Below are 57,671 nucleotides of genomic sequence, written 5' to 3'. Positions count from 1 at the left end.
GTTCACTCCACCCACCTTGCAAAAAATGGGGAAATTGAAGAAAGTATTTAGTCATTAGGTTTCATAGTGGGGTAATAATGGAAAAGAAAGTGGTCTTAATCGTCGATGACAGCCAAGAGATACTCGACGCATTAAGCGAATACCTTGAACGTTCCAACTTTTCTGTCTTAACCGCTATGGATGGGGAGCAGATGTGGGAATTACTCAAATCTCATACCCCTGATTTAATCATTTTGGACATTATGTTGCCTGGCGATGATGGTCTTACGCTTTGCCAGAAGATAAGACAAGATTCTCACGTTCCTATCATTATGCTCACCGCGGTCACTGACGATGCAGACAGAATCGCCGGGCTGGAAATCGGCGCAGACGATTACATCACTAAATCGTTCAACCCACGTGAACTGCTGGCAAGAATCAAAGCGCTTCTGCGCAGGGTTACCTTTAATGCCGATCAAACGGAAAGGAAATTGAAGTTTTTAGACTGGACCTTCGATACGTTGAAAAGGCAGTTAAGACACGACGATGGTCAGCTGGTTTCCTTGTCTGGGGCGGATTATTGCTTACTTTCTCTTATGCTTGAGCAACCCAATCGCCTGCTAAGCCGTGACGAAATAGCACAAGCTCTTTGGGGACGCGATGCCGAACCCATGGAGAGGGGCATTGATGTTCAAATCAGCCGGCTGAGAAAACAGTTAAGAGACGAAAGCCGCAATATTATTTTAACTGTCCGTAACCGCGGGTACATGCTGGTAATAGATTCCAAATGATGCATAAAGGTATGCTGCACTCAATGGTACCTAGAATTACCGTGTCCATGTTCGCGGTCATTCTACTGGCAGAGGTCTTCGCAGGGATCGTCTGGTTCAAAGCGACATCAGCATCAAAAAGAGAATCAGCCAGTATCGCGGTTTCTACCATTACTTCAGCGGCAGCAGAAACCATCAACTATTTCGCTGACCTGCCTGTTAACTATCGTCATTTGATTCTTGAGCAGCTTCGTAATATCGGGGGAACCCGATTTTTTGTATCAATGAACAATAGTGCTCTCACTATGCCTTCTCTGGTGGAACACGCGCTCGTCCCTGCCATGGAAGCTCAGGCGATAGAGCAGCTAGAAAGTCAGATAAAGCACTCGCAATCTTTAAAGGTTACGCTCACCAGCCGTGAAGAAATCTTATTGTTCAATACAGGGTTACATCTTGATGAGCTCCCTGCTCTCTGGAAAGACTACAGCTTGGTATTAGGCAAACTCGACTTGCCTATAATGGTGATTCAAGTCCAGCTACCCGAGGACAAATGGCTCTACCTCGCTACGGTTTTACCTCTGTCTTTTAATGACCTTAAAAACAGCGTTATCGACGGTCGGCAAATCACCTTCCTCCTGATTGTGACGGTGCTACTCGTAGGGGTTTCGTACGTGGTTCTCAGCCGGGAAATTCGACCTTTTCGCTCCCTTGCCCGTTCAGCAACGCTAATGGGGGCCAATATGGAAACTGAGGAAATTAAAGAAGAAGGTTCCAGTGAAACGCGAGCTGCGATACACGCGTTCAACAAAATGAACCGGCGTATAAAAGCCTACCTTCGCGACCGAGACATGTTCTTTAATGCAATCTCACACGACATCAAAACCCCTCTGGCTTGCTTAAAGCTTCGAACAGAAATGCTGGAAGATCCTCCAACCAAAGCCCGATTCGAAAAACTGCTTAATGAAGTAGAGTTTATGCTCAATGGCGCACTTCAATGCATGCGCGACAATGACATTCATGAAGAGCTGGAATGGTTTGATCTCAATGACTTCGTTGAACAGTGCGCTGCTGTCCACAACCAAAATCAAGAGGTGGTTCGACTGCATCAAATGCCACCAATACGTTTATACGGAAAACCACTGGCGATTAAGCGCTGCCTGTTCAATCTGGTAGACAATGGCGTTAAGTATGGTCAGACCGTGGATATCAACATGTACGTCAATCAGGATTCTATTCAAATCACCCTCCACGATGCAGGTCCTGGTATTGCCAATGATCAGTTGGAAGAAGTCTTTAAGCCTTACTACCGTATTCATGATGATGTGGATGGGTCTGGATTAGGGCTGTATATCTCCCGAAGCATTGCTCGCAGTCACGGCGGCGATGTCACTCTGTCAAATTCTCCAGATGGTGGGCTGGAAGTGGATATTGTACTGGCAAAAATTGTATGAAAATCGGATATAGCCTTATTTTGCTGCTCACCGCAGCGCCAGCTTTTTCAAAACCTTCTTTCGAGTTACTGCATTGGTGGACAGCTAATGGTGAAAATGCGGCGTTATCCGTTATTGAAGATCGCTTTCATCATTCCCCCGTTCGCTTGGTTGGAGACTCCATAACTGGCGGGGGTGGCGCACCCGCCAAAACCATATTGCAGGCCAGAGCCATTGCAGGCAACCCACCCAATATCGCTCAGATGGAAGGGCCTGCAATACAGTCCTGGGCGGCGTTAGGTTTTTTACACAATGTTAATGCCGTCGCGGACGCTCAAAACTGGGATCAGGTTTTGTACCCCGAAGTGCAGAAGATCCATCGATATGAAGGGAATTATGTCGCCATCCCGCTCAACATTCACCGATTAAATTGGATGTGGGTTAACACCGAAGTATTAACCCAACACGGTGTCGCCATTCCTCATGACTGGCATTCTCTTCTCACTTCGCTCACCGAGCTAAAAGCCAAAGGCATCACCCCTTTGGCATTGGGTAGGGAGCAATGGCAAATCGTTCAGCTTTTTGAAAACATTGCATTTGGTATCGGTGGCGCAGATTACTACCGAAAAGCTTTTGTGCAATTAGAACCACAAGCCCTAAAAAGCCAGGAAACGGAAGATGCCTTACAGAGGTTCCGAGCAATCGCCAACATAACCAGAGAAGACATGAGCGATAAGCGCTGGGATCAGGGAACTCAGTCTTTAATTGAAGGACGTGTCGCCTTCCAAATAACCGGAGACTGGGCGTTAGGAGAAATGTTGTATGCAAATGCAACGATACCTGACCATATAGACTGCATTGCCTTCCCTTCTACTGAAAAAGGATTTATCTACAACATCGACAGTCTCGCCTTTTTCAAAGCGCATCAAGATGACTTAGAAACACTCAGTTATGTCACAACATCATTATCTCAGCCGGAATTTCTTTTGACATTCAGCCAAAAAAAAGGTGCAATTCCAGCACAGAAAAACATTTCTGTGGAAACATTATCTCGGTGTCAAAAAAAATCGCACTTCGAATTTAATCAGGCTATTAATACGGGGAATGCGATGCCGAGCTTTATTGACTCTATGGCAGTCAATCCTATTATTCAAAATGCGGTATCGAAAGAACTTTATAAATTTTTTAATGACCCTTCCATTAAAACGAAAACACTCATTAACAACTTAAGTGCGTTAAGTCATAATATTTAATGAGAAATACAAAGTGTTTTTATCTTATTTTTTACAATCCAGAATAAACGTATCCATTTCTAAAAAAACACTTACAAAGTAATTACAAACTTGAACCTTTAAACATAAGTAACTCTTTAGTATCTATCAATAACGAACCGATTTGATGATATATGGAGTTACAACAATGAAGTTAACCTCGACGTTAATTAGCCTTTCAGCGTTACTTCTTTCTACCAATATTCAAGCCGAAGAATATCGCATTATTAGCCCACACCACGACGACGCGTTATTGGTCTTTTCTGGTTATATATCCAGCCTGAATCTCACTAACGAAAGTGATGAGCGAATTGTTGATGTGATGTTTGGCGCGTCCAACTACTCTACCAACCACTTAGATGTACTGACCGATAAGAGAGTACTGACCATCACCAAGGCACGCTACGCAGAAGACTATGATGCGCTAACTGACCTGTTTACAGGGTGGGATAAATTCAGATTCAGAAGTTACGGTTACTACGATGCACCACTGAGGAAATATGTTGGGGACGTCACTGCCGGAGGTGGTCCTGCTGGTACATTCCGCAACTTCAGACAGATTGAAATTGATACTTTCAATATGATGGTGCACAACTTCACTTCCATCTTGCAGCGCGAAAACTGTACCTTACTTGTGCCAATTGCCAACGGGATTCACATTGACCACTTCATGACAAAAGAAGCGGTGATCACGGCAGCATACAAATTAGGAAACCAAGCCAAGTGTAAAATTAAGTTCGGGCAGGACCAACCCTATACAGACGCCAACCCACAAAATGTGAATTTAGAAATTGCGGCATTAAAATCACGTTTACCTGATGGAGCGATTACCGAAGAAGTTTATGACATTCCATTAGAACCCGGCACCAATGAAACCATTAAATTAAATAAATTTAAGAAACACTACGTAACTCAATACGACACTGGATATATCGGTCCACTGACATCGAATTTAAGAGAAGTGGTTTATGTTTGGGATCCTGCCACATACGGTCAGGTAAAATCTCATCGCCACTGTGATGGTTCAAGTTACTGCAGACTGGCACCATAATCCGAATATAAATAACAAGTAGTGGCTTATTACATCACCCCTAGTCACCTTAGTGTATGGTCATTACTTCAAGGCACCTTCGGGTGCCTTTTTCACTATTAACTCTCATACTTAATTTCAAAAATCACCAATTGTAATTTGTCTTTTACAAAGTGAAAGCATTTGTAACCTTGGGCATGGACTAAGTTGATATTCTTCCAAAACATAAGAAAGAAATCGAAACGTGAAATATAGAAGGATTTAACAATGTTCGAGAATATGAAAAGTGCCCTATCGCGGCTTTCTTTAATAGGGAAAGCGTTAATGCTCCCCATATCCATATTACCTGCGGCCGGTCTTTTGCTGGCCTTTGGTGCAAAACTGGATATTCCATTAATGATGCGTGCAGGTGGCGTTATATTTGATAACTTGCCACTGCTATTTGCTGTAGGTGCAGCGGTTGGTTTAACTAAAGAATCAGGTATCGCAGCACTGGCAGCCATCGTGGCACTTGTTGTAATGAACGCCACCATGGGGGTTGCTTTAAACATTACCCCAGAAATGGCGATGGGCGGTGGACGCTATGCCATGGTTATGGGTATCCCATCCCTACAAACCGGTGTGTTTGGTGGCTTGATCGCGGGTATTTTAGCGGCAGTGATGTACCAACGTTTCTATCAGACCAAATTGCCTGACTTTTTAGGCTTCTTTGCCGGTAAACGCTTTGTGCCAATTATCACTGCATTTACGGCATTCCTGATCGGTCTGGTACTTCCTCATATCTGGTCTTACATTCAGTCTGGCATCGATGCACTTTCTCATATGGCTAACAGCGGTAACATGTATGTGTCTACCTTCATCTACGGCTTTATGGAACGTGCTCTTATCCCTGTTGGCTTACACCACATCTTCTACAGCCCATACTGGTTCTCTTTCGGTGAATACACCACTGCAGCAGGTACTGTTGTAAACGGTGACCACACCATCTGGTTCAAAATGCTAGAAGACGGCGTGACCAGCTTCTCTACAGCGGAATACCAGGAAGCAGGTAAATTCCTTTCAGGTAACTTTGCTATTTACATGTTTGCATTCCCAGCAGCTTGTCTGGCGATGTACCACGAAGCAAAAGACAAAAATAAGAAGATTGCTGCAGGTATTCTAGGTTCTGCTGCACTGACTTCTTTCGTTACAGGTATCACTGAGCCAGTTGAGTTTGCGTTTATCTTTGTTGCACCACTGCTTTATGTGTTCTCTGCCATCATGGCGGGTGTGTCTTATGCGGTGACTTACGCGCTGGACGTTCACATTGGTAAGACTTTCTCTGCAGGTATCATCGACTTCGTTTCGTTCGGCGTATTGCCAGCCATGGATGGATTCAAGACAAACTGGATCAACGTCATCCTTTGGGGTAGTGCAATGTCCGTGATTTACTACGTGGTATTCCGCTTCGCTATCCGCAAGTTTGACTTTAAGACTGTGGGTCGTGAAGACCGTGACAGCGCGGCAATCACTCTAAGCAATGAAGAGTTAGCGAAAGAAATCACCGTACTGATTGGTGGTAAAGAAAACATCACAAACATCGGCGCATGTATTACTCGCCTGAGACTGCAAATTAAAGATCAGTCACTAGTGAAGGACGAGGAAATCAAAGCTCTGGGTGCTATGGGAGTGATTAAAGTAGGCTCCAACGGCTTGCAAATCATCCTAGGCTCTAAAGCTCAGTTTGTAGCAGACATCATGAACTCTGATGGCGAGGAGTCTCCTCAAACTCTATCGACTTCGACAAGCTAATAGTCAGATAACGTTCCTATAAAATGTCGCGCCCAGCATGTTTAATAACAGGCTGGGCGCGATTGGTTTTACACAGAAAATATTTCGCACCTTCAGGTTAGAGAGAGCACAATATTCCTGCTACAATCCGCTGTAATTGAATCATCAACTTAGAGACAACAAATGAAAATCGGTATTATCGGTGCCATGCAGCAGGAAGTGGCTATCCTGAAAGAAGCGATGACAAATTGCGTAGAAGAAAACCGCGCAGGTTGCACTTTCTACACAGGTCAGATTAACGGCGTAGAGGCTGTTTTGCTTCAATCTGGTATTGGTAAAGTTGCCGCATCTGTCGGGACAACTTTGCTACTGGAAAGTTACAAACCAGACGTTGTGATCAACACAGGTTCAGCGGGCGGTTTTGATTCTTCTCTGAACCTTGGTGATGTTGTTATTTCAACTGAAGTTCGCCACCACGATGCCGATGTCACCGCATTTGGTTATGAAATTGGTCAGATGGCCGGTCAGCCAGCTGGATTTGCTGCCGACGAAAAACTGATGGCAGTTGCGGAACAAGCACTTTCACAAATGGAAGAAAAACACGCGGTTCGCGGTTTGATCTGTACGGGTGATGCGTTTGTGTGCAGCGCAGAGCGTCAGTCTTTCATTCGCAAACACTTCCCAAGCGTTATCGCTGTGGAAATGGAAGCAGCAGCCATTGCTCAGACTTGTCACCAGTTCAAAGTCCCATTTGTTGTGGTTCGCGCTATCTCTGATGTAGCAGACAAAGAATCGCCAATGAGCTTTGAAGAGTTCCTGCCGCTCGCGGCGAAAAGCTCTTCAGAAATGGTTCTGAAAATGGCTGACTTGCTGAAGTAAGCGTATTTATGGAAGCGCTTTTCACCAAGCTGTATTCCAACGGCGCCCTATTGGTTTTGTGGGGCGCTTTGCTGTTCCACTTTATCCTCCCTATTCCCAAAGCCGTTCATCCGGCAACTCTGTGGCATAAATTCGCAGAGCTCCTTGCCAGCAAGGTCAACAACAACCAGCAACATAACCAGAGCATGCTTTCTGGCAGCTTAGCCTGGGCGTTGATGTGTTTCCCGGCATTGGTTTTCTTCATCGCACTTCGACCATTGGTCTGGCAACCTCAACTGTTTGACCTGGCTTTGCTATTGTTGGCAATCGACTGGCGAAGTAACGAATCGCTCGCCAAACACTTGATGGAAGCGTTAAACAGGGAAGATAAAAAACGCGCCCGCCGGGAGCTGGCTCCACATGTCAACCGGGTGACGAAGACATTGTCCCCGCTTGGGCTGGGTAAAGCTGGCGCGGAAACTCTGATTATGGGGTACGGACGCAACGTAGTTTGCGTGTTGTTCTGGTATGCCATCGGTGGTGGTATCGGGGCATTTATGTATCGCCTGATTATGGAACTGGCAAGAGCCTGGTCACCTAGCCGCAGCGAGTTTCTTCCATTTGGGGTGCCTGCTATAAGAATGCTGGCAATCATTGAATTTATCCCTCTGCGCCTCTTCAGCCTGTTGGTTTCAGCGGGGAAGAATATGTCGGCAGCGTTATCTGGCATGATTTCTCAGGGCAGAACCTGGCCAACTCCCGGTCCTGGCTGGTTAATGGCAGCAGTCGGCAACAAGTTGGAACTGTCTTTGGGTGGTCCTGCCATTTATGGCGATAAGAAAACCGCCAGACCAAAAGTTGGTGGTCGTATTGCCCCTTCTTCTTATCATCTTTCTCAAATTCAACATCTGCTGGCATGGCGTATTTGTGTCTGGGTTTTACTCCAGAGCCTGGTCATGGCGGCTATTTACCAAGGTGTCTAAATTGAAATATCGTATTGCTTTGCTGGCGACCCTGCTGTTCAGCTCAAGCTTACTGGCTGATTCCAGTGTAAAACGAATCATATCTCTGGCTCCGCACGCAACCGAAATCGCTTTTGCCGCGGGGCTTGGCGATAAACTGATTGCTGCAACCGACCATAGCGACTACCCGGACGCAGCCAAAAAGCTGGAGCGAGTCGCAAACTATCAGGGCATCAAGCTGGAGCGGATTGTTGCTTTGCAACCTGATCTCATCATTACCTGGCCAAGTGGTAATCCGGCAAAAGAACTGGATAAACTGAAAAAACTCGGTTTTAAGATTTACGAATCGAAGACAGGCACTTTTCAAGACATCACAAACAACCTTATCCAGTTGAGCCAATACGCCGATGATCCAACCATTGGTAAGAAAGCCGCTAAAGAATTCGAGCAGGCTCTGGCGAACTTAAAGCAACGTTACGCAACCGACCAACCTGTTAAGTACTTTTACCAGTTGAGCACCAAACCCATTATTACCGTTGCCCAGCACAGTTGGCCAAGTGAAGTGTTTTCTTACTGTGGCGGCGAAAACATCTTTGTTGATAGTGCATCACCTTACCCTCAGGTAGGTGAAGAACAGGTTGTTATCCGTCAGCCCGATGTTATCTTTACATCGCGACATGCTGTTCAGAACGAATCGCTCTGGAATGGCTGGGCATCGCAAGTGCCTGCGGTTCAGCATAAGCAAGTCTGGTCTTTGAATTCCGACTGGATTAACCGCCCGACACCACGCACGGTTTACGCTGTAGAACAGGTGTGTGATTTCTTTGAACAAGCCAGAAAAAACATAAAGTAAGAACCGTCATGGATGCAACATTACTCTATCTGATTGACATGTTTGGTACGGCAGTCTTTGCCATTTCTGGTGTTCTTCTGGCAGGTCGCCTGAAGATGGACCCATTTGGCGTTGTGGTACTGGGCAGTGTGACGGCAATTGGCGGCGGCTCAATTCGAGATATGCTCTTGGGGGCAACCCCTGTATTCTGGATTTCAGACACCGCTTATCTCTGGGTTATTTTGTTCACCTGTGTCGCCACCATGGTGATCATCCGGCGACCAAAGCGCCTGCCTTGGTTTGTGCTGCCAGTCTGCGATGCGATTGGTCTTGCGGTGTTTGTCGGAATTGGCGTAGAGAAAGCCTTAAGCTATCAAGACAGTGCACTAGTCGCTGTAATCATGGGTGTGCTCACAGGCTGCGGTGGCGGGATTATCCGAGACGTTCTGGCAAGAGAAATCCCCATGGTGCTTCGAAGCGAAGTGTATGCCACAGCCTGCCTGATTGGGGGCATTGTTCATACCAGCGCTATTGCTCTTGGCTTAGATCACTCTCCGGCTCTGCTGTTAGGTATCTTTACTACCCTGACTATTCGCTTAGCAGCCATTAAATGGCACCTTTCACTGCCTGTATTTGCCATCAATAAGTAACCTGAACTCAGGGTACGTAATCCCCCTTCTTTCGAATCGAGCCCACATCACTGATGTGGGCTTTTTTAATCCTTAACATTCATGATGATTTCTTGAGCAACTTCTCATTTACGCTCCCTTAAAACTGATTAAGTAAAGTTTTTTGTTTACTTAATCAATATCAGGTTTATATTAATAAACAAATTACTTTACTAATAAAATATCAGTGGCAGGAAGCACTATGAGCGAAGTGAATCGCAACACCTTAGATTTGATCCATCAGGCACATCAATTTGATCCAAATTACGGAGACAGGTTGAGTAATCACCTTCCAATGGCTTTGATCGCATTAGATCTGGGTGGTGCACCAGTAAAACGAGTCACCGAGTTTTATCAGGAGTATGTCGGCAGGCTTGAACCACTTTGCTGTGATCCTTCCAATCAAAGTCGGTCGCTAGGTGATCGGGCAGATTTTTCTAACTGGGTGGATTTTTATCAGCAAGAGCTAGATTCACAGGGTATTGAAGCAACCTTGTCTCTGCACTTAACGGATCTGTTCAACGGAGTTTCTGCCGCGGCTTTTCATGGGCTGATCCGGCTTTCATATGCTATCGATGCACAAAGCACTCGTGAAATTGCTCATGCTCTTGCTTATCTGGCAACCGAATATCAACCGATTGGCGAGCTGCGAAATGACGCTGGTTATACGCTAAAAGAGCAGCTCAGACTTGCCCACCAGCAGTATGTAGATTTCCAGTTTGGTCCGGGCATTATTGTGGATCGTATTCAGGAAGTCGCTGACTCAGAGCAGTTTCGTTTTGTTGCTTCTTCCCCTTCTGATCTGTCCAGACCTTTAGTTGCAGAAGCCGTAATCACCCCTTTTATTCACACTAACGACTTTACGTTGCTGCATGGTGTCACCGGATTTCAGGCTTTCCTGAATGTCGAACGCTTTCTTCCTGATCCCAATAAAGGATTGCAGCAATTCTGGCAGGCGTATGTCGCCGCTTACTGCACCAGTCTCCCTAATGCGGAGCGTCCGAGTGACGAGCTGACTGACTCGCCGTCAGTGCCTTCATGGGAAAACACCATGAAACGAGCCAGCACCAGCCTGGATGATCACACCATAAAACTGGTCTACAGCTGTTATCGGATCCACCAAATTATTCCAACCCCTCAGTGCATGAAGGCAGCGCAAATGCGCCTTGCTAAGGAGTCATTATGAGTACCTATGTCGAACACGCGAACGTAACGGTTAACAACATCGAACGTGCCATTGCATTTTTGCAAACCGCGCTACCGGATTTTGAAATTCGCCATCAAGGAAAAAGTCAGTATCGATGGTGTCATATCGGAACGGATTCAACCTACATCGCCCTGCAAGAAGGCAACATTAATGAAGATGACAACCGGACGCCTTATCGCCATGTCGGGATCAATCACATCGGTTTTGTTGTGGATGATGCCGATGAAGTGCAGCGAAGATTGGTTGAACAAGGTTACCGACAAAATGATATGGAGACTGAACACCCATTTCGCAAACGCCTGTATTTCTACGATCACGACGGCATGGAGTGGGAGTTTGTTCAGTATCTGAGTGAAAAGCCTTCGGAAAGAAATGATTATTTATACCCAAATACCCCAAATACCCCAAATACTTAAAATAAGGAGAAACGCCAGTGGCTAACATCGCAATCGTGTATTTTTCGAAATGTGGCGCAACCAAGGCTCTTGCTGAGGACATTGCAGGAGGCATACGAAGTGTGCCCAATGCCGAGCCTGTTTTACTGGAAATTCAGCCGAAGGACATCATCGAGGGTCGCTACACAAACGACGCAATATTTGAACAACTGAAAACTTGTGATGGCATCATCTTTGGGTCACCCACATACATGGGCGGACCAGCCGCTCAGTTCAAAGCATTTATGGACACCAGCAGTGATGCGTATTGTGAACAGGATTGGAAAGACAAATGGGCAGCAGGCTTCACCTGTGGAGGCAGCCTGAATGGCGAACAAGAACAAACGCTGTTCTCGTTTTTTGTTCTGGCATGCCAGCATGGCATGGTGTGGGCAGGCTTGAATACCTCAGAGCACACCAGCGACAAAGGTCTGAATCGTCTTGGTTCGAACATTGGTTTGACTGCCTGTAACAATCATATCGACGAATTGGTAGATGAAAACGATGCTCAAACGGCTCAATATCTCGGTCTGAGAGTTGCCAGGCTAGCGACTAAGTAACCACTAAAGCCAAGTAAATTCAACGTGCTACAAACTTCTGAATTTGCTTGGTTATCTTCTCACTTTATTGACTGAGTTTGTGTGCATATTTGCACCTAATAAAATGTGAGCCTATCTGCTATTTTTATATTGAAAAGTATTTATCCGTATTAACCTAATCACATTTATATTTTTGCTGGATTCTATTTATACTATTATTAATATATATTCATTCTAAACAAAGCGTATTTTGTTTAAGAGCAGAGGAACATCTCATGAATATGTACCTTAAATGGCAATCTAAATTTCAGTTCACCTTGTTGGACTGGTATACGCTTGATCACCAAATTTCATTTCACCTTTCTTCTGAATAATCCAATCCAGCCTGACTTGAGAGCATAGGCTTCAATAGGATCAAGGTCTGAGCCTTTCACGCATTGAACCCTTTCAGGATTTCGCTGCTGTTGGCTTCAGCTAATGAATAAACCTATTGTTTATTTTCTATTATGAGTCTGGCTCTCTAAGTTCTGATTATTTCAAATTATTAAATATATTCCGACATTATTTATTTAGTGGTCATCGCTACATCCCTCAAATAGCGAATCCATAAATAAAAATGACGGCTGGATAGATCTATTCGTTCACATATGTGAATAAAAAAGGCAGAAAAATGGATAATTTTAAGCACTTACCAGAACCATTTCGCATTCGTGTTATTGAGCCCGTCAAACGCACGACAAAAAAATACCGCGAGCAAGCCATCTTAAAAGCAGGAATGAACCCGTTTTTGCTGGACAGTGACGATGTGTTTATCGACCTTCTCACCGACAGCGGAACAGGAGCGATCACCCAACAGATGCAGGCAGCCATGCTGATTGGTGATGAAGCCTACAGTGGCAGCCGTAGCTACTATGCGTTAGCCGATGCGGTCAAAAACATCTTTGGATACCAATACACCATCCCCACTCACCAAGGACGTGGTGCAGAACAAATTTATATCCCTGTATTGATTCGAAAACGAGAAAAAGAGAAAGGGCTCGACCGCAATAAAATGGTCGCCTTATCGAATTACTTTTTCGACACCACTCAGGGGCACACTCAGGTGAATTGTTGTGTCGCCAAAAACGTCTATACCGAAGAGGCATTCGACACTTCCATTCATGCAGACTTCAAAGGTAACTTCGATCTGCAAAAGCTTGAAGCCGCGATTTTAGAAGCTGGTGCTGAAAATGTCCCTTACATTGTCAGTACCATCACCTGTAATTCGTCTGGCGGGCAGCCTGTTTCTATCGCCAACCTGAAAGCCGTCTATCAGATAGCCAGACGCTATGACATTCCAGTCATCATGGATTCCGCACGATTTGCAGAGAACGCCTACTTCATTCAGCAGAGAGAACCGGGATACCAGGACTGGAGCATCGAAGCCATCACCCGTGAATCGTACCGCTACGCCGACGGCTTAGCGATGTCGGCTAAAAAAGATGCGATGGTGCAAATGGGCGGGCTGCTTTGCTTTAAAGATGACTCGCTCGAAGACGTATACAACGAATGCCGCACTCTATGCGTCGTGCAGGAAGGCTTCCCTACTTATGGAGGGCTTGAAGGCGGTGCGATGGAACGTCTGGCAGTCGGTCTTTACGATGGTATGCGACAGGATTGGCTGGCTTATCGAATCGGTCAAATCCAGTATCTGGTCAATGGTCTTGAAGCCATTGGAATCACCTGCCAACAGGCTGGCGGACATGCAGCATTTGTTGATGCCGGTAAGCTTCTCCCTCATATTCCCGCCGATCAGTTCCCTGCACACGCTTTAGCTTGTGAGCTATACAAAGTTGCAGGAATTCGCGCCGTTGAAATTGGCTCTCTTTTGTTAGGGCGAGACCCGGCAACAGGTAAACAGATCCCATCCCCTGCGGAACTGCTTCGCCTGACGATCCCGAGAGCAACCTACACGCAAACCCACATGGACTTCATCATTGAAGCCTTCGAGAAAGTGCTGGAAAACACTCAGAACGTAAAAGGACTGACGTTCACCTATGAGCCAAATGTTCTGCGTCACTTCACTGCTCGACTGGAAGAAGCGGAAACCTCTTCAGCAGACCAGCAGGCGATGCCTATGACGGAAGCATAATTCAATCAGGCACACTTCGGTGTGCCTTTTCAATGCTGCAAAGTCGCGTTAGCAATATGTTTGGCATTTCAAATGCTAGGCAGGGGTTGTTACGCGCCATAAAGAAGGATTTAAGGTAGTTATTATGAAAGGAAAACCCTCTATTTTAGGCGGTGCATGCATTATTGCCAGTGTCTGTGTTGGGGCAGGAATGCTCGGTTTACCCAGTGCGGGGGCGGGTGCGTGGACGGGGTGGTCGATGCTCGCCATTGCCTTCACCATGATAGTGATGACGCTATCAGGATGGATGTTACTGGAAGCATTTAAGCACTACGATCTAAAAGTGTCATTCAATACCGTGACTAAAGATATGCTGGGCAACAATATGAACCGCCTGAATAACGTAGCGGTGTACTTTGTTGGCGGGATCTTGCTGTACGCTTACATCACGTCTTCCGGCTTGATATTGCAAGACATGCTCTCGGTAGACAGCAAAGTCGCTTCGGTTTTGTTTGTTCTGGTGTTCTCATCATTTGTGTGGCATTCGACCCGAGCGGTGGATCGCATTTCGGTCGTACTGATTGCTTTTATGGTTTTAAGCTTTGTGTTCGGCGTTTCAGGTTTGGTTGCCAATGTAGATCTGAGCATTCTGTTTGACCGGATCAATCAGGAAACCAGCTACGCACCTTATGCCATGGCAATGCTGCCCGTTGCACTTACCTCATTTGGTTACCACCACTCTGTTTCTAGCATGCGCTGTTATTACGGCGAAGAAAAGCGCGCTAAGTACGCCATTCTTGGCGGCACGGTGATCGCCTTGTCTCTTTATTTTCTTTGGGTGATGAGTATTTACGGCAACCTGCCCAGAGACCAGTTTGGTCCTGTGATTGAGCAAGGCGGTAACGTCGATGCCCTTCTTTCAGCACTCGGCTCGGTTATCGAATCAGAAAAAGTCGCCAATGCCATCAATACCTTCTCGATCGCAGCCATTCTTTCATCCTTTATTGGTGTTGGATTGGGTGTCTTCGACTATCTGGCAGACCTTTTAAAATTTGAAGATTCCAAAGCGGGCAGAACCAAAACCTGGGTTGCCACCTTTCTGCCACCACTGATTCTTTCACTGCTTTTCCCGTTCGGGTTCTTAGTTGCCATTGGCTATGCCGGCGCTGCCGCTACGCTCTGGGCCTGCATAATTCCAGCCCTGCTGGTGCGAAAATCCCGCCAACGAGAAGACGGAAATGAAGGTTTCATCGCCCCCGGTGGCACACCATTTATTTTTATAGTGATGGGCTTTGGAATCCTGACCGCCCTCTTCCACTTTATGTCGATGCTTAACCTCTTGCCTGCATTTGCAGGATGACACTCACCCGATTAGATATGGAACCGTTATGAAAACTCTCAATACACCACTTGCTCCTCAAGCCATTGGTCCTTACGTACAGGGTAAAGACATCGGAAATCTCGTTTTTACCTCTGGGCAACTTCCTGTTCACCCAGAAAATTCAACCATTCCGGATAGCCCGGAAGCTCAGGCCACACAGTCTTTGCGCAATGCGCTAGCGATCCTCGAATCTGCAGGTTTAGGTGCTAAGGACGTTATCAAAACCACGGTGTTTGTGCAGGACTTAGACGATTTCGGTGTTATTAACGCCGCTTACAAAGTCTTTTTCGACGCTCACGATGCCCCTTACCCCGCACGTTCCTGCGTTCAGGTAGCTCGTTTACCTTTGGATGTGAAGGTAGAAATTGAGATGATCGCAGCCCGAAACTAAGCCGGTATCAGCATCAATAAGCCGCTGTAATGGCGGCTTACATTTCAAACACCAATAGTGACCCAATTCACATTCTTACCAACGCGTCTGTATCCTTTCTGACAATTCGACGGTCTGTCATATATCGGCATAACGCCTTTATTTCTATGAACTAGTGTTATTAGGGTCTGTTGACCTTTCGCGGTTAAATTTTGTTCGAGTTCTATGTGGTTTAATCGCGGCGCAAGGTCTTTAGCTTAGTCGTTCTAAGCAAATACCTTGCAACAAAGAGTAAAGCACATAGAACCGAACCCTTCGGGCAGTATTTGTGGCTCCTTTCTACTGTGTTACCGCTTATTGATGTAGGGCAACTACACCGAATAAGCGGTGCCTTGTATAAAGAACCCACAAATGGCTGCAAAAATCAGCTCGAAAGGTCAACAGACCCTAGCGTCACACCTACCCAACTGGGAGCGTCATTATGGAAAACGACTTAATCCGGGATCATCAAACCATTCTTCTAACCGGAGAAAGTGAGCAAGAAAAACGCGAAGAGCTACTGAATTATTTCGACCAGACCTGGCGTCTTTATGAGTCTCTGTTTGAAGTGATCAATAACGATGAAGCTTATTACAAAAAAGCGGAGCCACTGCGCCACCCGCTGATTTTCTACTTCGGCCACACCGCCACTTTCTTCATCAACAAACTCAAGCTCGGCAAGATCATTGAAAACCGCGTCAATGAACACTTTGAGTCGATGTTCGCCATAGGCGTTGATGAAATGTCCTGGGATGATCTGGATGACGCGCATTACGACTGGCCTGCCGTGAACGATGTGAGAAGCTACCGTGATGAGGTTAAAACACTCATCGAATCCACGATCCAATCGATGGAACTGACGCTACCCATCACTCAGGATCAGCCTGCCTGGGCGATCTTGATGGGAATAGAACACGAGAGGATCCATCTGGAAACCTCTTCCGTGATCATCCGCCAGCTTCCTCTGGAAGATGTTTCCTCACACCCCGTCTGGGCTTCCTGTACCGATACGGGTTCTGCACCTGAAAACAGCTTGGTGAGCGTTGCCGGAAAACACGTCACCTTAGGCAAAGGTGAAGATGACCTCACTTATGGATGGGACAACGAATTCGGTCAACAAAGCTGCCAGGTGCATGACTTTAAAGCGTCTAAGTTTTTGGTTTCCAATCAGGAATACAAAGAATTCGTCAAAGACGACGGCTATCGTCAGTTGCGTTTCTGGAACGAAGAAGGACAAGCCTGGCTTGAATATACCCAAGCCGAAATGCCTAGATTCTGGCGCTTAAAAGAGGGCGTTTACTGGCAGAGAAATCTGACTGAAGAAATCCCGCTGCCGCTGAATTGGCCGGTAGAAGTAAACCAACTGGAAGCCAAAGCATTTTGTAACTGGAAAGCAGAGCAAAGCCAAAAGTCTGTCCGCCTGCTTACCGAAGCAGAATGGCAATTACTGCGTGACAATATCGAAGAAGACGCGCCTGTCTGGCATGAAGTTCCAGGTAACCTTCAACTGGCATTTTATGCTTCATCCTGCCCTGTGAATCGCTTTGGGCACAACGGCATTTACGACGTTATTGGTAATGTCTGGCAGCACACTGAAACCCCTATCGATGGCTTTAGCGGATTTGAAGTTCACCCACTGTACGACGATTTCTCTACCCCAACCTTTGATGGCAAGCACAACCTGATCAAAGGTGGCTCTTGGATCTCAACCGGAAACGAAGCCATTCGTGGCTCGCGCTATGCGTTCCGTCGTCATTTCTATCAGCATGCAGGTTTCCGTTATGTCGAATCGGATCAGAATCCGCAAGACATGGTATCGATGAACATCTATGAGACTGATGAGCTCATCTCCCAATACCTTGAGTTCCACTATGGCGATGAGTACTTCGACGTGCCTAACTTCTGCGTCAACGGCATTGCGCAGGTAATGCAGACGATTCAGGTGAGAAACAACGCTCGTGCATTGGATATTGGCTGCTCTGTTGGACGCGCCACTTTTGAACTGGCAAAACACTTCGGTCATGTTGATGGCATCGATTTCTCGGCACGCTTTATCCAGCAAGCTTACGCTCTGACTGAGCAGGGAGAGAAGCGCTACACCATTCGCACCGAAGGCGATCTCGTCGAGTTTAAGAGCATTACGCTAGAGAAGCTGGGTTATTCACATCTAACCTCTAAAGTGAACTTTATGCAGGGCGACGCCTGTAACCTCAAGCCTCAGTACACTCAATACGACTTGGTTTATGCTTCAAACCTGATTGACAGGCTTAACGATCCAAAAACGTTTCTGACCAGTATCAGCGAGCGCGTTAACCAAGGTGGTCACCTTGTGATTGCTTCTCCTTACACCTGGCTGGAAGAATACACCGAGAAGAGTAAGTGGCTTGGTGGTATCAAAGTGAATGGGGAGAATCACACCACGCTGGATGGGTTAACCGAGGCGTTGATAGGCGAATTTGAACTGGTGGCAGTAAAAGAAGTGCCGTTTGTTATTCGTGAAACCCAACGCAAGTTCCAGCACACCTTGTCTGAAATGAGCATCTGGCGAAAACGCTAACCCGCAGATGAAGACTTAAAACAAGGGCTCTGTTTATGAGCCCTTTTTTTGCTATTTTGTTTTTTGATAACTTAACGCAATTTCTGCTGCAAAGTAAAAACTCGGACTTGGCAGTGCAGCACTTAATTTTTATTTATTATGTACTTACTATCGCGAATTTTTACAAACCAGCCTAAAGTCGGAAGGTATCATATACAGCCCGCCAAAAATAACACCTTCATCTGTAGTCCATTCCATATCAATGCTAGCTTTAGTACCATCTTCAACTAGCTCAGTAATAGGGTACTGCCTGCCTAACATATCTTTGTGAAGTGTTTTCATATCGTCATCTAAAGTGTCAAGAAACTCAGGGTAAATATATAGCACTTCAACTACATCTCCTGCTTTAACCTCATTACCATCAATATCGACCATTTACTTACCTATACCGTAACTGCCCTTCTATATAATCGACCAAGGGTTAAACCCCATTGATTCTATGGCATCCAACCCATTTAAAAACATAGAGTTAAACAATCCCATTATCTGTTCTTGGTTGTAAAAAATAAACAAAGTCTTGCCAAAAGCAGGTACAAGATAAATTTCATGATTTCATATCGACTCACAACATCCTTTGCTCCACTTTCTCCTTTCAAACAAGTCTAAGTTTTCACTTCTCCCAAACTCAGGTGTTCAAAGGGCTCTGGCGATCTTTTCACTTTGGAATGGCAGAAACCCACAACCAACTGTTCAAAAAACAACCTACCAATCTCAACAATGACACTTTACTTTGTTTATATATGAAAACAACATTTATATAGGAAAGCTTTTATCGTAACCAATTTGGATGGTAGCGACAGACATGTCATACGAAAAATCGACAAGGATAAAAGGGCTTGCCTGGGATCATGAACGCTGCTGCGGTCCGCTTGATGCCAGTATCCCTTTGTTTAAAAAGAACAACCCACATATTGAAATCCAGTGGGACAAGCAACCGCTCAGTGCATTTGGTGAAGGTGACCTGAATCAGGTGCTGAAGCAGTACGACTTGCTCATCATCGATCACCCTTTTATCGGGGAAGCCTGTGAGGGCAATTACTTCCACGATCTGAAAAACCTGCTGCCAGATGGGCTAATAAAGGCTCACTCCCTTGATGCTATTGGTCCCTCGTTCGAGTCTTATTGCCACAATGAGCAATTGCTCGCCTTGCCTATTGATACGGCATCTCAGGTAGCGGTCAGCCGCCCCGACATTATGGAATCTCAGGGTTGGCGTTTGCCCAGAACTTATCAGGAACTGGCTGAACTGAGCAAAGCGGTGCAGAAAAAAGGGCTTTACATCGGCTACCCTGCTGCCGAGATCGACATCATGTGCAGTTACCTCACTATAAGTGCCGCACTGGGTTCTCCTTTGAAAGATGATGGAGCATTTACCGATTTCACTACGTTTTCAAAAACCATTGGCATGCTCAAAGAGATGCTTTCATTTGCTCATCCTGACTCACTCGAATGGAACCCTATCCAGTGCTATGACTACATGATCGAGCATGATGACATTCCCTATTCCCCTTTAGGCTTTGGCTACCTGAATTACTCTGCCAAGGCTTTTTCTACCAAGCTCAGTTTTCACAACATTGTGGCTTTCAATAATGAATTACCTGCCCGCTGCGGGCTATTAGGTGGGGCAGGAATTGCCATAAGCAAACACAGCGACAAACCACAAGAAGCCGCCAAGTACCTCGCCTTTCTTTGCTCTCCTGAATATCAGAGTTCGGGATACATCTTTGCGGGGGGTCAGCCAGCGTTTGGGGCAGCCTGGCGTAACAAGCAAGCCGACGAGCAGTTTGGGCATTTCTTCTCTCAAACCCTTGAGGCAACAGAGCAAGCTTACCTGCGCCCAAGGTTTTCTGGGTTTATGACCTTCTTCCGCAGCGCGATGCCAGTCATTGCCAACCTTGTAACCAGCGACTCTGGCAATACAACTCACGCTTGGAAAGACCTATCTGAACGATTCAAAACCTGCCAGCCATCTCAAGCCAAGACAATAAAGGATTTTTAGCATGAACAAAGCACTAAACGGCGTTAAAGTTCTGGATTTCAGCCACCTTCTTCAAGGTCCGTTTGCTACCCAGATGCTTGGAGATATGGGGGCTGACATCATAAAAATTGAGCGACATGGAAAGGGCGACTTGTTCCGTAGCCTCACGTTTTTCAATAAGTGGGTAGGAGGAAGCGAAAGCCCTAACTTCCTGGCCTGGAATCGCAATAAACGTTCTCTGGCTGTCAACTTAAAAAATCCAGACGTGCACCAGTGCATCATGGAAATGGCAAAAACTGCCGATGTGGTGGTTCAAAACTTCCGCCCGGGGGTATTGGATAAATTGGGCTACGGTTATGAAGATTTTAAAGCAGTAAATGACCGCATTATCTATTGCTCGGGTTCTGGGTACGGGGAGAGCGGACCTTACCTGAGCCGACCGGGTCAGGACATGCTGGTTCAGGGTTTGACGGGTCTGGCATCCAACACCGGTCAAGCCAGCCAACCGCCGGTACCGACTGGCGCGGGTATTGCCGATCAAATCGGTGCCATGAACATGGTTTATGCCATTTTGTCTGCTCTGTATTACCGCGAGAAAACTGGAAAAGGACAGAAACTGGAAATCAACTTGCTCGCGGGAATGATGGCGCACCTAGGTCAGGAATACCTTACGGTACTCAACCTAGATCAGGATTTTGAACGCCCGGATTCAGGGATTGGACACCCGGGAATGGACGCACCTTTTGGTGTTTACCAGTGCAGCGATGGCTTTGTCAGCATTGCCATGAGCCCGTTTTCAACACTGATTGATGTGCTAGGTGCTGACCACCTTTCAGCCTACGACAACCCTCAGGTTCTGTTTGATAAACGAGATGAGATCTGGGAAGCCATCAACAAAGAGACCCAGAAATTCACGCAAGCCGAACTTATGCAACGTCTGTTGGAAGCCGACGTATGGTGTGGCGAAATAAAGGATTTTCGTCAGGCAAGTGAAGACCCGCAGGTCACGCACCTCGGCATGATCACTGAATATCAACACCCTACTGCGGGCGACGTAAAAGTGGTCGCACCCGCGGTAACCATGAGTGAAACCCCTCCCAAGATTGACCGCCCGGCGCCTTTAGTTGGGCAACACAGTATCGAAATCCTTCGCGAACATGGAATCGCGGAAGAGCTGATTGAAAAACTGACTCAGTCAGAAGATGTAACGGTGCAAATGCAGCATGAAAGCCAGGGGAAGTAGGTTCTGGCTGTTATGCCGTATTGCTGTCGGATGTATTCCTCATCAAGAGGTAAACACCATCTAGGAGAAGCAAAATATGAAAGGATTCATAACCAAAGCAAGCCGTCTGGCGTTGCTATCTGTCTCGCTGATGACAGCAGGAATCGCTGTCGCCGCTGAAGGGCCTAAAACAGCCGGATACATAGTGAACTACGCCACCCACGAATGGTATCAGAACGTGATCAAAGGGATGGAACAGCGCGGCAAAGAACTGGGCGTCAAACTGGAAGTGATCGACGCCAACCTGGATATCGCGAAGCAAGTCTCTGCTGCCGAAGATTTCATGGCGAGAAACGTGGATGTGCTGATCATTACGCCAGTCAACGAACAGGGTGTTGTCCCTATTCTTCGCCGGGCAAAAGCTAACGGTATCCCGGTAGTGCTTGAAGGCAGCCCAGCCAAAGGCATGCAAACCTTAGTCGCCATCTGTGACTACGACACGGGTTACAACGCGGGTGTCGAAACCGGCAAGCTCGCCAAAGACACCATTAAAGGACAGGTAAGAGTAATGAACGTTGGTCTGCCTCTTCTTTCCGCGACCGTGCTTCGCAGTCAGGGATTTATGGACGGTTTACAAACCATTCTGCCTGATGCGGTGATGGTTCATGATCTGGACGGAGGCGGTAACCCGGATCGCTCTCAGGAAGTCTCTTCTGCGGCACTGGCTGCAGACGCCAAAATCAATGTGATTTACGGCATCAATGATTCATCGGCGTTAGGCGGTTTGCAGGCATGGCGAGCGGCTGGTCTGTCTGAAGATCAACTGATCGTTGTGGGCACTGGTGGTGAAGGTCTGGCATTCCTCAACGAAATGTCCAAAGAAAACAGCCCGCTAAAACTGGAAGCGGCTATGTTCCCTGAAAAAGTTGGCTTTACCACAATGGACACCGCAGTGGCGCTCTACAAAGAAGAAAGCCTGCCTGAGCATGTTGTGAGCCCAACCACCACGCTGACTCTGGCGAACTACAGCAATTATTACTCTTACGACGGCAAGTCCCGTCAGATACAGTGGGATACCGTCAACAGTCTGGTCCCTGCGAAGAAATGTATGAAGTACGCGTCTGATCTATAGGGTCTGTTGACCTTTCGAGATGATTTTTGCAGCAATTTGTGGGTTCTTTATACAAGGCAGTGCTTATTCGGTGTAGTCGCTCTACATCAATAAGCGGTAACACAGTAGAAAGGAGCCACAAATGCTGCCCGAAGGGTTCGGTTCTATGCGCTTTACTCTTTGTTGCAAGGTATTTGCTTAGAATAACTAAGCTAAAGACCTTGCGCCGCGATTAAAACACATAGAACTCGAACAAAATTTAACCACGAAAGGTCAGCAGACCCTAAAGACTCGTGATTCGAATGGCGGCAGCAGGGGTTGTTGTCGCCTGTTCGCAAAAACTAGTAGGAGTAAGGCTATGGATAAGCCGTCTTCGCCTGCATTTTGGCAGAAGATCAGTCACTCAAAGTCGTTGTTTCTGGTGATATTGCTGGCAGCACTGATTATTGGACTCAGCATTTCATCGGATCGATTTCTCACGCCAGCGAATGCAGTCGCAGTGCTGCATCAGTCATCGTTGGTGCTCATCGTTGCGGTGGGCATGACACTACTTTTGATTAGTGGTGAAGTAGACATCTCAGTGGGCGCGGCAATGGGTTTTGCCTCCTGCGTGGTGATGGACGTTCTTAATGCCACTCATAGTCTGCTTGCAGGTATTGTGGCAGGGGTTTTGTTTGGTGTGGCTGTAGGCATTTTCAATGGATTGGTCACAACCCGCCTAAAAGTAAACTCATTGATTGGAACCATTGCAACCATGATGATTCTGCAGGGTGGCGTCTTTTTGTATACCCGTGAGGCTATCCAGAACCACCATCAACTGCCTGCATTTTCCAGCGTCGCTACTGGCTATTGGCTTGGCATTCCCGTTCCGGTCATCATTGCCATTGTCGCAGTCATTATTGGTGGCGTGCTCTTATCCCGAACCCGTCAGGGTCGCCTTATTAGTGCCGTTGGAGCAAACCAGAATGCGGCTAAACTGTCGGGAATTTCCCCCAGCAAAGTCAAGATAACCGCGTTTATTATCTTGGGCGCATTAACAGGGATTGCCGCCGTCATTCTGGCATCACTTCTTAATGCGGGTCAGCCGACTGCCGGAAAGGGCTTTGAGCTGATTGTGATTGCGGCGGTTCTGTTAGGTGGCACCAGTCTGTTCGGCGGCAGTGGTTCTATTTTAGGGACGGTGCTGGCGGTGATGATTTTAAAAATCATCGATAACGGAATCATCATTCTTGGCTGGAATCAGGACTGGCAAATCATCATCCCGGGCGTGTTTCTTATTCTCGCGGTCTACCTCGACATAGTAAGGAGGAAGCCGTCTTATGAATGAGCAGAATCCACTAGTTCAAATCGATAACCTCACTAAGTCTTTTCCTGGCGTGAAAGCGCTGGACGGTGTGTCACTAGAGCTTTTTCCGGGCGAAGTTCTGGCGCTGATTGGCGAAAACGGTGCGGGAAAATCAACGCTTATCAAGATCCTGTGTGGTGTATTTCCCGCTGATGAAGGCAGCGTTTCTCTGAGTGGAGATGTGATGCATTTCCAGACCCCTTCCGATGCGCTTAAAGCCGGGATCAAGCCTGTTTTTCAGGAGATCGCTCTCATCCCTGAATTTACTGTGGCTGAGAATATCTTTATGGAGAATCACCCGCTCACGTCATTTGGGACCATTGGCTGGAAAAGCATTCGACAACAAGCCGCGGAACTGTTCGATCAACTGGGGTTCGACTTAGATCCCGATGCTAAAGTCGCCGACTTACCCATCAGTCAGCAGCAGCTTGTCGAGATCACCAGAGCCATCAGTTCAGACGCCAAAGTCGTGGTGATGGACGAGCCGACATCTTCACTCAGCCCGGCCGAAATCAAAAACCTCTTTGTGGTCATCAACAAGCTCAAAGCAATGGGCATTGCAGTGATTTACGTCAGTCACAAACTCGACGAGTTATTTGAGTTCGCCCAGCGTTGTGTGGTGCTTCGGGACGGCTGCCATGTGTCCACCAAAGCCATGTCAGAACATACTCATGACACGCTAATCCGAGACATGGTGGGCAGAGAGATAAGCGACCTTTTCCCGAAAACCGAGCATCAAACCAAGGAAACTCGATTGGAAGTCAAAGGCGTGAACGCAGGGCAAAAACTGAAAAATATCGATTTTCATGCACGCTCTGGAGAAGTAGTCGGCTTTTTTGGCTTGGTTGGCGCGGGACGCACAGAACTCGCCAAAGTACTGGTTGGATACGATCCAATCAACGAAGGCGAAATCCACATCAACGGAGAACCCCTCAAACCGCACGATACTTCAAAAGCGAAATCGCTGGGGATTGGCTTGATGAGTGAAGACCGCAAAGAAGAAGGGTTGATGCTGGAAGCCGATGTGCAAAGCAACATGAGCCTTGCCTCGCTGGAAAAACTCACCCAGTACGGATTTGTCAGCGACAGTCAGGAACAGCTGTCCTGCGATGAATTTGTCGACCGGTTTAAAATCAAAATCACCTCCTTATCGCAACTGTCCGGCACCTTGTCTGGTGGAAATCAGCAAAAAGTGATGCTGTCTCGCTGGCTGATGTACGGGCTATCGGTGCTGGTGGTGGACGAACCCACAAGGGGAATAGACGTGGGGGCAAAATCGGAAATTTACGCTCTGATCGATTCGCTGGCTCAACAGGGAATGTGCGTTGTTGTCATGACCTCTGAGATGCCTGAGTTATTAGGCTTGTGCGATCGGATCTATGTGATGTCTGAGGGAAGGATCACAGCCGAGTACCCACGCAGTGAAGCAACACAGGAGAAGATACTTGATGCAGCCATCCAATAGTTCCAACTCACCCAACTCTGCCTGGAGCTGGCTGATCAAGCATAACGAGTTTGCGCTGGCGCTATCTCTTTTGATGATCATTCTGGTGTTTTCTCTGCTGTCTGAACATTTCTTTAGTGTCAGGAACCTCACCAATGTCTTTGGTCAGGCGTCGATCATTCTCACCTTGTCTCTTGGCGTCAGTCTGGTGTTTATCTCCGGGGAGGTCGACATCTCTGTCGGTTCGCTGGTTGCGGCTGTCGCCATTCCTCTTATTGAGGTGATGAATGTCACCGAATCAATGACTCTTGGGATCTTCGGTGCGCTCGCCTGCGGTCTGCTCATTGGCGTGATAAACGGGTATCTGGTTGTTTACCTCAGGATCAACTCTCTCATCGTCACGCTGGGTACGCTGTTCATCATTCGGGGTGGGGTTTACCTCTACACCGGAAAGAAGGCCATTGCCGATGAAGTCTATTTAGAATCTTTCTTCCAGCTCGGAAACGGGCGTTTTATGGATGTGCTCCCATACCCTGCCCTAATTGCCGGGACCTTGGTTATCCTGCTCGCTTTTGCCTTAAGGCATACGCGCTTCGGGCGCAAAGTCTACGCCATTGGGGGCGACGCCAAAGTGGCACGGCTCGCAGGGTACAACGTGCAAAAGGTGAAGTTCACCTGCTTCGTGCTCTGTGCCTTGATCTCCACCGTTGGAGGAATACTGCTGGCATCTCGATTAGGGTCGGCGGTTCACCTGGCGGGTCTGGGTTACGAATTTCAGGCAGTCGCCGCCGCGGTGCTGGGTGGAATCAGTTTAGCGGGCGGAATCGGCAGTTTGGTTGGCGTGCTTCTTGGGGTACTGATTCTGGCGTTTGTCTCTAATGGGTTAGGCATGCTTGGAGCCCCAACAGAATGGCAATTAGTGGTAACCGGCATCGTGATCATCATTGCGGTCACGCTCGATTCAATGAAAAAACAATAGGTAACACTATGACCAGACTCAAAGGAAAAGTTGCGGTAGTCACTGGCGCTGCCGATGGTATCGGTCAGGTAATCGCGGAAACCATGGCAAAGGAAGGAGCGTCTGTCGTCCTCGCCGACATTCAGGAAGAGAAAGGGCAGCAAACCACCCAAAGTATTGTCGAATCCGGAGGCAAAGCCCTGTTCATCAAAACCGACGTGAGTCAGGAAAAAGACGTGCAGGCACTATTGGAACAGACGGCTCAGCGCTACGGTAAGTTAGATATTTTAGTCAACAACGCTGCCGTCGCCATTGGTGGGATGCCGATCAATGAAATGACCGAAGAGCAGTGGCAGAAGATCATAGCCGTCAATTTCAGCAGCGTGTTCCGAGGTTGCAAGTTCGCCATTCCGCATATGATAAAAAATGGCTCGGGTTCCATTATCAACATGGCATCTGCTCAGGCACACAATGGGTTGCAAGGCTGGAGTGCGTACGCAGGTATTAAGGGAGGAATCATCGCCATGAGCAAGCAGCTCGCCGTGGAGTTTGGTCCCAACAATATCCGGGTTAACACTATTTCTCCGGGCACCATCAGCACTCCTATGGTGGAGAAGGTGATCCGTGAAAGTGAAGACGGCGAATCCATTATGCGTTCCTTTGTGGACATGCACCCAATAGGTCGAATTGGCAAGCCAGAAGAGGTGGCAGAAACAGCCGTTTATCTTGCGTCTGACGCTTCTGGTTTCACTACGGGCACAGACATTCGCGTTGATGGCGGATTATGTATTACGGCTCGTTACAAGCCGGATAGCTGGTACTAAAGTCGACTAAGCAGGGAAATCACCGTTATGAGTTTAGTAAAAGCCAATCGACCGGAAACAACGTCACTAAAAGCGCTCGCCTCGCGGGTTGCAAGTGGAAGCCGACTGTCCGTAGGAGGCCACCATTTTGCCCGACTGCCCATAGCTCTGATTAGAGAGGTATGTCAGCAACGAGTCACAGGTTTGCGCTATTTTAACTGGGCTGGAGGCTTGCCTCTTGAGATGTTACTGGAAGCGGAAGCCGTCGAGAGTATCGATATTTGTTTTTCAAGTCTTGACGTGTTCGGGCTTGCGCCTAGATTTCGTAAAGCGGTCGAAAAACAGGGAATACCGATGACCGACTGGCCGGCTTTGGCGTTGATTCAAAGCCTGAGAGCCGCCGAGCAAAACCTCCCCTTTCTTCCTATGCAAAGCCCGGTAGGTTCAGAGCTGAATGAAACCTGCCCAGCACTCACTCCCTATTTCGATGAAGAAAGCCAGCAAACGCTGTCACTGGCCAAAGCCCAAACGACCGATGTATTGCTGCTTCACGCCCCTCGTGCTGATGAATCAGGAAACGTCGAGCTCTACGGCGCTCATTCGCTCGACAAATTGGTTGCTGGCGCGGCGAAACAGGTGTTGGTGACCGTAGAAGAAATCGTCCCGAATGGCACCTTACAAAAGGGATTGAGAAACACCATCATTCCCCGTAACAAGATCAGCGCGATAGCGGAGGCTCGAGGCGGCGCTTATCCTTGTTCTTGTCTGCCTTACTACACCACGGACTACCAAAGATTGATGGAGATAACCCAAAGCTCGCAACCTCTGGAATCCGAATTGCAGCAGCGCGAAGTGCCTACACTGATCCAGAAAGCTGCACAACTTCCATTGAGTGACCTTTTATCCTCCTACTCAGTCTTATCAACCGATGATAAGGACTCGCCGGCAACCGCTGCCGATATCATGACTATTCGGGTTGCCCGAATGCTGAGTAATGAAAGCTACGCCAGCGCAGGGGCAGTATCCCCTCTGGCAAACGTGGCTTACCGGTTGGCAAAAGCCAGTCATGCGTCAGACATGATGTTCACCACCTTTAGCGGCGGCACCGTTGATATTCAGGCAGGCACCATGAGCCTAACCTTGCTGGAATCCATGGACACACAAAGTGCCGCAGGGCATACCGGCGGCGAAGATACTTACTGGACTGCCTATCAGGGAGGTCTGGTCAGCCATGAAATTGTGGGAACTGCGCAGATTGATGCCAAAGGCATGACAAACACCTTGTCTATCTCTAAACCCAACGGAGGCTTCGTGCGTTTACCCGGACAAGGAGGCATGGCTGATGTCGCAAACATGCATCAGCATTTTATGGTTTACTTACCCCGCCACACCCCTCAGGCACTCGTTGAACAAGTCGAACTATGCAGTGCAGGTCGACGACTTGTGTCAGAAGAGGATCGCAGGAAGTACGGTTATCAACCGGGCAAAATCACCCTTATCACCAATCTGTGTTTGTTCGAATACGATGAAGAAGAAGGGCAACTCGTGGTCGTGGAAACCATGCCCGGTGTGAGCAGGCAGACCATCACAGAGCAAACCGGATTTAAAGTCCTGTTCTCTGACCTGTGCCGAGAAATGGAACCAATACGGGACGAGGAGTTGGCGCTACTAAGAAATCAGATCGATCCGCTGGGGATAAGAAGGCTGGAGTTTGTCAGCGCCAAAGAACGGCAGACATTACTCAGCAGTATAATTAATCAGGATCGTCAGTTAATCACTGCGTTACTCAAATCATCGGCTTAGGCTCAGATAACATTTCGTACAGGTGCACAATGGCAAACAGTGAAAGTAAGTATTCAGTTCCGGCAGTAGATAAGGCGCTCAGTGTGTTAGAGCTGCTGTCTGAGTCCCCGGACGGAGCAACCCAGACAGAAATTGCGCGCATGCTTGGGCGCTCCATCACCAGTCTGTATCGAGTGATTCAAGTGCTTGAAGAAAAAGGTTACATCTATTCCACGGGCCCCAAGTCCACCTATCACCTGTCTTTGAAAATGTTTGAAGTGGCCAATCGCCATTATCCGGTGCAAACTCTGGTTGAAGCTGCTCATGTGGAAATTAAGTCCGTGTGCAAAGCGACTCTTCAAAGCTGCCACATTGCGCTTCTTAATGGTGAAGAGATCATCATCATCCACCAGCAAGATCCGCCTCTCGGAACGCATTACTCTGTCGCGACAGGCAGTCGTTATCCGGCTCTGGAAACCAGTTCCGGGGCAGTAATGATCGCTTATTCAGATCACGAAGTTCAGCAGACGTTCTACGACTCTTTGCCTTCAGACAAAGAGAGAAAGGCGCTCAAAGAAAGGCTGGATAACATCATCCAGTTAGGGCATGAGCGGATGGAATCGCAAGTGGTAGCGGGTATTCTTAATTTGTCTGTCCCCTTGTTTGACTACCGAAATCGTGTGGTTGGCGTGGCGACATTGCCTTTCCTTTCTCAAAAATACGCTCAGGAAACCAGCCCGGAAGAAGCACTCGAAATGCTTAAAAACGCCTGTAAAACCATTTCCTGTAACCTCGGTTACCAGCATTCCTAGAGAGGCATCTCATTCAGTGACACCCGAATTTATATCAATGGACGATAATCGGAGGTAACAATGTCAAACGACAACGCCTTGTTTGCCAGAATCAAGGAAGAGCTATTCAGCGCTGTGATTGGCGATGTCATGGATAAAATGGGGTATACGCAGCAGTTCTTTCCCCCTTATCTCACTACGTTACGACGAGACATGGTGATTGCTGGCAGAGCCATGACGGTATTGGAGGCTGACGTATTTGAGGAAGTTTCTTCTGAAAGCGCCAACCCAATAATGGCAAAGCCTTTTGGGCTGATGTTTGAAGCATTGGATAGCCTGAAACCCAACGACGTATACGTCTGTACCGGCTCATCTCCGGACTACGCGCTCTGGGGAGGGCTCATGTCTACCCGAGCGATAAAACTCGGTGCCGCTGGCGCAATACTGGATGGCTACATCCGTGACAGCAATGAAATCCTCTCACTCAATTTTCCGGTCGCAAGCCGCGGATGCTACGCCCAGGATCAAGGTCCGCGTGGCAAAGTGATTAATTACAATGTCCCTCTAAGAGTGGGTCAGGTACAGATTCAACCTGGAGATATCATTTTCGGTGACTGCGATGGTGTGCTTTGCATCCCTAAAGAAATCGAAGACGAAGTGATTTCCAAGGCACTGGAAAAAGTGCGCGGTGAAAGCGAAGTGCGAAAAGCTCTTGAAAATGGAATGAGCACCGTAGAAGCGTTTGAACGATTTGGCATCATGTGAGGTAGAAATGGAACTCTATATCGGCAGTTATTCAAGTCATCTTGAAGGGGTCATCACCAACGGGAAAGGCATATACAAAGTCAGCTTTGACCCGGAAACCGGACAATTTGGTCAGGCGCATTTGCATTTGAAATGCGATAACCCCACCGCACTTGCTATCTCCTCTGACGGGAAAAACCTCTACACCGTGCGCGAGGTGTTTCAGCAAAAGAATCCGGCGATGATTCACCTGTACTCAGATGAAACCCACACGGTTTGGAATGTTCAGGGTGAACTGCCTTGTCATATCGCTTTGCATGAAAATCCGAATTTTATTACCACCGCTCAATACTGGACGGGAGAAGTTTCTCTGTTTCAATTTAACGAACAGGGAAGTGCTCAGCTCATTCGTCACCTAGAACATCAGGGCACCGGACCGAATACCAACCGTCAGGAAGGTCCTCATGCCCACTATTCCGCCTTCACAAATGGCGGTTATCATCTGCACTCTACTGACTTAGGTGCGGATAAAATCTGGAGTTACGAACTGGACAATTCGGGCAAAATTCTTAACAGCGCTTTTTGCGACGTACCCTCTGGCTGTGGGCCAAGGCATATGGTTATCAGCCCGGATGAGCAGTTCGCCTATGTCTGTTGCGAACTGGATGAAAGTCTACTGGTACTTACCCGAGAAGATCTTGGCTGGCGTTTTCATTCTCAAATCCAGGCTTTTGATTGCGATAAAGAGACCGAAGGATCGGTTTCTGCCATTCGGCTTTCTCCTAACGGACGACACCTGTACGTATCTGGAAGACGACAATCTCGCATCGCTCATTTCACCATTGATGCCCAAACCCAGTTACCCAACCGGGCAGGCGATTTTGCAACGGGTGGTGAATGCCCAAGAGATTTTACCTTAACTCAGGACGGACAATGGATGCTGATAGGCAATCAATACACAAATCAGGTGGTCAGTATGAGGTTGAATCAGGAAACTGGTAAACCTGAAAAGATATCTGGAAAACTCGATGTGGGAACCCCTGTTGCTATTCTCGAAATCCCCAATGCCAATTAGCACCTCATAGCACGACCCAAGTCTAATTTACTTTTCCCTGCTGCTTTTTTACTCTGTAAAGAAGCAGTCAGTTATTAGACGTTACGCAAGGAAGCCGTATGCCCATTGTATTCACCGATGTTGTTACCCAGACCCGTTCTCACCCGCTTTCCATATCTAACTGGACAATCCAAGAGAATCAGAATTGGGGGATATTTTGCGCCAAAGGCGACATCGGAGAGCAGCTTTACCATGTGCTTTCACAATCCATTGAATTGAAAAGCGGGCAGTGTGAAGCAACCGATCTTCGCATCGCTTACGTGTCTCTCAGCCAGCAGCAAGCACTTCTGGAGCAAGAACTTGCCGACGATGACACCGACTTTATGGACAGATTCGACAATGGCTCAACCGTGCGCGAGTTGCTTCTCAGCGATGAAAACAATCAGGAAGACGTGGAAAAACTCATCCAGCAACTCGATCTGGAGCATCTGCTGGATCGTGGTTTTCGTCTGCTCTCAACAGGAGAAACCCGTAGTCTAATGCTGGCGAGAGCCGTGCTGGAAAAACCAGACCTCCTGATTCTCGACGAGCCCTATACAGGGTTAGACATTGCCCACCGAACTGCCCTCGCTCCCTTTCTAGAAGCGTTGAGTGCGCAAATGCAGTTACTCATTCTGGTCTCACGTGAAAACGAGCTGCCTGAATGGATAGAGCACATCGCTCTATTTGATAATGGCAAACTCACGCAAACACTGACTAAATCGGAATGGCGGCAGCACCCCATCATCAATCAGATCAATGCGCAGACCCAGAAACAAAGTGAGCAGGTGCTTGCGCTGTATAACAAGTACCAGCATCAGACAGAGTTTTCTGATCCTCTGGTGGAGCTGACAGATGGCAAGGTTGAGTATACGGATCAGAAAATCTTCTCTGGCGTAAACTGGCAAATCAGGCACCACCAGCATTGGCAGATCCGAGGCCCTAACGGGTGTGGAAAGAGTACTTTGCTGGGGCTTATCTTTGGTGATCACCCACAATGTTACAGCAACGATATCCGACTGTTTGATATGAAGCGCGGCAATGGCGAGACGGTTTGGGACATCAAAAAACACATCGGTATGGTGTCTTCTGCACTTCACTTGCAATATCGGGTCAGTTGCAAAGCCATCGAAGTGGTTTTGTCTGGCTTTTATGACTCCATTGGACTTTATGAAGCACCAAGTAAAACCCAAGTTCAAATGGCGCAAGAGTGGCTCGCCATTTTCCACATGAGTGACATTGCCAATCACCCTTTCCGTGAGCTCGAATACGGGCAACAACGTTTATTGTTGATTGCCAGAGCGTTAATCAAGCGCCCCGCCCTTCTCATTCTCGATGAGCCTTATCAAGGTTTGGATTTCCTAGGAAGACGCTTAGTAGTGAATTCGTTAGAACTGATTGCAAAACATAATCTTAGTCAGCTTCTTTTTGTTTCTCATTACAAAGAAGACGCCATAGAAAGCATTCATCATTTCGTTGATTTTGTACCCAGCGAAGACGGTGAAAGCTATGTCGTAAAGATAACCTAATAGGTGCTATCGCTCACATAACATACAATCACTTCACCAAAATCATTGACGTTTTTTCGCTCAAACACCAACCTAACAAAAGTTCGACAAACAAACTTTTGTTAGGTTTTTTTATATGACAGAACGCGAACAACAAATTTTTCAACTGATTAAGCAAGATCCCATGATCCCGCAGCAGGATATCGCGGATAAACTCGGGATCAGCCGAAGTGCCGTTGCGGGTCATATCATGAATATGACCAACAAAGGCATCATCCTAGGGAAGGGGTACATTTTGTCAGAGTCTCAATATGCCGTCGTGATTGGCGGTGCCAACATGGATATTTTAGGTCAGCCACAGCAAGCCATGCACCAAGGGGACTCCAACCCTGGCGTGGTCTCATGTTCACCGGGTGGGGTAGGCAGAAACATTGCTGAAAATATTGCCCGATTAGGCACAGAAGTCCGGCTCATTTCCGTAGTCGGAAACGACACTTACGGTCAACTCATCATTGATAAAACTCGTCAGGCTGGCGTCGATGTATCTCCGGTCATGAAGCTCTCCGATGGCACTACTTCCACTTATCTTTCACTGCTGAATGAAGATGGCGACATGCAGGTTGCTGTATCGGATATGTCGATTTTGGATAAGCTGACCATCGAATCTCTGGAACCGCATATTGAAGTACTAAAGCGCGCGGAAGTGATCGTCGTTGACACCAACCTGAGCGAGTCGGTACTGGAATACATTTTTAGCCAGTTTGCGGATAAGCCGATTTTTGTGGATACGGTTTCCAGCACCAAAGCAGTCAAAATCAAACCTTATCTTTCTCATATTCATACCCTCAAACCCAATATCAAGGAAGCGCAATCCCTTTCAGATCTGCCACACCACAACGCCGATGACCTCGAAACAATTGCCGACTGGTTTTTGAATCAGGGCACGCAGCGCATCTTTTTGAGTCTTGGAGAGGAAGGAGTCTTTTACAAAGACGCTCAAGGCTCACAACACTTTCCAACTGTGAGTACAGACATTAAAAATGCCAATGGTGCAGGTGATGCTTTCTTAGCGGGCTTAGTCCATAGCTATATCAATAAATGGTCTGTCGAGCGAAGCAGCGAATTTGCAATGGCAGCCGCCAGCGTTGCCTTGTCGGATGTCGCCACCATCAACCCTAATTTCTCAGAAAATGCCGTTAAGCGCGTTTTGAATGAAGCTGAATGTTAAAGGAGACGAAATGTTAACTCAGTATTTGGATATTGCTCCTGAAGTTGCTGACGCAATCGAATCTGGTAAACCCGTGGTGGCTCTAGAATCCACCATCATCTCTCACGGTATGCCTTACCCGCAAAATGTAGAAACGGCACTGAAAGTTGAACAGACCGTAAGGGATAATGGCGCGATTCCAGCGACTATTGCGATTTTGCAAGGTCGCCTGAAAGTGGGCATGAGCCATGAAGAAATCGAGTACTTAGGCAAAGCCGGACAAGATGTGATTAAAACCAGTCGCCGAGACATTCCGTTCATCGTGGCTAAAAAAGCAGATGGCGCTACCACGGTTGCCTCAACTATGATTCTGGCGGCAATGGCAGGCATCAAAGTGTTCGCAACAGGTGGCATTGGCGGTGTTCACCGTGGTGCTGAAACCAGTTTCGATGTGTCAGCCGACCTTCAGGAGCTTGCTAACACAAATGTTGCCGTAGTGTGTGCTGGCGCGAAGTCTATTCTCGATATTGGCTTAACTCTGGAATACCTTGAAACCCATGGTGTTCCTGTCATTGGCTATCAAACCGACACACTTCCTGCATTTTACACCCGCGAAAGTGAGTTCGGCGTCGACTACACCTTAGATACCCCAGAACAAATCGCCATTGCCCTGAAAGCCAAATGGGAGCTCGGTTTGAATGGAGGTGCCGTCATCGCCAACCCAATTCCCAAACAATACGCGATGAACAAAGCTGAAATCGATGAAGTGATTGCTCACGCCATCGAAGAAATGGACAGCAAGGGCATCAAAGGCAAAGAATCCACGCCCTTCCTACTCGCTAAAGTCGCCGAAAAAACCGCTGGCAACAGCCTCGCTTCCAACATCCAACTTGTCCTGAATAACGCCAAGTTAGCAGCGCAAGTGGCTTCAAGTTTTTGATTTGATATGGTGTGCTCTGCATTAGTGGAGCGCACTCTCTTCCCCTTAAATCTAAAACTTTGACCTACCTCTAAACAATCCGTATCTCATTTAATTTACACATCTTTTTGAGTTGTAATTGCAAATATGCAACAAGGAAAATATTGTGCAATCACTCATTAAAGGCCCTCTAAGGGAGATAAAAAAGGACTCTCTTCTTGCTAAACTGGATTACACACTAAACAAGAAAAAGCTCTTCAAAGAAATAGATCGTATACCCGAAACATCTGGAGCGGGGGTGGTTTACATTGATAGCAATTTTACGGTAGTGGAATTAAGGAAGTTTCAATCTACCTGCAGAATTAACCCAATAAACATTATTCTTCGAGAACCTCCAAAACAAATCACACCTCAGCAATTTGCTACCCAAATAAAGTCTTCAAATCGAGAATCTAAACTTGTTGGTGAAGCCGTTGGTGCGGGGCTAAGTTGCGTATCTGCTGTGATTGGCTGGGTTGTTGTGGTTGGCAGCTCTGCTGCAATTCCAATTACTGGTGGTACTAGCGCCGCAGTAACGTATCTTGGTTATGCAGCTGCTGTTGCATCAACTGCACAATGCGCCGTTGGCGGAGGTAGATTTATTGCAGAAATGACGAACCCTAAAGGACTAGATTGGCTCGACAGCCAAGAGTGGTATCAGAATACTGCGCAGGCACTCGATTTGGTTTCACTAGGTGGAGTTGCTGCCTCTGGAGCTCTTACGATAAAAATGGTTGCCAATCTTAGGAGTACAACCTCTAAGTCAACGATGGAAGTGCTCAAAGGTCTGAATCGTCAGGAGAGAGCTAGATTAACTAGAGAGATTTCTCGACAAAACCTTAACAATGTCTCAAATAAGGCTTATAAACAACTACTTAAAGCTGGATTGGTCAAGCGCAGACACTCTAACATGGAAATCACTAAAGCAATCAGGTTACAACTAAAGGATGCGATTGGTGCTTCGATTAGTTTTACGGGCAGTGCTAGTTCGGGAACAGTTAACGCGCTCGCGATTGGTGTCTATGAGGAACTAAAGTTTGAGTGATGATAAACATATCCACCTGACGATTAAGAGTGTAGCTTCCGCACTTTCAGTTATCCTACTCCTTATCATTGGTGGATCGTTAACGATGTCGCTTATTGAAGCTACTTTTAACATCGGGGAACGATTTGGCTATTTTTATTACTGGGTAGTGATGATGGGCATAGCCATCATGCTCGTCTGTATCCCTAATGGAATGATGATAATCCACGGGTTGAAATTTTTTAGCCAGGTTAACATGTACAACTGTTACTTCCAGTTGGCTACAGCTCTGGTTTTATTCAAAACAGGACCTGTCTGGCTATACATATCCTTGTCTAACGTCGCAATTCCACTTCTATGCTTTTTCTTATTAAGGGGAAAGTCATACAAAAACTTTGTCGAGTTCTATTATGTTCTCCAAACCAATCGACGATTAGAACGTAAACGGCTCAAAGAGCTAACGAAACAAAGATAAATTTAGGAACAGATAACAAAAAGCCCGCTCATTGAGCGGGCTTTCGTATTCTAGAAAGTAAACTTATTAAGCTAGGCTTTCTTTTACTTTCGCGTGCAGTTCTTGAACCGAAGTAACGTTGGTTTTCGCATCTGCAGTGTGAGCCATACAAGTTGCAAACGCTGCGTTTAGCGTTGTTGTGTAGTTCACTTTTTCTGCCAGAGCACCACGACGCAGAACCTTCGAATCTTCAATCGCCTGACGACCAGCTGCCGTGTTGACGATGTAGGTGTATTCGTTGTTCTTAATACGGTCAAGAATGTGCGGACGACCTTCGTGTACCTTGTTTACCAGGCGTGGGTTGATACCCGCTTCACCAAGGATAACTGCTGTACCGTGAGTCGCGTCCAGTTGGTAACCCAGCTTAGTCAGCTTAGACGCTAGATCCACAACGCGTTGCTTGTCGCCTTCGCGAACAGACAGAAGTGCACGACCACCTTCTGGGTAAACATTGCCACAGCCTAGCTCCGCTTTAGAATAAGCTTCTGCGAATGTTGCACCTACACCCATAACTTCACCAGTTGAGCGCATTTCAGGGCCAAGCAGTGGGTCAACGCCCGGGAACTTGTTGAATGGCAGAACCACTTCTTTCACTGAGTAGTATGGTGGAATGATCTCTTTGGTAAAGCCTTGTGACTCAAGAGACTGACCTGCCATAACACGTGCAGCGATTTTCGCTAGCGGTGCACCCGTCGCTTTCGATACGAATGGTACAGTACGTGCAGCACGTGGGTTCACTTCGATTAGGTAAACTTCGTTGTCTTTAACCGCAAACTGCGTGTTCATCAGACCACGTACACCTAGTTCAAACGCCAGCTTTTCAACTTGCTCACGCATCTTATCCTGGATTTCCTGGCTTAGCGTGTAAGCAGGAAGTGAACATGCTGAGTCACCTGAGTGAACACCCGCTTGCTCGATGTGCTCCATAATGCCGCCGATAACGACGCGTTCACCGTCACAGATAGCATCGATATCAACTTCTGTTGCGTCATCTAGGAAGCGGTCCAGAAGTACAGGGGATTCGTTAGATACGCTCACAGCTTCGTTGAAGTAACGGCGCAGGTCTTGCTCGTCGTATACGATTTCCATCGCACGACCACCCAATACGTAAGAAGGACGTACAACTAGAGGGAAGCCAATTTCTTTCGATTTCTCAACCGCTTGGTCAATCGTAGTTACTGTTGCGTTTTCTGGTTGTAGCAAACCTAGGCGGTCAACTGCTGCCTGGAAACGCTCACGGTCTTCTGCACGGTCGATTGCATCAGGGCTAGTACCGATGATTGGCACACCTGCTGCTTCAAGAGCACGAGCCAGTTTCAGAGGAGTCTGACCGCCGTACTGCACGATAACGCCTTTTGGCTTCTCAACGCGAACGATAGAAAGTACATCTTCAAGAGTAACTGGTTCGAAGTACAGACGGTCTGATGTGTCGTAGTCTGTAGAAACTGTTTCAGGGTTACAGTTCACCATGATGGTCTCGTAACCGTCTTCACGCAGTGCTAGTGATGCGTGTACACAGCAGTAGTCGAACTCGATACCTTGACCGATACGGTTTGGACCACCGCCCAATACCATGATCTTGTCTTTATCTGTTGGCTGCGCTTCACACTCGTCATCGTATGAGGAGTACATGTAAGCTGTATCAGAAGAGAATTCCGCTGCACAGGTATCCACACGCTTGTAAACAGGGTGGATATCATACTGGTCACGCAGACGACGGATTTCGCTTTCAGAAACACCTAGTAGCGTAGACAGGCGAGCATCAGAGAAGCCTTTGCGCTTCATCTTGCTTAGGACTTCTTGAGTCAGACCTGCAAAGCCACCAGCTTTCACTTCGTTTTCTAGGTTAACTAGCTCTTCGATTTGAACCAGGAACCAACGGTCAATTTGAGTCAGGTTGAATACGCCGTCAACTGACAGACCGGCACGGAATGCGTCAGCCACATACCAGATACGCTCTGCGCCCGCTTCTTTTAGCTCGTGGCGGATTTTCGATAGTGCATCAGGAGAGTCCAGATCCACCATTTCATCAAAACCGTTCACGCCAACTTCCAGACCGCGTAATGCTTTTTGCAGTGATTCTTGTTGGTTACGACCAATCGCCATCACCTCGCCCACAGACTTCATCTGAGTCGTCAGACGGTCGTTCGCGCCAGCAAATTTCTCGAAGTTAAAGCGAGGAATCTTAGTCACTACGTAGTCGATGGTTGGTTCGAAAGATGCTGGTGTTGCACCACCAGTGATGTCGTTCTGAAGCTCATCAAGAGTGAAGCCAACCGCCAGTTTCGCTGCAATCTTCGCGATTGGGAAACCTGTTGCCTTCGATGCAAGAGCAGATGAACGAGATACACGTGGGTTCATCTCGATGATAACCATACGACCATCTTTCGGGTTAATACCAAACTGTACGTTTGAACCACCCGTTTCAACACCGATTTCACGCAGTACCGCCAGAGATGCGTTACGCATTAGCTGGTATTCTTTGTCCGTCAGTGTTTGTGCTGGCGCGACAGTGATAGAGTCACCGGTGTGAATACCCATTGGGTCGAAGTTTTCGATTGAACATACGATGATACAGTTGTCCGCTTTGTCACGAACCACTTCCATCTCGTACTCTTTCCAACCGATCAGAGATTCGTCAATCAGAAGTTCGTTGGTTGGAGACAAGTCCAGACCACGACGACAGATTTCTTCGAATTCTTCTTTGTTGTATGCGATACCGCCGCCTGTACCACCCATGGTGAATGAAGGGCGGATAATACAAGGGAAGCCAACCATATCGAGTACTTTGTAAGCCTCTTCCATGGTTTTTGCAGTGTCTGCGCGTGGACACTCAAGACCGATAGACTTCATCGCCTTATCGAAACGAGAACGATCTTCTGCTTTGTCGATAGCGTCAGCCGTTGCACCGATCATCTCTACACCAAACTCAGCAAGCACACCGTGCTTCTCAAGATCCAGTGCACAGTTCAGTGCAGTCTGACCACCCATTGTCGGTAGAACCGCGTCCGGGCGCTCTTTTTCAATGATTTTACGAACCACTTCCCATTGAATTGGCTCGATGTAAGTCGCATCTGCCATTTCTGGGTCAGTCATGATGGTGGCTGGGTTAGAGTTCACCAGAATGACGCGGTAGCCTTCTTCGCGAAGTGCTTTACACGCTTGAGCACCAGAATAGTCAAACTCACACGCTTGACCGATAACAATAGGACCAGCGCCCAGAATTAGAATACTTTGTAAGTCAGTACGTTTTGGCATTTTCTCTCTACTCCAAATTACGCTGAGTGCTGTTTAATAAGGTCGATGAAGTGGTCAAATAGCGGCGCAGCGTCGTGTGGACCTGGGCTTGCTTCTGGGTGACCCTGGAAGCTGAACGCTGGCTTATCGGTACGGTGAATGCCTTGCAAAGAACCGTCAAACAGAGACTTGTGCGTAGCACGCAGGTTCTCAGGCAATGTCTCTTCATCCGCAGCAAAACCGTGGTTCTGAGAGGTAATCATCACAACGTTGCGGTCAAGATCTTTTACTGGGTGGTTAGCACCGTGGTGACCAAACTTCATCTTCACTGTCTGAGCGCCAGATGCCAGTGCCAGGATCTGGTGTCCAAGACAGATACCGAAGATTGGAAGCCCCTTTTCAAGGAACACTTTGGTCGCCTCGATAGCGTAAGTACATGGCTCTGGGTCACCAGGACCGTTAGACAGGAAAACGCCATCTGGGTTAAGTGCCAGAACTTCTTCTGCAGATGTTTCAGCAGGAACAACCGTTAGGCGGCAGCCTCGGTCAACAAGCATGCGCAGGATGTTGCGTTTTGCACCGAAGTCGTAAGCGACAACGTGGTATGGCAATTCACTGTCGTCTTTCGCTTCTGGAAGACCACTCTCGAGCGTCCACGAGCCTTGTTTCCATTGATACGCTTCTTTTGTAGTAACTTCTTTCGCAAGGTCCATTCCTTTCAAGCCAGGGAATTCTTTTGCTTTTGCCAGAGCCAAAGCTTCATCAAGGTTGTTGCCAGCAACAATACAACCGTTCTGAGCGCCTTTCTCACGAAGTAGACGTGTCAGCTTACGTGTATCGATATCGGCGATGCCAACGATGTTTTGAGACTTAAGGTAATCAGAAAGAGACTGTTCGTTGCGGAAATTAGAAGCGATAAGAGGGAGATCGCGAATCACAAGGCCTTGTGCGTGGATTGAAGAGGATTCTTCGTCTTCGGAGTTTGTTCCGGTATTGCCAATGTGAGGATAAGTAAGAGTAACGATTTGTTGAGAATAGGAAGGATCGGTGAGGATTTCTTGGTACCCCGTCATCGAGGTGTTAAAAACGACTTCACCAACAGCTGAGCCATCTGCTCCAATGGATTGTCCATGGAACACAGTCCCGTCTTCTAGGACTAACAGTGCTGACTTACTCAAGGCAACCTCCAGAATAAAAATGCATAATTAGTGTATTTAATTGCAAATTCTACCATGTATTCGCGATAAAAACGCGTTTTCAGGGAATTCAGACAAATTGGCGGTATTCTAGTGATCACTGTGATTTGTGTCAACATTCTCAGTAAAAGAAATTTATCATTTGTCTGCTAAAACACATTAATCGCTGTTAAAGCCATATAAATGTAACTTATCTACCTGTAAGTCGGCTCAAAACACACACTATTCATGAATTTTACCGTCATTTTTGCAGAAACCATGTAAAAACCATAAGTTGTAAAACGCAAACGTTCATCACAGTACAGTTAAATGTATTTTTAAGTCATTAAGATTGGAATTTGTACGGAAAGCCTTAAATAGCGATAAAAACAGAGCTTAATTTGACAGGTTTGCAGAGATAATTTAGAGAAGAATTGTGTCAGAAACACAATGCGCCAGAGGGCTCTGGCGCATAATTATTTAATTAAAGCTCGTTTAGACCAAGAACGTCTGTCATGGTGTAGAAGCCTGCAGGTTTACTTGCTAACCAGACTGCCGCCTTGACTGCACCGTTTGCAAAAGTCATACGATCAGTGGCTTTGTGAGTAATTTCTACTCGTTCACCAATGTCTGCGAACATTGCGGTATGCTCACCAACAATATCGCCTGCACGAATCGTAGCGAAGCCAATTTCATCTTTGGTTCGTTCACCTGTGATACCTTCACGAGCGTAAACAGCGACATCACTTAACTGATTGCCCATGACACCGGCTATTGCCTCTCCCATGCCAATTGCTGTACCTGATGGCGCATCAACCTTATGACGATGGTGCGCTTCAACGATTTCAACATCGCAATAGTCACCCATCACTTTGGCGGCTTTTTCCAGCAGCTTGAATACTAGGTTGACACCAACGCTGTAGTTTGGCGCCATAACGATTGGAACGGATTTCGCTGCTTCATCAATTTGAGCACGCTCTTCATCGGTAAAACCCGTCGTACCAATAACAATTTGCTTGCCATGCGCTTTACACAGTTCGATGTTCGCTAAAGTGCTCACCGGGGCTGTAAAGTCAATGATTACGTCAAAGTCAGCAACCGCTTTGGCAAAGTCATCGACAACAGCGACTTCAAAGCGACCTTCGCCACACAGTTCTCCGGCATCAACGCCAATTAAGGAAGATTCTGGTCTTTCAGAGGCTGCGCCGAGCTGCGCATCAGAATTCAGGTGGGTAGCTTTAACTAGATTGCGGCCCATACGGCCTGCTGCTCCTGCAATCGCAATTTTTACCATTGCGTCAGTTCTCCATTTGTTACGATGTGATCAATGTAACGTAAAGGGCAGAAAGTTACCACAGTTAAACAAGGTTTATTATTTATACAGAAAGCAGATACAAAAAGAGCCGCAATTGCGGCTCTTTCTCGGTTCACGGTAATTAGATCTTACCGTGACACTGTTTGTATTTCTTACCACTTCCACATGGACATGGCTCGTTTCGACCCACTTTACGCTCATCACGCTGAACTGGCTGCTGTGAACCTTCAGAAGATTCATCATCTGCGAGTTGGTTTTCAGCCTGCTGATGCTGGAATTGAGCTCGACGAGCGGCTTCCTCTGCCTGTGCACGACGCTGAGCTTCCATGCGCTCTACTTCTTCTTCCTGCTGAACTCGAACTTTACTTAATACAGTAATCACGTCGAATTTCAGAGAGTCCAGCAGACCTTCAAACAACTCAAACGATTCACGCTTGTACTCTTGCTTCGGGTTCTTCTGAGCGTAGCCACGAAGGTGAATACCCTGACGCAAGTGATCCATTGCCGCCAGGTGCTCTTTCCAAAGCGTATCCAGAGTTTGAAGCATCACAGATTTTTCGAAGTTGCGAAGAATGTTCTCACCCACCACGCCTTCTTTCTCTTTGTATACTTCAACTGCTGTCGCAAGGATCTTCTCACGTAGCGCTTCTTCGTACAGTTTGTCGTCTTCGTCCAACCAGCTCTGAATTGGCATTTCCAAATCGAAGTCTGCTTTCAGGCGATCTTCAAGACCTTTAACATCCCACATATCCTCCAGAGATTGTGGTGGAATGTATTCGTTGATGACGCTATCGAACACGTCCTCACGGTTTTGTTCGATCATGTCACTGATGTCGTCAACGTTCATCAGTTCATCACGCAGTTCGTACACTACCTTACGCTGATCATTGGCAACGTCATCAAACTCAAGAAGCTGTTTACGGATGTCGAAGTTACGACCTTCCACTTTACGCTGTGCTTTTTCGATTGAGCGAGACAACATCTTACTTTCGATCGCTTCACCTTCTTCCATACCACTTTGGATAAGGCTGGCCATACGATCAGAGGTAAAGATACGCAGTAGGGAATCTTCCATCGACAGGTAGAAACGAGAAGAACCAGCATCACCCTGACGACCAGAACGACCACGCAACTGGTTATCGATACGACGAGATTCATGACGCTCTGTACCAATGATATGCAGACCACCCGCTTCAAGCACTTTGTCGTGAACTTCTTTCCAGTCTGCTTTGATTTGTTCAATCTGCTCTTGAGATGGGTTATCCAGCTTATCTAGCTTCGCCTGCCAGCTACCACCCAACACGATGTCAGTACCACGACCAGCCATGTTGGTTGCGATGGTAACCGCACCCGGTGTACCCGCTTCTGCGACAATCTCTGCTTCTTTCTCGTGGAACTTAGCGTTAAGAACGTTGTGCTTAATTTTGGCTTTCTTCAGCGCGTTAGATAGCAATTCCGACTTTTCTATGGAAACCGTACCTACCAGCGATGGCTGACCCTTCGCGACTCGTTCTTTGATGTCTTCAATGATAGCGTTGAATTTCTCTGTTTCGGTGCGGTAAACGACATCCGGCATGTCATCACGAATCATCGGTTTGTTGGTTGGGATAACCACAGTTTCCAGACCGTAAATAGACTGGAATTCGAATGCTTCGGTATCAGCTGTACCTGTCATGCCTGAAAGCTTTTCATACAGACGGAAGAAATTCTGGAAAGTGATGGAAGCCAGCGTTTGGTTTTCATTTTGAATCTTAACGCCTTCTTTTGCCTCAACTGCTTGATGAAGACCTTCAGACCAGCGACGACCAGGCATTGTACGACCAGTATGTTCGTCAACAATCACAACTTCATCATCTTCATTAACGATGTAGTCAACGTTGCGCTCAAACAATACGTGAGCACGCAATGCGGCATTCACATGGTGAAGCAAGCTGATGTTTGTTGGTGAGTAAAGCGTATCGCCTTCTTCCATCAAACCGTTTTTGATCATCAGTTCTTCAACAAACTCCTGACCATTTTCGGTTAGGTGCACCTGCTTTGATTTCTCGTCCAAGGTGTAGTGACCATCACCACGGTATTCTTCGGTATCTTCCTTTTCCTGACGAACAAGGTGAGGAATGAGCGTGTTGATTCGTGTGTAAAGATCAGAGCTGTCTTCAGCAGGACCAGAGATAATAAGAGGTGTACGCGCTTCATCGATTAGGATGGAGTCCACCTCATCGACTACCGCAAAGAAACGCTCGCGTTGAACACGATCTTCACTGCGGAAAGCCATGTTGTCACGTAGGTAGTCGAAACCAAATTCGTTGTTTGTCCCGTATAGGATGTCTGCCTGGTAAGCTTCTTTTTTCGCCATTGGAGGCATGTTTGGTACGTTGACGCCAACGGTCATACCAAGGAATTCAAATAATGGGCGGTTAGTTTCCGCATCACGGGAAGCCAGGTAGTCGTTCACCGTTACAATGTGAACACCTTTACCAGGTAGTGCGTTTAGGTAGGCTGGCAAGGTCGCCGTTAGCGTTTTACCTTCACCAGTACGCATCTCTGCGATTTGACCGCTGTTAAGAACCATACCACCAATCAACTGAACGTCGAAATGGCGCATGCCGTAAACACGTTTAGACGCTTCACGAACCGTCGCAAAAGCTTCTGGTAGAAGGCTGTCTAGAGTATCACCTTTTTCTAGACGCTCACGAAACTCAACGGTTTTCGCTTTCAGTTCTTCATCGGATAGCGCTTCAAACTCTGGCTCGTAATTATTAATTTCTTTAACTATTTTTCTCAGGCGACGCAGAGTTCGGTCATTGCGGCTGCCAATCACTTTTGTCAGTAGCTTAGTTATCATTTTCAGTGAATCTCTCTGTTTAGATCGTGCTCGATCTATCCTTGTAACTATCAGTCTCTACCAGTTCCAAACTAAGAATACTGAGATACATCATGTTTGTAAGAATATTGAGGCGGCTTAATGGAAATTCAAGCGCCAATCCTAATTTTCGAATTTGGCACGTATATTAAGGGATTCTCTTGTTGACAACCACGGCTAATAGCAATTGTTTGAGACAGGTATAGAAAAATTCGGTGTTCGAGCAAGAAACCCTCAAGTTTCCTTGATACGTATGCCCAAGTAACTCTAAGAAGCTTGGTATTCCTTGACTTGTGCTCTACACTCTCGACAAAACCGTTGTAAAGAGGTGGCTATGCGCGATCACCGCCCAACCCTGACAAAAGATTTACTTGAGTCCCAGCAGTTGAGCAAGTTGCAAGAGCACGCACGTCAAATTAATGACTTAAATACTGTGCTCAAATCTATTCTAGCTCCCAGTTTGCTGGAGCATTGTCGTGCGGCCAATATCAAAGATAATCACCTGGTGATTGAGGCTGCCAGTGCATCGGTGCAGATGAAGCTGAATTACGACAGGTTGAACATCCTGAGTCAGCTTCGATCTAAAGGCTATGCGAAGTTAATGGGGGTGGAAATTCGAATCAACCCCGCCCTTTATCGAGGGCAAGTACATCAGGAAAAAGATGAAGAGTGGCAAGAGGTGCCCGTTTCTGAAGTTGCTGCGGAGTTTCTAAAGACCACAGCCAACATGCCTTCAGCAACACCAAAGATCAAACAACGGCTGGAAAATATTGCCAAGCTTGCGGAAAAAAATAAGCAGTCATAATACAAATTTAAGACACAAAAAAGCCGAGCTTCTTCTGCTCGGCTTTTCTAATTCTGTCTTAAGCTTACGCCAAAACCATATTTGGTTCACCGAAAGCAACTGGTGAGCCTGCTTCTTCTTCGAAGGTTGCCCATTCCCAAGCTTCCTGATCGGCTAGCACTGCACGCAAGACTTTATTGTTTAGAGCATGCCCTGATTTGTAAGCACGCAACTCACCAACAATGCTGTGACCGCACATGTACAGGTCACCGATAGCATCCAGTACTTTGTGCACCACAAACTCGTTGTGGAAACGCAGACCTTCTTCGTTGAGAATGCGGTATTCATCCAAAACGATGGCACAGTCAAAGCTACCACCTAAACATAGGTTTTGAGATTGCAAGTACTCAATATCTTTCATGAAACCGAAAGTACGAGCTCTTGAAATGTCTTTGACAAACGCCTGAGAAGAGAAATCGAAAAGTAGGTGCTGTTCATCAGATTCAATCGCAGGGTGGTCGAATTCAATTTCGAAATCCATGCGGAAACCATCATGCGGAACCAATTCAGCCCACTTATCGCCATCTTCTACGCGGATTTTCTTCTTAATACGAATAAATCGCTTAGGAGCGTTTAGTGTTTCGATGCCAGCTGATTGAAGTAGGTAAACAAACGGGCTCGCACTGCCATCCATAATAGGAATCTCTGGAGCGTCTACTTCAACGATAACGTTGTCGATACCCATACCAGCAAGTGCGGCATTTAGGTGCTCAACGGTTGAGATACGGATACCGTCGTCGTTAACCAGTGCGGTACAAAGCATGGTGTCGCGAACGGATTCTGGATCGGCTGGGAAATCAACAGGTGGATTCATATCCGTTCTGCGATAGATAACCCCTGTGTTTGCCGGAGCTGGACGAAGAGTAAGTGTGACTTTTCTACCCGAGTGTAATCCCACTCCGGTTGTTTTCACCATCTCTTTCAGAGTTCTTTGTCTGATCATTACCTACCCCTACTGCGCATACAGCCTGTGCGACCGTAAAATTCGACCGCACATGCTACCACGTTTCTGACGAATATCAATATTTTCGTACAATAATCAGTCAGCTTGGCGTCTTAAGAACGCTGGAATGTCCAAGTAACCGTTTTCTTTCTCTTGCTTAGGTGCAGTGTTTGCACCACTTTGAGCAGGAGTAGAAGGGTTAGCTGGCGCTGCAGGCTGACTCTTCACCTCATCACCTTTCGGCAAGTTATTTGCTTGCAAAGGCTGTGCCGTTTTTTCTTCAACTTTGGCTGCCGGAGCAGACGCTTGTTGAGCTGGCGTGGTGTTTTGTGGTTTCGAAGCCCCTGTTACTAAAGTAATTTCTGGCTTTTTCTCGTTACCAATTCCGGTTGCAACGACCGTTACGCGGATTTCATCAGTCATATCTGGGTCCAGAGATGTACCGATAACCACCGTCGCATTGTCAGATGCAAACGCTTTTACAGTATTACCGACAGTTTCGAATTCGTCCAGACGCATATCCAAACCTGCAGTGATATTCACAAGAACACCGCGCGCGCCTGCCAAATCAATGTCTTCAAGAAGAGGGCTAGAAATTGCCGTCTCTGCCGCTTCTTCTGCACGATCTTCCCCTTTGGAAACACCGCTACCCATCATTGCATGACCCATTTCAGACATCACAGTACGAACGTCTGCGAAGTCGACGTTAATCATGCCAGGGCGAGTAATCAGTTCTGCAATACCTTGAACAGCATTTTTCAGCACGTCATTCGCGCTCGCAAACGCTTCAAGTAAAGTGACACCACGTCCCAGTACTTTAAGCAGCTTCTCATTTGGAATCGTAATTAGAGAATCAACATGCTTCGAAAGCTCTTCGATACCCTGCTCGGCAAAAGCCAGACGCTTTTTACCTTCGAAACCAAACGGTTTAGTTACAACGGCTACAGTTAGAATGCCCAGCTCTTTTGCGACCTCCGCAATTACTGGTGCTGCACCTGTACCTGTACCACCGCCCATACCGGCTGCTATAAATACCATATCGGCACCGGTGAGAATTTCTTTAAGTCTGTCTCTGTCTTCTAAAGCCGCTTCACGACCAACCTGAGGGTTTGCGCCCGCACCCAGACCTTTAGTGATGTCACCACCAATCTGAATGACACTGCTGACGCTTGTTTTACGAAGTGCTTGAGCATCTGTGTTGACACTGATGAATTCCACGCCTTCAATAGATTCACGTACCATGTGCTCGACGGCGTTACCACCGCCACCACCAACTCCAACGACTTTAATTACAGCATCGTCAGACATTTCCATCATCGGTTCAAACATTTGTTATCTCCGTTTTTCCTGTTTCTCAGGTTAAAACTCTTTCTGTATCCAATTACGCATTTTCTGAAACAACCCAGTGACATTATTTTGTCGCTTAGGTTCGTTATAGTCACCTTCTTCAGAGAATTGACTGTCCTTTGCGTAATGAAGTAATCCAACTGCCGTAGAATGATACGGCGCTTTTACGTAATCGGTAAGACCGCTGACTTCCAGAGGCTTACCTACTCTAACCTGGTTGCGGAATACCCTTTCAGCACATTCCACAATCCCTTCAATTTGTGAGGCTCCGCCCGTTAATACAACCCCGGCTGCCAAGTGGTGTTTAATGCCCTCAGCTCGGAGTTTATCCTGAACCGTATCTATGGTCTGGTTTACCAAGCCCATAAGTTCAGTATATCTGGGCTCTATCACTTCGGATAGTGTTTGCCGTTGCAAACTTCGCGATGGTCTTCCTCCAACGCTTGGCACATTTACTGTGTCATCTTTGGAAACAAGCTCACTTAATGCGCAACCGTATTTCACTTTTATCTCTTCAGCATCGCTGACAGGAGTACCAAAAGCAAATGCGATGTCGCTTGTTACGGCGTTTCCAGCATAAGAAAAGACTTCTGTATGCCTTAATGCACCGCCCGTCCATATCGATACGTCCATAGTGCCCGCACCAATATCGACGACACAAACGCCGAGCTCTCGTTCATCCTCTGTAATGACCGCATTACTTGATGCGAGACCAGAGAAAACCAACTGCTCGACTTTCAATCCGCAACGCTCAACTGCTTTTATGATATTTCTCGCCATGTCGTTGTGGCAAGAAATCAGATGAACGCTTACCTCCATTCTTACTCCTGATAATCCAAGCGGGTTCTTAATGCCTTCTTGGTAATCAATAGTAAATTCTTGAGGAATTACATGTAAAATTCGCTGCTCGTCGCCGATTTTTATCGACTTTGCAGTGTGGATCGCCCGATCCATATCGTCTTGGGACACTTCTTCGTCTGAAATTGTCCCCATGCCTTTTTCAATACGGCTGGCGATGTGTCGACCAGAAAGTGAAATAAATACTTTGCTGATCTGGCATTCCGCCATGAGTTCCGCTTGATCAATAGCTCGCTGTACTGACTTAACCACAGATTCAAGATCGTTGACGCCACCTTTGTCCATGCCTCTGGACGGACTGGTCCCAGCGCCAATAATATTTATCTGTCCATCTGGCAGGCATTCACCTACCAAGGCGGAAACGGTCGCAGTACCAATATCAAGACCAACAATGATGTTGTCATCTGTGGTTTTAGTCATCTGTGCTCTCTTGTACTAAATCCTGATCTGGAAACCAACCAATTGCCGCTCCCGTATCATATCGTAAGTCGATATGACTAATCTGTTGCGATTTTGAACCAAGCTTTTGATAAAGCGCAACAAAACGTGCTATTCGTTCAATAAGTGATTCTTTTCCCAACTCCAGGCGTATCCCACTGGTCAAAATCACTTGCCAAGCTCGCCTGTCGTTCAGTAAAACCGAAGAAACCTCTAAGTCTATTGGATTCAATTGCGCCTGAATTTTATGCCACGCTTCCAAAACTTGATGGTGGCTCCCTTCGGGACCGTAGAGTTTAATCTTATCGTTTGTCAGTTCTGCAATATCGGCGTTAAAAACATTGCCTTCCATGTTCAACATGGAAATGCCATTCCAGATGGCCTGCGCTTCATGTTCAACCAGATACACTTTTACCGTGTCTGGCCACTGTTTACGAATCGAAACGTGAGAAACCCAAGGTAACGTTAACAGTGCATCTTGAAGTTGGTCGACGTCTTGGGACATAAACGTACCGATATGTTCCAGAGATGCGAATGCACTTTGTACATTCTCTGCCTTCACATGGGTTAACTCACCTTGCAAAACCAACTTCGATAATGGCAACCGTTGCTCATCCAACATCCAGTTTAAAGTTGAAAAGAGCAGCCAGCCGATAAACAAGACCACGATCACCAAGAAACTCAGCCCCCACCAGTTTGGCGAGGTTTTGTCTGCGACGATGTCGTACGCTTCTATTTCGTTTTCCTGGCTCACTGAGTACATACCAATGCAATCGACTTTTTCACGATATTCTTATTCAATTCGGAGCAGAACATCCAAAAACCAAAGATCATTCGCCTGATTTACTCAAACTAGCGATTATACTGACCGCTATCCCATAGTCCATTAACCATAGAAATAAATATGGTCTAGTGTGACACACCGGACAAAAAACAGGCGAATTAACGGCTTGGCTACTGGCTCTCGCCCATACGTTCCACGTTCAACTCTAAGCGTTCTAGTTCCTTGGCAACCTTACCCACATCTCCCGCACCTTGAGTCAAAACCAGATCGCCTTCTTGGATTACATTGGCAAGAACGCTTGGCAAACTGTCTCTGTCCGGGACAAAAATAGGATCGATTTTTCCTCTGCTTCGGATGGTTCGGCACAGTGAGCGCCCATCAGCACCCGCAATTGGCGCTTCACCTGCTGAATACACATCCAGCATGAGCAATACATCCACCTTCTCTAAAACATTAGCAAAATCATCGTATAAGTCACGAGTTCGGCTGTATCGATGCGGCTGAAACACCATGACAAGGCGTTTATCTTCCCAACCAGCTCGTGCTGCCTGAATGGTGACATCGACTTCACTAGGGTGGTGACCGTAATCGTCCACCAGCATAGCGACACCATTTCCTGTTTCGAATTCACCAAGATGATCAAAGCGTCGACCAGTACCCTGAGTACCCGCCATCGCCTTTAAAATCGCGTCATCAGACACATCATCTTCCGTTGCAACCGCAATCGCAGCGGAAGCATTCAAAGCATTGTGTTTACCCGGGATATTCAGAGTAATATCCAAATCCGCTTTCCCTTGGCGAACAACAGTGAACTTACCTTGCTGCCCTTCCTGGCGGTAATTTTCTATGCGAACGTCTGCATCTTCTGAGAAACCATACGTAATTACCTGACGACTGACGCTCGGAATCAGTTCGCGAACCACAGGATCGTCAATGCACATGATAGCCTGACCATAGAAAGGCAAATTGTGAAGGAAGTCGATGAAGGTTTGTTTAAGCGTTTCAAAATCGCCACCATAGGTATCCATATGGTCGGCTTCAATGTTGGTGACAATGCTCACCATAGGTTGAAGGTGTAGGAAGGATGCATCACTTTCGTCGGCTTCAGCAATCAGGATACGGCTTGAGCCCAAGCGTGCATTGGTTCCTGCGCTTTTCACCAGCCCGCCGTTAACAAACGTAGGATCGAGACCCGCTTCCGAATAAATTTGTGTCACTAAAGCCGTCGTGGTGGTTTTACCGTGAGTACCAGCGACAGCAATCCCATGTCGAAAACGCATTAACTCAGCCAGCATTTCAGCACGGCGTACCACCGGGATGCGCCTTTCTTTAGCGGCTACAAGCTCCGGGTTTTCCTGAGAAATGGCGGTTGAAACAACCACGACACTGGCTTTTTCAACGTTACTCGCATCGTGACCAAAATAGATAGTGGCACCTTTGCTGCTCAGTCTTTCAGTCACTGGGTTTTCAGCCAGATCGGAGCCGGAAATATGGTAGCCTTCGTTTAGCAGCACTTCGGCAATTCCACTCATACCCGCACCACCGATACCGACAAAGTGAATGGACTTCACCCTTCTCATTTCAGGCACCATTGCGCGGATTTGAGAGATATCTTGATTGTGTTCGATTGTCATAGGTGATTTCTCTTTATCGGTTTACGATTTTTGTGTCAGTTGGGCGATGGCTTGAGCCACTTCTTGATCGGCGTTTGGTTTTGCGGCTTCACGTGCCTTGATTGCCATTTCAGACAAAGCATTGCGGTCTAACTGCCTAATCGCATCAGTCAGTTTTTCGGCAGTTAAGTCAGGCTGTTCAATCATCTGGGCTGCACCAGCTTCCACAAGATGATCGGCATTCAGAGCTTGCTGGCGATCTTTGTGCATGAAAGGAATGAAAATAGCCCCTACACCCGCCGCAGAGATTTCAGATACGGTTAGCGCTCCAGAGCGGCAAACCACAAGATCTGCCCACTCATAGGCAGCAGATACGTTATCAATGAACTCCGTCACCTCTGCCTGAATACCGGCTTTTTCATAGTCAGCCTTGACTGACTCTTGATTGCCTTTACCAGCCTGATGACGAATGGTAAAGCCGTCACCAAGCAATTTGGCTGATTCTGGTAGTGTAGTATTCAGAATTCGAGCGCCCTGGCTACCACCCATAACCAAGATTCGGATGTCTCCTACACGCGTTTCCAGTCGAGACTCTGGAGAGTTGATGGCAATAACGTCCTGTCTGACTGGGTTACCCACCACGGGTACATCTTTGAATGCTCCCGGAAAGGCCTGAAAGACCTTAGTAGCAATTTTTGAAAGCCATTGATTCGTTAATCCAGCAACCGCATTTTGTTCATGAAGAACAAGGGGGATACCAGACATCCATGCAGCCACACCACCAGGACCACTCACGTAGCCCCCCATGCCGAGCACTACGTCTGGCTGCCAGGCTTTTATGTGTTTCTTAGCTTGAAATATGGCATTCAGGATCTGAAAAGGTGCTTTGATCAGCTTGAGGATGCCTTGCCCACGAAGCCCCTTCACCTTAATAAAGTCAATTTCAATACCATGCTTTGGCACAAGGTCAGCTTCCATTCGATCCGCCGTTCCAAGCCAACGAATTTCCCATCCTTGTTCTTGTAAGCATTTGGCTACTGCCAAGCCCGGAAAGACGTGTCCTCCGGTACCGCCAGCCATCACCAGTAATCTCTTATGCTGTTTCATTTTTTATCTTTTTTGTCGATACATTCTGTTGCTGTGCCATTCGCCGTTCATGGTCTATTCGCATCAATATGGCAACGGCAACAGACATTACAATTAAACTCGAGCCGCCATAACTAATGAGTGGCAGCGTCAATCCTTTGGTCGGCACCATGCCAGCAGCAGCACCAACATTCACAAGAGTTTGGAAAGCAAACCAGATTCCGATGCCAAAAGCCATATAGCCTCCAAACATCTGCTTCTCATCAAAGGCTTTCTTTCCAATCAAAATGGCTTTGAGAACCAAGGCGAAAATCAGAATCAGTACAATGGTTACGCCGACAAAACCCAGCTCTTCTGCAATCACGGCAAACACAAAGTCGGTGTGCGCTTCTGGCAAATATTCAAGCTTTTGAATCGAATTTCCCAGCCCCTGACCAAACCATCCACCACGTCCAAATGCCATCAGAGACTGAGTTAACTGATAGCCGCTTCCAAATGGGTCATCCCATGGATCCAAGAATGAGGTTACACGTCTGACACGGTAAGGCTCTACCAAGATCAGCACCACTACGCCGGCAATTCCAACCATCATAAGCGCGAGAAACTGCCAGAGTTTCGCTCCCGCAATAAACAGCAAACCAAACATGGTGACCAGCATTACGATCACGGTCCCTAAATCCGGTTGCCCAAGCAGTAACAGTGCGACTAATCCAAACACGATAATGGGCTTCATAAACCCACCAAAGAAAGTACTGCGAACTTCCTCTTGCTTACGCACAAGATAGCCCGACATAAACATGAAGAGCGAAAGCTTGGTTAACTCGGCTGGCTGTAGGTTAAAAATGCCCAAAGGTATCCAGCGTGATGCGCCGTTTACGGATTTCCCCGCAACAAGGACGATTATCAATAGAACAAAGCACAGCCCAAGCAAGTAGTGGCTGTGGCGGAACCATCTGTCCATAGGAATCTGAACGACAACCGTCGCAGCAATCAAACCGGCAACGCAAAAGACCAGCTGCTTGTACATGAAATAAAACGGCGTGTCGGTCAGACGGCTACTCACGGGAAAAGATGCGGACGTCACCATCACCAGTCCAATCAGCATTAAGCCAAAAGACAGCCAAAGTAGCTGTCTGTCAAATAGGGCTTTAGGTGCGGGTTCGAATAACCAGCTTTTGCTATCGGAGAAGAAGTCTGAGATGCGTCCCAATCGAAATTCCTCGCCAGTCACGAAGACGCATAATGCTGGGCAAGCTTGGTAAAGGCATCGCCACGCGTCATGAAATTCGGATACTGGTCAAAGCTGGCACACGCTGGGGACAACATGACAATATCTCCCTTGCCTAAGTCTGCGGTGATATTCTCCAATACGTCACCAATGGACTCCCATCGCTTAGCGGAAGAATGCAGATTCATAAAATCGCTGCCGTCTCTTCCATAGCAATGCAACTGAACCGGAAGCTCAGCGAGCACAGGTTCTAGCTCAGAAAAGTCCGCGCCTTTACCATCTCCGCCCACCAGCAAATGTAAAGTACCATCACACTGTAAACCAGACAGTGCCGCCAATGTACTGGCTAAGTTCGTTGCTTTTGAGTCATTAACCCAGGTTACACCATGGGATTTGGCAACGACCTGGCAACGGTGTGTCAGACCCGTATAGCTCTTTAGAGCGTCTTCCGCTTTTTTAAATTCAATGCCTACCGCATCCAGCAATGCCATTGCAACCAACGCATTCATGCTGTTGTGCTGCCCGACAATACTAAGTGAAGAAGTCGAAATAAAGGAATCTTCCCCTTTCGAAAGATACGTTGTACCTTCCACTTCTTTCAATTGATAGTCGGCTTGGCTTGGCGCAAAAGTGACGACCTGACCATCAAAGCCAGAAAAAGGATGTGTCGAACTGTCTTGTTGATTCACAATGGCTTTTTCGGCATTAAGGAAGATTCGCTGCTTGGCGTTTCCATATGCCGCTAAGTCGTCATAGCGGTCCATGTGATCTTCGGTCAGATTCAGATAAGCAGCGGCTTTGAGTGAAAGGTTAGAGGTGGTTTCTAACTGGAAACTGGAAAGCTCTAACACATACAAGTCTGCGTCTTCCAAAAGCAAATCCAATGCAGGAACCCCAATATTGCCCCCGACTTTGGTTTTGCACCCAGCAGCATTCGCCATTACACCTGTCAAATCTGTCACGGTACTCTTGCCGTTTGAACCTGTGATGGCAACAACGGGTTTACTGACTGCCCAGCCAAACAACTCAATATCACCAACCACTGGAATACCCAGTTTGATCGCGGTTTGAATCTCTGGAGTCGCTAACGCAATACCGGGGTTAGCGACAATCAGATCGGCTTCTGCCAGCCATTGTTCGTTCCAACTTCCAGAGTGCAATTCAACAGTGTCTGCCAACCGTTCTAATCCCGGAGGGTTTTCTCGCGTATCAATCACTCTGATGTTCAGAGGCTTTTCTTGTCGAAGAAGGTGGTTAACTACGGATAGCCCTGTAATCCCAAGCCCGACAACGACCACTTCGTTGATATTATTCCAGTTATTTTTTGCCGTCACGCTCATGTATTAACGTACCTTCAGCGTCGCCAAACCAATCAGAACCAGAATAATCGAAATGATCCAGAAACGCACAATCACACGTGGCTCAGGCCAGCCTTTCAGTTCGTAGTGGTGATGAATCGGAGCCATACGGAAAATTCGCTGCCCGCGCAATTTGTATGAACCGACCTGAAGAATGACTGAGACGGTTTCCATCACAAAAACACCGCCCATGATTACCAGAAGTAATTCCTGACGCACCAGCACAGCAATGGTACCCAGAGCACCACCAAGAGCCAGTGAGCCCACATCGCCCATAAATACTTGAGCTGGGTAGGTGTTAAACCATAAGAAGCCCATACCCGCACCGACAATAGCAGTACAGACCACGACTAATTCACTGGTGTATGGAATGTGAGGGATGTGCAGGTAGCTGGCGAAATTAACGTTACCTGTCGCCCATGCAATTACAGCAAAACCCGCTGCCACCATTACTGTTGGCATAATTGCAAGTCCATCCAGACCATCAGTCAGGTTCACCGCATTACTGGTGCCAACAATAACAAAATAGGTAAAGACGATATAAAGTAGACCTAGCTGAGGCATGACGTCTTTAAAGAATGGAACCACTAATTGAGTTGCCGCTGTATCTTTGCCGTGCGCATACAATGCAAAAGCAACCACCAAAGCAATAGCAGACTGCCAAAAGTACTTCCAACGCGCGATCAATCCATCGGTATTTTTGCGTACCACTTTGCGGTAATCATCAACAAACCCTACCGCTCCGTAACCCAGTAAGACTGCCATTACAGCCCAGACATAAGGGTTAGACAGATCCGCCCACAGCAAAACCGTGATGGCAATGGCTGCCAAGATCATCACGCCACCCATGGTTGGTGTGCCACGCTTACTGAAGTGAGATTCCGGACCGTCGTTACGAACTACCTGACCAATTTGCAGCATCTGCAAACGTTCAATCAATCTTGGTCCCATCCATAAAGAAAGACCAAGTGCAGTCAGAACACTGAGAATGGCGCGAAATGACAAGTATTCGAACAAACGAAAGAAAGAAAAATATGGCTGAAGTAGTTCTGCAAGCCAAATGATCATTATTGAATCTCCTTCAAAGCAGCGACGACCTTACTCATTCCAGCGCTGTTTGCGCCTTTGACTAATAGCGTGTGCGTTTGATTTTTTTGTATTTCCAGCTGCTGCTTAATAAATTGGATCATTGCGTCGTGAGAGGCAAAATGTTGTCCTCCACACTCTTCACTGATCACTTTCGTGTCATCCCCGTAGGTCAACACGTATTCGAAATTAAATGGTGCGGAATGTTGTCCGACTTGGCGATGAAGTTCAAGACTTTCATCACCTAATTCCGCCATATAACCCAAAATTAGCCAGCGGGTCCCTTCATAGTGGCTAAGTAAATCGGCCGCTGCCTTCATGGCAGGGACACTGGCATTGTAACTGTCGTCGATCAGGCGAACATTGTCATTGAGTTCGATCACTTCTACCCGACCCGAGACATTTGTCATGTTAGCCAAGCCAGACTGGATTTCTGTCAGCGTAGCGCCAGCGTTTTGTCCAAGTGCGGCCGCGGCTACGGCATTGCCAACGTTATGTTCACCTACCAAGGTTAATGTAACGGGAACTTCGCCTTTTGGGGTATGAAGTGTGAAAGAAGGCAGCCCTTCTGATGAAATCTGAACATCTGAGGCATAGAAGTCTGCGTTGTTATCGCTTGCTGAAAGAGTGATGACTTTTTTATCGGCTAATACCTCTTTCCAGTAATCGCCGCCATTGCTATCTAAATTCACAACGGCAACATCACCCTGTGAAAGCCCTTGGTAAATTTCACCTTTTGCCTGCTTTACACCATCCATGGAACCAAAA

The 57,671-nt window shown here is 47.1% G+C and carries 47 protein-coding genes (1 of these 47 only partly in view); 32 read left to right on the top strand and 15 right to left on the bottom strand.

Going from position 1 to position 57,671, the window contains the following annotated elements; translation table 11 throughout:
- Nucleotides 1-77 precede the first annotated feature (77 nt).
- The 16 genes from RH89_RS00490 to ovoA all read left to right on the top strand — a co-directional run bounded on the left by RH89_RS00490 (nucleotide 78) and on the right by ovoA (nucleotide 18,207).
- Nucleotides 78-770, top strand: a complete 693-nt coding sequence (locus tag RH89_RS00490) for a response regulator transcription factor (RefSeq protein ID WP_004397813.1) — start codon at nucleotides 78-80, stop codon at nucleotides 768-770.
- A 23-nt stretch (nucleotides 771-793) separates the two neighbouring features.
- Entirely contained in the window at nucleotides 794-2,200 is a 1,407-nt protein-coding gene (locus RH89_RS00485) for an ATP-binding protein (RefSeq protein ID WP_244410384.1), read from the top strand.
- Nucleotides 2,197-3,432, top strand: coding sequence for an ABC transporter substrate-binding protein (locus RH89_RS00480; RefSeq protein ID WP_004397811.1), 1,236 nt, complete (start codon nucleotides 2,197-2,199; stop codon nucleotides 3,430-3,432). The genes RH89_RS00485 and RH89_RS00480 overlap by 4 nt, the downstream gene beginning before the upstream one ends.
- Before the next feature lie 166 nt (nucleotides 3,433-3,598).
- Nucleotides 3,599-4,501: a PIG-L family deacetylase gene (locus RH89_RS00475; RefSeq protein WP_004397809.1), complete on the top strand. Its 903-nt coding sequence runs from the start codon at nucleotides 3,599-3,601 to the stop codon at nucleotides 4,499-4,501.
- A 246-nt stretch (nucleotides 4,502-4,747) separates the two neighbouring features.
- A complete protein-coding gene (locus tag RH89_RS00470) occupies nucleotides 4,748-6,271 on the top strand; it encodes a PTS transporter subunit EIIC (RefSeq protein ID WP_022549643.1) in 1,524 nt (507 codons plus the stop codon).
- Between the two features lie 162 nt (nucleotides 6,272-6,433).
- Complete coding sequence (gene mtnN, locus RH89_RS00465) at nucleotides 6,434-7,129, top strand: 5'-methylthioadenosine/S-adenosylhomocysteine nucleosidase (RefSeq protein ID WP_004397805.1); 696 nt, start codon at nucleotides 6,434-6,436, stop codon at nucleotides 7,127-7,129.
- An 8-nt stretch (nucleotides 7,130-7,137) separates the two neighbouring features.
- A complete protein-coding gene (locus RH89_RS00460) occupies nucleotides 7,138-8,091 on the top strand; it encodes a cobalamin biosynthesis family protein (RefSeq protein ID WP_004397804.1) in 954 nt (317 codons plus the stop codon).
- Nucleotide 8,092: 1 nt separating this feature from the next.
- Nucleotides 8,093-8,923 (top strand): vitamin B12 ABC transporter substrate-binding protein BtuF, encoded by an 831-nt coding sequence (gene btuF, locus RH89_RS00455; protein WP_004397803.1) that lies wholly within the window; start codon nucleotides 8,093-8,095, stop codon nucleotides 8,921-8,923.
- 8 nt (nucleotides 8,924-8,931) lie between these two features.
- On the top strand, nucleotides 8,932-9,552 hold the full coding sequence (locus tag RH89_RS00450; RefSeq protein WP_004397802.1) for a trimeric intracellular cation channel family protein: 621 nt from the start codon (nucleotides 8,932-8,934) through the stop codon (nucleotides 9,550-9,552).
- 220 nt (nucleotides 9,553-9,772) lie between these two features.
- Nucleotides 9,773-10,756 (top strand): questin oxidase family protein, encoded by a 984-nt coding sequence (locus RH89_RS00445; protein ID WP_004397801.1) that lies wholly within the window; start codon nucleotides 9,773-9,775, stop codon nucleotides 10,754-10,756.
- A complete protein-coding gene (locus RH89_RS00440) occupies nucleotides 10,753-11,193 on the top strand; it encodes a VOC family protein (RefSeq protein ID WP_004397800.1) in 441 nt (146 codons plus the stop codon). Before RH89_RS00445 ends, RH89_RS00440 begins: the two co-directional genes overlap by 4 nt.
- Nucleotides 11,194-11,210: 17 nt before the next feature.
- Complete coding sequence (locus RH89_RS00435; protein WP_004397798.1) at nucleotides 11,211-11,771, top strand: flavodoxin family protein; 561 nt, start codon at nucleotides 11,211-11,213, stop codon at nucleotides 11,769-11,771.
- Between the two features lie 649 nt (nucleotides 11,772-12,420).
- Entirely contained in the window at nucleotides 12,421-13,881 is a 1,461-nt protein-coding gene (gene tnaA, locus RH89_RS00430) for a tryptophanase (protein ID WP_038144514.1), read from the top strand.
- 124 nt (nucleotides 13,882-14,005) lie between these two features.
- Nucleotides 14,006-15,220 (top strand): aromatic amino acid transporter, encoded by a 1,215-nt coding sequence (locus RH89_RS00425; protein ID WP_004397793.1) that lies wholly within the window; start codon nucleotides 14,006-14,008, stop codon nucleotides 15,218-15,220.
- Between the two features lie 28 nt (nucleotides 15,221-15,248).
- Nucleotides 15,249-15,632: a Rid family detoxifying hydrolase gene (locus RH89_RS00420; RefSeq protein WP_004397791.1), complete on the top strand. Its 384-nt coding sequence runs from the start codon at nucleotides 15,249-15,251 to the stop codon at nucleotides 15,630-15,632.
- Between the two features lie 460 nt (nucleotides 15,633-16,092).
- Nucleotides 16,093-18,207, top strand: coding sequence for a 5-histidylcysteine sulfoxide synthase (gene ovoA, locus RH89_RS00415; protein ID WP_004397790.1), 2,115 nt, complete (start codon nucleotides 16,093-16,095; stop codon nucleotides 18,205-18,207).
- A gap of 147 nt (nucleotides 18,208-18,354) precedes the next feature.
- On the opposite strand, the gene RH89_RS00410 is transcribed toward ovoA, so the two are convergent.
- The gene (locus RH89_RS00410; protein ID WP_004397789.1) at nucleotides 18,355-18,621 is read right to left on the bottom strand and encodes a hypothetical protein; all 267 of its coding nucleotides are present in this window, start codon (nucleotides 18,619-18,621) and stop codon (nucleotides 18,355-18,357) included.
- A gap of 427 nt (nucleotides 18,622-19,048) precedes the next feature.
- Between RH89_RS00410 and RH89_RS00405 the strand changes: the two genes are divergently transcribed.
- From RH89_RS00405 to ssp4, 15 genes are all read left to right on the top strand, one after another.
- Nucleotides 19,049-20,245, top strand: a complete 1,197-nt coding sequence (locus tag RH89_RS00405; RefSeq protein WP_004397787.1) for an ABC transporter substrate-binding protein — start codon at nucleotides 19,049-19,051, stop codon at nucleotides 20,243-20,245.
- 1 nt (nucleotide 20,246) lies between these two features.
- Nucleotides 20,247-21,467, top strand: a complete 1,221-nt coding sequence (locus RH89_RS00400) for a CaiB/BaiF CoA transferase family protein (protein WP_004397785.1) — start codon at nucleotides 20,247-20,249, stop codon at nucleotides 21,465-21,467.
- A 76-nt stretch (nucleotides 21,468-21,543) separates the two neighbouring features.
- Complete coding sequence (locus tag RH89_RS00395) at nucleotides 21,544-22,578, top strand: sugar ABC transporter substrate-binding protein (RefSeq protein ID WP_004397784.1); 1,035 nt, start codon at nucleotides 21,544-21,546, stop codon at nucleotides 22,576-22,578.
- 337 nt (nucleotides 22,579-22,915) lie between these two features.
- A complete protein-coding gene (locus RH89_RS00390; RefSeq protein ID WP_004397783.1) occupies nucleotides 22,916-23,884 on the top strand; it encodes an ABC transporter permease in 969 nt (322 codons plus the stop codon).
- On the top strand, nucleotides 23,877-25,367 hold the full coding sequence (locus RH89_RS00385; protein ID WP_004397782.1) for a sugar ABC transporter ATP-binding protein: 1,491 nt from the start codon (nucleotides 23,877-23,879) through the stop codon (nucleotides 25,365-25,367). Before RH89_RS00390 ends, RH89_RS00385 begins: the two co-directional genes overlap by 8 nt.
- Complete coding sequence (locus tag RH89_RS00380; protein ID WP_004397781.1) at nucleotides 25,351-26,325, top strand: ABC transporter permease; 975 nt, start codon at nucleotides 25,351-25,353, stop codon at nucleotides 26,323-26,325. The genes RH89_RS00385 and RH89_RS00380 overlap by 17 nt, the downstream gene beginning before the upstream one ends.
- Before the next feature lie 8 nt (nucleotides 26,326-26,333).
- A complete protein-coding gene (locus tag RH89_RS00375) occupies nucleotides 26,334-27,128 on the top strand; it encodes an SDR family NAD(P)-dependent oxidoreductase (RefSeq protein WP_004397780.1) in 795 nt (264 codons plus the stop codon).
- 27 nt (nucleotides 27,129-27,155) lie between these two features.
- A complete protein-coding gene (locus tag RH89_RS00370) occupies nucleotides 27,156-28,910 on the top strand; it encodes a CoA-transferase (RefSeq protein ID WP_004397779.1) in 1,755 nt (584 codons plus the stop codon).
- A gap of 29 nt (nucleotides 28,911-28,939) precedes the next feature.
- Nucleotides 28,940-29,701 carry an IclR family transcriptional regulator gene (locus RH89_RS00365; RefSeq protein ID WP_004397778.1) on the top strand — a complete coding sequence of 254 codons (762 nt, stop codon included), beginning with the start codon at nucleotides 28,940-28,942 and terminating at the stop codon, nucleotides 29,699-29,701.
- A gap of 60 nt (nucleotides 29,702-29,761) precedes the next feature.
- Complete coding sequence (locus tag RH89_RS00360; protein WP_004397777.1) at nucleotides 29,762-30,445, top strand: RraA family protein; 684 nt, start codon at nucleotides 29,762-29,764, stop codon at nucleotides 30,443-30,445.
- 7 nt (nucleotides 30,446-30,452) lie between these two features.
- Nucleotides 30,453-31,499, top strand: a complete 1,047-nt coding sequence (locus tag RH89_RS00355; protein WP_004397776.1) for a lactonase family protein — start codon at nucleotides 30,453-30,455, stop codon at nucleotides 31,497-31,499.
- 98 nt (nucleotides 31,500-31,597) lie between these two features.
- The gene (gene modF, locus RH89_RS00350; RefSeq protein WP_004397775.1) at nucleotides 31,598-33,046 is read left to right on the top strand and encodes a molybdate ABC transporter ATP-binding protein ModF; all 1,449 of its coding nucleotides are present in this window, start codon (nucleotides 31,598-31,600) and stop codon (nucleotides 33,044-33,046) included.
- Nucleotides 33,047-33,161: 115 nt separating this feature from the next.
- Nucleotides 33,162-34,253, top strand: a complete 1,092-nt coding sequence (locus tag RH89_RS00345) for a PfkB family carbohydrate kinase (RefSeq protein ID WP_004397774.1) — start codon at nucleotides 33,162-33,164, stop codon at nucleotides 34,251-34,253.
- A 10-nt stretch (nucleotides 34,254-34,263) separates the two neighbouring features.
- The gene (locus RH89_RS00340) at nucleotides 34,264-35,172 is read left to right on the top strand and encodes a pseudouridine-5'-phosphate glycosidase (protein WP_004397773.1); all 909 of its coding nucleotides are present in this window, start codon (nucleotides 34,264-34,266) and stop codon (nucleotides 35,170-35,172) included.
- A 145-nt stretch (nucleotides 35,173-35,317) separates the two neighbouring features.
- On the top strand, nucleotides 35,318-36,235 hold the full coding sequence (ssp4, locus tag RH89_RS00335; RefSeq protein ID WP_004397772.1) for an Ssp4 family T6SS effector: 918 nt from the start codon (nucleotides 35,318-35,320) through the stop codon (nucleotides 36,233-36,235).
- 520 nt (nucleotides 36,236-36,755) lie between these two features.
- On the opposite strand, the gene carB is transcribed toward ssp4, so the two are convergent.
- From carB to secA, 4 genes are all read right to left on the bottom strand, one after another.
- Nucleotides 36,756-39,986 (bottom strand): carbamoyl-phosphate synthase large subunit, encoded by a 3,231-nt coding sequence (carB, locus tag RH89_RS00325; RefSeq protein WP_004397766.1) that lies wholly within the window; start codon nucleotides 39,984-39,986, stop codon nucleotides 36,756-36,758.
- A 17-nt stretch (nucleotides 39,987-40,003) separates the two neighbouring features.
- Nucleotides 40,004-41,143 (bottom strand): glutamine-hydrolyzing carbamoyl-phosphate synthase small subunit, encoded by a 1,140-nt coding sequence (gene carA, locus RH89_RS00320; protein WP_004397763.1) that lies wholly within the window; start codon nucleotides 41,141-41,143, stop codon nucleotides 40,004-40,006.
- Between the two features lie 481 nt (nucleotides 41,144-41,624).
- Nucleotides 41,625-42,434, bottom strand: coding sequence for a 4-hydroxy-tetrahydrodipicolinate reductase (dapB, locus tag RH89_RS00315; RefSeq protein ID WP_004397761.1), 810 nt, complete (start codon nucleotides 42,432-42,434; stop codon nucleotides 41,625-41,627).
- A gap of 142 nt (nucleotides 42,435-42,576) precedes the next feature.
- Nucleotides 42,577-45,300, bottom strand: a complete 2,724-nt coding sequence (gene secA, locus RH89_RS00310; protein WP_004397759.1) for a preprotein translocase subunit SecA — start codon at nucleotides 45,298-45,300, stop codon at nucleotides 42,577-42,579.
- A gap of 352 nt (nucleotides 45,301-45,652) precedes the next feature.
- Here secA and RH89_RS00305 point away from each other — a divergent pair, with 352 nt between their 5' ends.
- On the top strand, nucleotides 45,653-46,123 hold the full coding sequence (locus tag RH89_RS00305) for a DUF721 domain-containing protein (protein ID WP_004397758.1): 471 nt from the start codon (nucleotides 45,653-45,655) through the stop codon (nucleotides 46,121-46,123).
- A gap of 64 nt (nucleotides 46,124-46,187) precedes the next feature.
- On the opposite strand, the gene lpxC is transcribed toward RH89_RS00305, so the two are convergent.
- The 10 genes from lpxC to murF all read right to left on the bottom strand — a co-directional run.
- Nucleotides 46,188-47,105 carry a UDP-3-O-acyl-N-acetylglucosamine deacetylase gene (gene lpxC / locus RH89_RS00300; RefSeq protein WP_004397756.1) on the bottom strand — a complete coding sequence of 306 codons (918 nt, stop codon included), beginning with the start codon at nucleotides 47,103-47,105 and terminating at the stop codon, nucleotides 46,188-46,190.
- A 96-nt stretch (nucleotides 47,106-47,201) separates the two neighbouring features.
- Nucleotides 47,202-48,434, bottom strand: coding sequence for a cell division protein FtsZ (gene ftsZ, locus RH89_RS00295; RefSeq protein ID WP_004397753.1), 1,233 nt, complete (start codon nucleotides 48,432-48,434; stop codon nucleotides 47,202-47,204).
- Between the two features lie 30 nt (nucleotides 48,435-48,464).
- Nucleotides 48,465-49,730, bottom strand: a complete 1,266-nt coding sequence (gene ftsA, locus RH89_RS00290; RefSeq protein ID WP_004397751.1) for a cell division protein FtsA — start codon at nucleotides 49,728-49,730, stop codon at nucleotides 48,465-48,467.
- Nucleotides 49,723-50,511, bottom strand: a complete 789-nt coding sequence (locus RH89_RS00285) for a cell division protein FtsQ/DivIB (RefSeq protein ID WP_004397749.1) — start codon at nucleotides 50,509-50,511, stop codon at nucleotides 49,723-49,725. Before RH89_RS00285 ends, ftsA begins: the two co-directional genes overlap by 8 nt.
- Nucleotides 50,512-50,702: 191 nt before the next feature.
- On the bottom strand, nucleotides 50,703-52,166 hold the full coding sequence (murC, locus tag RH89_RS00280) for a UDP-N-acetylmuramate--L-alanine ligase (protein WP_004397747.1): 1,464 nt from the start codon (nucleotides 52,164-52,166) through the stop codon (nucleotides 50,703-50,705).
- Nucleotides 52,167-52,187: 21 nt separating this feature from the next.
- On the bottom strand, nucleotides 52,188-53,252 hold the full coding sequence (gene murG / locus RH89_RS00275) for an undecaprenyldiphospho-muramoylpentapeptide beta-N-acetylglucosaminyltransferase (protein ID WP_004397745.1): 1,065 nt from the start codon (nucleotides 53,250-53,252) through the stop codon (nucleotides 52,188-52,190).
- Nucleotides 53,239-54,432 (bottom strand): cell division protein FtsW, encoded by a 1,194-nt coding sequence (gene ftsW / locus RH89_RS00270; protein ID WP_038124735.1) that lies wholly within the window; start codon nucleotides 54,430-54,432, stop codon nucleotides 53,239-53,241. The genes murG and ftsW overlap by 14 nt, the downstream gene beginning before the upstream one ends.
- Nucleotides 54,433-54,458: 26 nt before the next feature.
- Nucleotides 54,459-55,799, bottom strand: coding sequence for a UDP-N-acetylmuramoyl-L-alanine--D-glutamate ligase (murD, locus tag RH89_RS00265; protein WP_004397729.1), 1,341 nt, complete (start codon nucleotides 55,797-55,799; stop codon nucleotides 54,459-54,461).
- A 3-nt stretch (nucleotides 55,800-55,802) separates the two neighbouring features.
- Complete coding sequence (gene mraY / locus RH89_RS00260; RefSeq protein WP_004397727.1) at nucleotides 55,803-56,885, bottom strand: phospho-N-acetylmuramoyl-pentapeptide-transferase; 1,083 nt, start codon at nucleotides 56,883-56,885, stop codon at nucleotides 55,803-55,805.
- Nucleotides 56,885-57,671, bottom strand: the 3' portion of a protein-coding gene (gene murF, locus RH89_RS00255) for a UDP-N-acetylmuramoyl-tripeptide--D-alanyl-D-alanine ligase (RefSeq protein ID WP_004397725.1). Its footprint extends 572 nt past the window's final position; only the last 787 of its 1,359 coding nucleotides appear in the window; the start codon falls outside the window, past its right edge — the gene reads right to left on this strand; the stop codon is at nucleotides 56,885-56,887. Before murF ends, mraY begins: the two co-directional genes overlap by 1 nt.

The sequence above is a fragment of the Vibrio nigripulchritudo ATCC 27043 genome (assembly GCF_000222685.1).
Taxonomy (GTDB): domain Bacteria; phylum Pseudomonadota; class Gammaproteobacteria; order Enterobacterales; family Vibrionaceae; genus Vibrio; species Vibrio nigripulchritudo.
The sequence above is the reverse complement of the archived record's forward strand: the minus strand, read 5'-3'. Positions and strand labels throughout refer to the sequence as shown.

Excerpts from the sequence above, each read along its gene's own strand:
- RH89_RS00470 (WP_022549643.1), top strand. The coding sequence starts at position 4,748 with ATGTTCGAGAATATGAAAAGTGCCCTATCGCGGCTTTCTTTAATAGGG.
- RH89_RS00380 (WP_004397781.1), top strand. The coding sequence starts at position 25,351 with ATGCAGCCATCCAATAGTTCCAACTCACCCAACTCTGCCTGGAGCTGG.
- murC (WP_004397747.1), bottom strand. The coding sequence starts at position 52,166 with ATGACAATCGAACACAATCAAGATATCTCTCAAATCCGCGCAATGGTG.
- RH89_RS00490 (WP_004397813.1), top strand. The coding sequence starts at position 78 with ATGGAAAAGAAAGTGGTCTTAATCGTCGATGACAGCCAAGAGATACTC.
- lpxC (WP_004397756.1), bottom strand. The coding sequence starts at position 47,105 with ATGATCAGACAAAGAACTCTGAAAGAGATGGTGAAAACAACCGGAGTG.
- RH89_RS00420 (WP_004397791.1), top strand. The coding sequence starts at position 15,249 with ATGAAAACTCTCAATACACCACTTGCTCCTCAAGCCATTGGTCCTTAC.
- ftsA (WP_004397751.1), bottom strand. The coding sequence starts at position 49,730 with ATGACTAAAACCACAGATGACAACATCATTGTTGGTCTTGATATTGGT.
- RH89_RS00445 (WP_004397801.1), top strand. The coding sequence starts at position 9,773 with ATGAGCGAAGTGAATCGCAACACCTTAGATTTGATCCATCAGGCACAT.
- RH89_RS00345 (WP_004397774.1), top strand. The coding sequence starts at position 33,162 with ATGACAGAACGCGAACAACAAATTTTTCAACTGATTAAGCAAGATCCC.
- mtnN (WP_004397805.1), top strand. The coding sequence starts at position 6,434 with ATGAAAATCGGTATTATCGGTGCCATGCAGCAGGAAGTGGCTATCCTG.
- tnaA (WP_038144514.1), top strand. The coding sequence starts at position 12,421 with ATGGATAATTTTAAGCACTTACCAGAACCATTTCGCATTCGTGTTATT.
- ovoA (WP_004397790.1), top strand. The coding sequence starts at position 16,093 with ATGGAAAACGACTTAATCCGGGATCATCAAACCATTCTTCTAACCGGA.
- RH89_RS00480 (WP_004397811.1), top strand. The coding sequence starts at position 2,197 with ATGAAAATCGGATATAGCCTTATTTTGCTGCTCACCGCAGCGCCAGCT.
- RH89_RS00340 (WP_004397773.1), top strand. The coding sequence starts at position 34,264 with ATGTTAACTCAGTATTTGGATATTGCTCCTGAAGTTGCTGACGCAATC.
- RH89_RS00395 (WP_004397784.1), top strand. The coding sequence starts at position 21,544 with ATGAAAGGATTCATAACCAAAGCAAGCCGTCTGGCGTTGCTATCTGTC.
- modF (WP_004397775.1), top strand. The coding sequence starts at position 31,598 with ATGCCCATTGTATTCACCGATGTTGTTACCCAGACCCGTTCTCACCCG.
- murD (WP_004397729.1), bottom strand. The coding sequence starts at position 55,799 with ATGAGCGTGACGGCAAAAAATAACTGGAATAATATCAACGAAGTGGTC.
- RH89_RS00425 (WP_004397793.1), top strand. The coding sequence starts at position 14,006 with ATGAAAGGAAAACCCTCTATTTTAGGCGGTGCATGCATTATTGCCAGT.
- ftsZ (WP_004397753.1), bottom strand. The coding sequence starts at position 48,434 with ATGTTTGAACCGATGATGGAAATGTCTGACGATGCTGTAATTAAAGTC.
- RH89_RS00285 (WP_004397749.1), bottom strand. The coding sequence starts at position 50,511 with ATGTACTCAGTGAGCCAGGAAAACGAAATAGAAGCGTACGACATCGTC.
- RH89_RS00365 (WP_004397778.1), top strand. The coding sequence starts at position 28,940 with ATGGCAAACAGTGAAAGTAAGTATTCAGTTCCGGCAGTAGATAAGGCG.
- RH89_RS00360 (WP_004397777.1), top strand. The coding sequence starts at position 29,762 with ATGTCAAACGACAACGCCTTGTTTGCCAGAATCAAGGAAGAGCTATTC.
- RH89_RS00390 (WP_004397783.1), top strand. The coding sequence starts at position 22,916 with ATGGATAAGCCGTCTTCGCCTGCATTTTGGCAGAAGATCAGTCACTCA.
- RH89_RS00405 (WP_004397787.1), top strand. The coding sequence starts at position 19,049 with ATGTCATACGAAAAATCGACAAGGATAAAAGGGCTTGCCTGGGATCAT.
- RH89_RS00475 (WP_004397809.1), top strand. The coding sequence starts at position 3,599 with ATGAAGTTAACCTCGACGTTAATTAGCCTTTCAGCGTTACTTCTTTCT.
- RH89_RS00460 (WP_004397804.1), top strand. The coding sequence starts at position 7,138 with ATGGAAGCGCTTTTCACCAAGCTGTATTCCAACGGCGCCCTATTGGTT.
- mraY (WP_004397727.1), bottom strand. The coding sequence starts at position 56,885 with ATGATCATTTGGCTTGCAGAACTACTTCAGCCATATTTTTCTTTCTTT.
- RH89_RS00355 (WP_004397776.1), top strand. The coding sequence starts at position 30,453 with ATGGAACTCTATATCGGCAGTTATTCAAGTCATCTTGAAGGGGTCATC.
- RH89_RS00400 (WP_004397785.1), top strand. The coding sequence starts at position 20,247 with ATGAACAAAGCACTAAACGGCGTTAAAGTTCTGGATTTCAGCCACCTT.
- secA (WP_004397759.1), bottom strand. The coding sequence starts at position 45,300 with ATGATAACTAAGCTACTGACAAAAGTGATTGGCAGCCGCAATGACCGA.
- carB (WP_004397766.1), bottom strand. The coding sequence starts at position 39,986 with ATGCCAAAACGTACTGACTTACAAAGTATTCTAATTCTGGGCGCTGGT.
- dapB (WP_004397761.1), bottom strand. The coding sequence starts at position 42,434 with ATGGTAAAAATTGCGATTGCAGGAGCAGCAGGCCGTATGGGCCGCAAT.
- RH89_RS00305 (WP_004397758.1), top strand. The coding sequence starts at position 45,653 with ATGCGCGATCACCGCCCAACCCTGACAAAAGATTTACTTGAGTCCCAG.
- murG (WP_004397745.1), bottom strand. The coding sequence starts at position 53,252 with ATGAAACAGCATAAGAGATTACTGGTGATGGCTGGCGGTACCGGAGGA.
- RH89_RS00485 (WP_244410384.1), top strand. The coding sequence starts at position 794 with ATGGTACCTAGAATTACCGTGTCCATGTTCGCGGTCATTCTACTGGCA.
- RH89_RS00410 (WP_004397789.1), bottom strand. The coding sequence starts at position 18,621 with ATGGTCGATATTGATGGTAATGAGGTTAAAGCAGGAGATGTAGTTGAA.
- RH89_RS00440 (WP_004397800.1), top strand. The coding sequence starts at position 10,753 with ATGAGTACCTATGTCGAACACGCGAACGTAACGGTTAACAACATCGAA.
- RH89_RS00375 (WP_004397780.1), top strand. The coding sequence starts at position 26,334 with ATGACCAGACTCAAAGGAAAAGTTGCGGTAGTCACTGGCGCTGCCGAT.
- RH89_RS00450 (WP_004397802.1), top strand. The coding sequence starts at position 8,932 with ATGGATGCAACATTACTCTATCTGATTGACATGTTTGGTACGGCAGTC.
- RH89_RS00370 (WP_004397779.1), top strand. The coding sequence starts at position 27,156 with ATGAGTTTAGTAAAAGCCAATCGACCGGAAACAACGTCACTAAAAGCG.
- RH89_RS00385 (WP_004397782.1), top strand. The coding sequence starts at position 23,877 with ATGAATGAGCAGAATCCACTAGTTCAAATCGATAACCTCACTAAGTCT.